This is a genomic window from Okeania sp. KiyG1 (genome assembly GCF_014132355.1).
GTDB lineage: Bacteria > Cyanobacteriota > Cyanobacteriia > Cyanobacteriales > Microcoleaceae > Okeania.
In genome coordinates this window covers 1-57,671 of the sequence record NZ_BLZO01000149.1, presented here as the reverse complement: position 1 = coordinate 57,671, position 57,671 = coordinate 1, and the positions used below count along the sequence as shown (strand labels likewise).

The window sequence follows — 57,671 nt, the reverse complement described above, 5'->3', positions numbered from 1 at the left end:
GGGGAATGTAGCACCTTGGATGTACGACCAAGAGGAAATGCTTTATGAAACAATTTGGCGAGAAATAGTAGATATTTATGATTTTATTGAGATAGAAGACAAAACATCAAAAGAACAAACATCAGAACAGTCTATTCATTAATTGATAATGGATAATTGATAATTGATAATTACCGAAAATTTGTGGTTTAAAGCCTCCCTTTTAAGGGGATAATAAATAAAAATTTTCCTTTCAGTCAATCCTCTTCTTTTCAAGGAGAGGTAATTGTTAATTATTCATTATTCATTATTCATTATTAATTGTTGAACTAGGGTTTTAACTGTTACGGAATTGAATATAAGGAAATAGTATTAATGGATAATGGATAGTGGATAATGGATAATGAAAGAATTCTCGCGCCTCTCTAACTCTTTAATTATCAATTATCAATTGTCAATTATCCATTGGTAAAGGGAGGCTTCAAGGCGCGAATTATTTAATTATTAATTATTAATTATTCGGTAAGAGTAGGGTACATTAGATGTAAGCATTCAGCTATCAGCACTTCCCTGCGGGATGCTACGCAAACAGCGTTCAGCTATTGCTTTTAGTTTTAGATAAAAGCTTTAGTAATTGAGGCAGAATTTATGGTTACTACCAAAGTCGGCTAAAACAGTCTATATTCATTGAAACCCCCTCATGAGAGCTGACAGCTGACAGCTAATAGCTGAATGCTTACCATTAGATACCGAAAATTTAAGAGCCATGAAAGATATTTATAAATCCGTCGTAACGCACCATTTTATTCTAATTTATCTACTACAAACCAAACAGGAGGTTAAGCAATGATTTCTCTTCAGCAGTTAACAAACTCTGTAGAAACTTATTCAATTACTGCCATTATAGATACGGCATTATGTGTAGGTTCGGGAGGTTCTTCCGGTTCATTAGCAGACAAACCAATTATTAGGAATGCCGAAGGAAATTTATTAATTCCAGGTTCTCAAATCAAAGGTCGTTTGCGCCATGAATGTGAAAAAATCGCCAGAGGACTTAACTGGGCAATTTGTGAATCTCCCAACCCCGAAACTATGTGTCCTAAAAATCACTTTTAACAGAAAACTTTTGGATTAATGAATATAAATTTCGCGACAAAATTAGTGGTGAAAATACATTTCACTGTTTAATATGTCAAATATTTGGTAATTCTTCTTTAGCCTCCCGAGTAATCTTTAACGACTTAATTTGTGAAGAAAATCCAGAAAATTTACCAGAGATATTACGTCCGGGAGTCACAATTAATCGCCGACGGGGAACGGCAGAAGAAAACAAACTTTATTTCCTCGAAACTTCTCCGGTTAATGCTCAATTAAGATTTACAGGAGAGATTTTAATTCAAGGAAATATTAATCCTAATTATGTAGATTATGCCCAAGCATTAATCTGGGCAGGTTTACAACAAATAAATGCTCTGGGTGGCAGTAAATCTGTTGGGTTGGGGTGGTTAAAATGGGAACTTCCAGAAATTTCAGTAGATGAAAAGGTCTGGCAATTTCTAGTAAAAGAGGAGGTTAATAATTAATAATTAATAATTAACAATTAATAATTAATAATTACAGCAGATTCGGTCGTATGTAATTAATTACCTTTATTGAAAAAGAGGATTAACAAAAGTAATTTTTGCTTTTTTGTCCTTAAACAGAAAGGCTTTAGACCTTAAATTATTCGGTAAAATGAAAAAATAGAATTAGAGATTAAGGCTTTATCTCCTCTAGCAATTAGTCGTCAGAAACCAGGCAGTTCAATTAATGAAACAATGGACTATATTCCTGGTTCAGTAATTAGAGGAGCAGTGGCAGCGAGAATACTTCAAGAATCAGGTAATGAATCTGAAGATTTATCAGAAAGTGGGGGTGATTTTCAGAGATTATTTTTGAGTGAAAATCCAGCAATATTTCAAAATGCTTATTTAAACAGCTTATATGATGATGATGGGGATTTTAATGAAGTTTTAGTTTTACCTGCAACTTCACTTAGTTCTAAGACAAACTCTGGTTTTAAGTCGGAAGAAAAAAATGGTGTATTTGACACTTTAATCGACCGCTTTTGTGCCGAAAATAATGGTTGTCTTTACGACCCAAATTGTCCAGAAGATGGAGGCAGAGTAGAACCATATAGTGAGTTTTACAGTAAACCAGAAGATGAAGAGGAATATTTTCTTCATAAAACTAAGAAACGTCTATTAACTAGGACTGGTATTAATCGTAGAAGAGCTACTTCAGAGGAGGAGGTATTATATAGTATAGAGGTAATAAATGAATCTCCAATAAATCATAGAAAAACTGAAAAATCTGTAGTTTTTTGTGGCTCAATATTAGTTTCTGATAATGAATTGGCAGACTCACTCCAAAATTTTATTCAAGAAAGAAAAATATCTTTCGTTTAGGAAATTCTAAATCTAGAGGATTAGGTAAAGTAGAAATTACTGCTAAAGCTGTGGATATCGAACTAAATCTAGAGGAACGAATCACAACTTTTAGCAATAAACTAAAAAATAGATGGGAACAATGGAAAGTATTTAATAACAAACTACAAAAATTACCAGAAAACAGAACTTACTTTACCCTAGACTTACAATCAGATGCTATACTGACAGAAAATTGGCAAAGAACTACAGTTATTTCTCCAGAAATGTTACAGGAATTTTCAGAAGTAGAAGATTCATCTTTAGAACTTCATGTCGCCTATAGTTCCTACGATTATTTATCAGGTTGGAATTCTGCCTGGGGTTTAATGAAAGATGTGGAATTAATAACTAATAAAGGAGGAGTTTATTTATTCAGTACAACAGAAAAAGAAACTTGGATAAAAGCCTTAGAAAAATTAGAAATTATGGGAGTAGGAGAGCGTACTTATGAAGGATTTGGCCAAGTTAGAATTTGCGATGAATTTCACTTAGTCTTTCGAGAGGAGGCAGTCTAAAAATGGATAATATGCTTCAAGCAAAACTAGATTTGAGGATTGAATTAGAAATTGGTAAACGTATGGATGATTCGATCATTCCTAATAAAATAAACAAAATATTCAATGATATTTTTGTTAAAGATGATTCTAAATCTCCATTTAGAAATGTGTTGGCGGCTGCAACTGAACCAGGTACATCTATAGAAGTAATTAAAAACTATATTCGATATCAGGTTGGACGTAGTGGTTCTAGTGAAATTTGGAAAACAAAAAAGGAGAAAAATGGCAAGATTTTTGCACAAGAAGTTGTAGAACATATTCAGGAATTACAAGATGATGCTGAAAATATTACTAAGGATTTGGAAAAATCAATTTATCAAACAATTAGCTTGGATAGTAGGCTCAATAAAGAAGAAAAAATCAAAAATTAAAGGAATTAAATCAGCAATTGCCGGAATTAAAAAAGAAAATTCATCTGAGACTTACCCAACTTTATCTTGGGTATTTGGCGAGAGAGCATACAGCATTATCAGGAGAAAGAAAAGTCAATAATAAAAAAACAGATAGAACAGATAAAACAGATAGACCAATTCTAAATAAATCTAATAGGAGGTAAGAAAAAATTATGGCTAGATTAGTAATTTCAACAGTTGGTACAAGTTTATTAACTAATCAAATTAAAAACAGTGAAAAAAAATTGAGTTCTCGGTTGCGAGATACTGCCAACTCTACAGAAAATGAAATAGGAGAAGATGTTCAAGATATAATTTTTAAAATGGAAAGGAGGGCTAAAAAAATACTCACTGGAGGTAATACTCTGGAAATTAAAGAAGCTAGTGCAGAATTAAATGGTATTTATGAGTTATATGACAGAAACTTAGAAGCAGGAAAAGAAGATATTCACTGGTTAATTGCTACTGATACTGCTCAAGGGAGGAAGACTGCTGAAATAGTAAAAGACTTTTTAATTGAAAAAGGAATTACTAATACACAGATTTTTCCTGAATCAGGTTCTAAGTTTTCCACAAAACATACTGATGTATTTTCTCAAGGTATTGCGAGAATAATACCCTCTGGGTTGCCAGTAAATTTTAGATGCGTGACTTGACCTTATTGCTCAAATACTGGTTTGGTCAAGATCAAGAAACAGCATTATTTGGAGAAAGAAAGGTCAATAATAAAAAACAGATATAAAAATTAAACCAGCTTTAAATAGATTTAATAGGAGGTAATCAAAAACTATGGCTAGATTAGTAATTTCAACAGTTGGTACAAGTTTATTAACTAATCAAATTAAAAACAGTGAAAAAAATTGAGTTCTCGGTTGCGAGATACTGCCAACTCTACAGAAAATGAAATAGGAGAAGATGTTCAAGATATAATTTTTAAAATGGAAAGGAGGGCTAAAAAAATACTCACTGGAGGTAATACTCTGGAAATTCAAGAAGCTAGTGCAGAATTAAATGGTATTTATGAGTTATATGACAGAAACTTAGAAGCAGGAAAAGAAGATATTCACTGGTTAATTGCTACTGATACTGTTCAAGGGAGGAAGACTGCTGAAATAGTAAAAGACTTTTTAATTGAAAAAGGAATTACTAATACACAGATTTTTCCTGAATCAGGTTCTAAGTTTTCCACAAAAAATACTGATGTGTTTTCTCAAGGTATTGCGAGAATAATACCCTGGATAAAAGAGCGTACAAATAAACATAAATTCAGATATCAATCCCAAGCAAAAATAGTTTTTAATCTGGTGGGTGGATTTAAAGCTGTGCAGGGATATATGAACACTATAGGAATGTTTTATGCAGATGAAATAATTTATATTTTTGAAGGGTCAGATAAATTAATTAAGATTCCAAGAATTCCTATTGATCTTAAATTAGATGAGGTTGAACTTTATAAAGTTCCCTTAGTAATGATGGCTCATGGAGAAGTATCAACTTCTTGGGAAGAAGCTCAAAAAGTTCCTAAAGATTGGGTTTTTGTTGTTGACGAAGAAATGACTTTATCAATTTGGGGGCAGTTAATTTATCAAAAATATGAAGAGGAACTTCTATCACAAATACAAAATAAACCACTAAAATTTCCTAAAATTGAATACAAACAAAGTTTTCTAGATGACTATAAAGGTAAACCAAAAGATGAAAAAATTATCTTGCAAGAAAATCTAGCTAGGTTAGCTTGTCTTCTAAACGTAAATAAAGATGGTATTAGTGCTGTAGAACAGGATGATATTTTTCAGCTTCGCAGTTATGTTGATAAGCACAAAGATTTAGATCATTTTGACCTCTCAAATGATCGTTGTGTTAGTTGTTTAGTCTCAGGTAATACTTTACAACTTCGTCACTATGGAGAACATAGTTATGTCAACGATAACCCCTAATTAGGGTTTGCGCTCAAAAGTCTTTCTTCAGGAGTAGGGGAGCGGGGGAGTAGGGGAGTAGGGTAGGGACGCTGCATAAGGGCGTCCGTACGGGAGAATTTTTTGGCCCAACTCAGCAGCAAAAATGCGCTCCTTTTTGAGCATGAAGAGCTGAAAACAAAGGTATTACAGACCTAAAAAGGCTAAAACCTTTATTTGTAAATGCTTTTAGATTTAATCAGCAAACCCTAATTATTCGATTTTGACACATTTAGAAATCGCTTATAAATTGAAGGAAAACTTTCTGGGTTGCCAGTAAATTTTAGATGCGTGACTTGACCGTATTGCTCAAATACTGGTTTGGTCAAGATCAAGAAACAGAATTATTTGGAGAAAGAAAGGTCAATAATAAAAAAACAGATATAAAAATTAAACCAGCTTTAAATAGATTTAATAGGAGGTAATCAAAAACTATGGCTAGATTAGTAATTTCAACAGTTGGTACAAGTTTATTAACTAATCAAATTAAAAACAGTGAAAAAAAATTGAGTTCTCGGTTGCGAGATACTGCCAACTCTACAGAAAATGAAATAGGAGAAGATGTTCAAGATATAATTTTTAAAATGGAAAGGAGGGCTAAAAAAATACTCACTGGAGGTAATATTCTGGAAATTCAAGAAGCTAGTGCAGAATTAAATGGTATTTATGAGTTATATGACAGAAACTTGGAAGAAGGAAAAGAGGATATTCACTGGTTAATTGCTACTAATACATACCAAGGAAGGAAAACTGCTAAAATAGTCAGAGATTTTTTAGTTAAACAAGGAATTACTAAGACACATATTTTTCCTGAATCAGGTTCTAATTTTTCCACAAAAAATACCTATGTATTTTCTCAAGGTATTGCGAAAATAATACGTTGGATAGAGGAGCGTGAAAATGAACATAAACTAAAAAATGATTCCCCAGCCAAAATAGTATTTAATTTGGTAGGTGGATTTAAAGCTATTCAGGGATATATGAATACTATAGGGATGTTTTATGCAGATGAAATAATCTACATATTTGAAGGATCAAATCAATTAATTAGAATACCAAAACTTCCTATTGAAATTAAATTACCAGAAGGGAGTAAAGACTATAAAGTACCTTTAGCAATGATGGCTCATGGACAAGTATCAAATTCTTGGAAAGAAGCTCAAAAAGTTCCTAAAGAGTGGGTTGATGTTACTGAAAAAGAAATGACTTTATCAGCTTGGGGGCAGTTAGTTTATCAGCAATGTAAGGAAGAGTTATTTTCTTCTGAAAGATTGTTAGATTTTCCTTGGTTACATTATCAAGATAGTTTTTGTGATGATTATGAAAACATTACAGATAAGACAGAAAAAGTTCAGTTACATAAAAAGTTAGCTGAAGTTTCATATAGGTTAAAAGAGTCTAATGGTGATACAAGTGTCTTGCGTGATAATGATTTAAAATATAGTCCCTACAAAGGAATAAAAGATAAAGATATCTACCATTTTTATATAAATATGTCTTTACGAGTTAGTTGTAAAAAGATGGAAAATGGCAAATTAAGTTTGCGATATTATGGCGATCACCCTCATGTACAAGGAAAAGAATTAAAGAAGAAAAAATAACTATGTTTGACACATTTAAAAATCGCTTAGAAATAGAAGGAACACTTAAAACTGTCACTGCATTACGCATAGGTGCAGCACGTTCCACCGAACCCATCGGTTCAGACTTACCTGTTGTCAAAGACGTACTCGGACAACCTCTAATTCCTGGTTCCAGTTTCAAAGGTGCATTGCGCTCCCGTCTCGAAAGTTTCCTCAGAGGTATTCTGGGAAGCAACCCCCCGTTTAGTTGCCAACCCCGCAGTCAATGAGGAATGGTCTATCACAGCAGAGCAAATGAAAGAACTAAAAGAAAAACACACTAAAATTGCTCAACAGAAAAAAGAGTACAACAAAGATGTGGAACTAACAGCAGAAATTTTGAAAAAAACAGACCTCATTTCCCACCTTTTCGGTTCCCCCCTGGGTTGCCAGTAAATTTCAGGTACGCGACCTAACCGTATTACCCGACTACTGGTTCGGTCAATATCAAGAAAGAGACGGAGTAGCGATCGACCGAGACACCGAAACTGCAGCAGATGGAAAACTCTATGACTTTCAAGTGGTTCCCGGAGGAACACCTTTTTTATTTAAAGCAGTTGTCGAAAATGCTGAAGAGTGGGAGTTAGGTTTATTGATAGTCGGTTTGCATCAGTTTGAGACCGAACAAATACCACTAGGGGGTGGGCGATCGCGTGGTTTAGGTGTCGTGAAGCTGGAAATTGAAAATATGAAGTGGTTTGACATGAGTGATAAACAAGACCCGAACAAAACTGACCCCCAGAAATTAATTAAGTATTTGAAAGAATTAGTTGGTGGTGAAAATATTTCTTTTGTTGATGGAAAAGAACTGAAAGATAATTGGGTACAAGCATTAATTAATCATCTTGAACAAAAAATTATTCCCACTGCTGAAGTAGAGAAAAAGTAGGTTGGGTTAAGCGATAGCGCAACCCAACAAATATATTGAGCAGGGGAGTTGGGGAGTTGGGGAAAAGTAAACATAAGCTGATTTTATTCTTGAGGCAAAATTTCACCTTAGTAGACTTTATTCTTGGTAAAATTTAACATGGTGAATACTCCCATATTTCTGATTTTAAATAATCCGTATATCCGTGGCAAAATCCGTGTCTATATCTGTTGGGTTTCCTTACTCAACCAAACCTACAAAAATATAAGTAAGTTTTAAGTAAACTTGATTATTGGTAAAATTTAACATGGTGAACACTCCCATATTTCTGATTTTAAATCATCCGTATATCCGTGGCAAAATCCGTGTCTATATCTGTTGGGTTTCCTTCCTCAACCAAACCTACAAAAATATAAGTAAGTTTTAAGTCAACTTGATTATTGGTAAAATTTAACATGGTGAACACTCCCATATTTCTGATTTTAAATCATCCGTATATCCGTGGCAAAATCCGTGTCTATATCTGTTGGGTTTCCTTCCTCAACCAAACCTACAAAAATATAAGTAAGTTTTAAGTCAACTTGATTATTGGTAAAATTTAACATGGTGAACACTCCCATATTTCTGATTTTAAATCATCCGTATATCCGTGGCAAAATCCGTGTCTATATCTGTTGGGTTTCCTTCCTCAACCAAACCTACAAAAATATAAGTAAGTTTTAAGTCAACTTGATTATTGGTAAAATTTAATATGGTGAACACTCCCATATTTCTGATTTTAAATCATCCGTATATCCGTGGCAAAATCCGTGTCTATATCTGTTGGGTTTCCTTCCTCAACCAAACCTACAAAAATATAAGTAAGTTTTAAGTAAACTTGATTATTGGTAAAATTTAATATGGTGAACACTCCCATATTTCTGATTTTAAATAATCCGTATATCCGTGGCAAAATCCGTGTCTATATCTGTTGGGTTTCCTTACTCAACCCAACCTACAAAAATATAAGTAAGTTTTAAGTAAACTTGATTATTGGTAAAATTTAATATGGTGAACACTCCCATATTTCTGATTTTAAATAATCCGTATATCCGTGGCAAAATCCGTGTCTATATCTGTTGGGTTTCCTTACTCAACCCAACCTACAAAAATATAAGTAAGTTTTAAGTAAACTTGATTATTGGTAAAATTTAATATGGTGAACACTCCCATATTTCTGATTTTAAATCATCCGTATATCCGTGGCAAAATCCGTGTCTATATCTGTTGGGTTTCCTTCCTCAACCAAACCTACAAAAATATAAGTAAGTTTTAAGTCAACTTGATTATTGGTAAAATTTAACATGGTGAACACTCCCATATTTCTGATTTTAAATAATCCGTATATCCGTGGCAAAATCCGTGTCTGTACTCAAAATTAAAAATAATAATTATGCACAAAAAATTTGTTAATCATTGCACCATTGATATTAATTTAATTCCCGACGGACCAATTTTAATTAAGTCTGGTAGACAAGGTGCTGACCCCACAAAACCTGATATGGAATTTGTTGAAACTTACTATCAAGGGAAGCGATCGCTCTATTTACCAGGAAGTAGTTTAAAAGGTGCTATTCGCGCCCATTCTGAAAGAATTGTTAGAACAGTTGGCAGGGAAAATAGAGATAAAAATAATCCTGACATTCTTTGGGCAAGTAATCCTTTAAATGAACGCCAATATGACTACTTAAAAAGCTTATCTAGTACGGATCAAATTTATCGGCAATCATCTTTTACAGACCAGATGTTTGGTAGTACCTTTATTGCTAGTCGTGTCAGAATAGAAGATGCTTATCCTACCGAAATTAACCAATTAAAAATAGAGGAAAGAAATGGCGTGGCAATTGATAGAGTATTTGGTTCTGCAAAACCTGGTGCTTTGTTTAATTATCAAGTTTGTACTTCTGGAGAATTTAAGACCAAAATTCATTTGAAAAATTTTACATTAGCTCAATTAGGTTTAATTGGTTTAGTATTGAGAGACCTAAATGAAGGTTGGTTTGGCATAGGTTTTGCTAAATCTCGTGGGTTAGGAACTGTTGGAGTTAAATATAATTCCGCCGTTGTAAAATATCCTGGTTGTAAAGTAGAAGAAAACCAAATTTTTACTATTGGGAAAAGTCAAAAATCATGGTCTCATACTTCTTTATTAGGAGCAGGAGAATTTTTCTCAGAAGATGAACCAAATGATTATGGTTTTCCTCAACCAGATCGTACAGAAACTCCTGTCGGTGCTAAACCAATGGACTTAGGATTTGGAGTTGAATTAACTTGGCAAGGAGAGGTAATTCACGATTTATTTATGAGAGCTGTTAAATCTTGGAGCAACCTTTTAGAAGGAGGAAAAGCAGCATGAGTTTTGTGGGAACTAGACAACTAAATTCTGTGGATGAATTAGAGGAATTATTAACTAAAATTTCTCATGAGAATGCAAATAGTTATTATTTCTTGCGCTGGCCTCACAAAGTCAGCGGTATTGTCAAAAATTTACCATCAGAATTTCCTAGCTCAGAAGGACAAATGTTTAACGAAAAATTAGAATTACGCTGGAAAAAAAATCATAAAGGTTATCAAGTTTTAGTTTTGAGTGAAGCTGACTTTATACCTGATTTTCAACCTGTAGGTCCTGATTTTTGCCATAATTTGTATTTGTTGACAATTGCTCAACTATTGAATGACAAATACTTGAGATTATTCAGTTTTTATTTTCATGCCTTGATTCAGCAAAGCCGAAAAACTTGGGAAACTAAAACAATAAGTGCTGTTACTTATTGGAAAAAAATAAAGATAAAAATAAAGATATAGAAACTCGTTTTCCTAGAAAATTTAAAGTTGAACGTGATAACTATAATATAGATATAGCCCAACGTTATTTTATAGATGCTCAAACTGCCACAGTACATTTTGTTGCTTTAACAATTGAAAGTAAATAACAAAAATGCCTAATAATTTATCTAGAGAAATTTCTGTTCCTAAACCCTATAAATTAATCCCCTTTTCTGGCAGGATACCGCACTTAGAACATCCTGCCGGACACGATAAATTTAAACCAGATTATTTGCATGGAACTTTATTTTTAAATCTGACAGTACAGACAGCTTTACACATTTCTACAGGTATAGTTGTTTTAGGTAGTGATGTGGGAAAAAATTCGATTCCTTTGATTAAAACTATGACTCAGGGAATTGATAATAATTTGATAATTCAGGGTAGTTCTCTGAAAGGTTGTATTCGTTCTGTTTATGAGGCAATTACTAATAGCACTTTAGGAGTTATTACCAAAAAATATGATAGTAAAATACCTCAAAAATTTTTGCCACTTACTCATAGAGATAGTTTATGTTCTCTCAAGAAGCTTTGTCCTGCTAGTCGTATATTTGGTGCTATGAATTGGCAAGGTTTGATTGAATTTACAGATGCTAAATGTAAAAAAGTTAGTTCTGTAGGATTTATGCCTTCTTTATATGCTCCTAGACTGGAAATTAATGACGAAAAAGAAAAAAATCCTACCTATTTTAATGAACAAGGCAAAGTTAAAGGTCGAAAATTTTATTACAATACTAACGGGGAAGTTGATAAGGGTAAGAACAAAGGTATCCCTGTAGAGAAAGCTGGAAATCAATATATTTTTACCACTAAATTACAGTTTAAAAATTTCAAACCAGAAGAATTAGGGACTCTATTTATTGTTCTTGGGTTAGACCCTAATTATCCATTTACTCTAAAAGTTGGTGCAGGTAAACCAGTCGGTTTTGGCACAATGAAAATAGAAGTGAGTGAAGCTAATGTGCTGCAAAATAATCAAGATGTGAAAAATCGCTATTCTACTTATAAACCTCCAGAAACTAATAATTTTACTGGAGACGAATTACAGCAATTTATAGAAGAAAAAATTCAATTTGCCCACGAAAGCAATAACAAAATTATCGCTCAAACTTTATTAGAAGGAGTAGCTGAAGTGCTACGTTATCCAACTGACCGCGAACCACCGGAGGGAAATTACTAATGTTTATTAATGATTCTCAAACTGAAAAATTAACAGACGAACAATGGAATGTTGCTCATGCGATCGCCAACAACTTAACTAGAGACAAAACTGATGTAAATGAATTAAATAAAGTTATTTCTTATCTTCATATTTTTATCCATAGAGATAATATAGGTTCTGATTTTTTTGAATATTTAGAAACTTTAGAAAATTATGGAAACGAGATAGGACATAGCGACCAAACTCATAAATATTATGAAAAAATTAAAAGATCCTGCAAAAAATATCTCAAAAAATATGAAAACAAACCTCCAGTAATGTTGACGATTTTAGGTTGGGTATCTCGATTAATGAAATATTACGAGTATTTTCAAAAAACTTATCAATTTCAAGTGGCAGATATTTTGGATGCTCTGGTAATTAAAAAATCTCAGGGTAACTTTGTTACTTATGAAATAGAAGGTATTCCCTATAAAGAAAAAGAAGCAAAAAAATTCGATTTGATTCCTGATAATCAAACTGTCAAAGTTATTATTAAATCTTTGAAGGAAGATGGGAGTATTAATCATATTAAATTTTACAAATAATAACTTTGAGAGGAAGGAGGAAGGAAGAAGGAAGAATATTGCGTTGTCTGAGTTTCAAGCTTTTGATATGTCCTAATATCAATTTAAAAAAAGAATGTTACGAGTAATAGGGGAAATTAAAATACTTTATAGGAGATATCCCTTGGACTAAAAAGATAAATTATGAGCTAAGAAATGATATCAAAGCTATTCATTTTGACTCCTGACTTCCTCTCCTGGGAGGGGTTAGGGGTGGGTTTACTCCTAAGACATAACCTAGTCATTTGTAGCAAATATTTATCAAATTAATATTACTCATTATATTGAATCCTATAAATTCGATTATTCATCTCTTCAGTAAACAACAAACTCCCGTCCGGCAAAACCTCTAAACCAGTCGGACGACCCCAGGTAGTTTCCTCTGAAATATCCAGAAAACCTGTCAAAAAGTCTCGATATTCTCCAGTGGAATTACCATTTCCATCAAAGGGTACAAAAACTAATTTATAACCTGTGGGTTCCTGACGATTCCAACTACCTCTAAATGCCACAAATGCTCCATTTTGATATTCTTCTGGGAAAGTTTTACCATCATAAAATTGAAGTCCTAAAGGAGCAGAATGAGCTTGAAATAATACATCAGGTGTTTGAGTTTCAGCTACTAAATTCGGATTTTCTCCTGCTCTTCTCGGGTCTTCTAAATTAGGTGAGAAATAAGCATAAGGCCAACCATAAAATTCTCCTGATTCTAATCCGGTTAAATAATCAGGAACTAAATCATCTCCTAACCCATCCCGTTCATTGACAGTGGTAAAAAGTTGATTTGTAATTGGATGAAAATCTAAACCCACAGGATTTCTTAAACCAAAAGCAAAAGTTTGTTGATTAGAACCATCTAAATTCATTACTTGAACTGATGCTCTGGGTAATGGTTCTACAGATACATTGGAGAGAGAACCAATAGAAACAAAAAGTTGATTATTGGGAGAAATTGCTAAGTTTCGAGTCCAATGACCTCCTGTTGGTAAGTCTGCTATTTTTTCACCAGTACCATTAATTTCTAAATCCCCAATATTGTAGGGATATCGTACTACTGAATCTGTATTTCCTACATAGAAGTAATCTTCGGTAAAAGCCATGCCAAAAGGTTGATTTAATCCATTTTCTGCATCGGCAAAAACTTGAGAAAAATCGACAGTACCATCACCGTCTGTATCGCGTAATAAACGTATTTGATTGAGTGGTGTTTCTGTTACTAATACATCTCCTGTAGGAGTAACTTCTAACCAACGAGGTCTTTCTAAATTTTCGGCAAAAACATTAACAGTAAATCCATCGGGAACTTGCAAAACTGGATTATCGGGAACAGGAATAATATTGGCAGGATTAGAAGCACTATCAGTAGCAAAAGGTATAGGTAATGAGTCTAGAGAAATACGGATATTTTCTGATAATAATGTTTGAGTTTCTAGAAAACTGCTGTTGCGGTTGTCATTGGATTCTATATCGATAGAAAAAAAGCTATTACTGTCTAATTCTGCAGGTAAAATACCTAAAACTCTACCTATGATGTTTCCCGACTGCCTAATTTTTATCGAAGTATCATTACCTCCAGTCATAGCAGTTTCTATTGTCAAATCATTAACTGTTAAACCCGAAGTTAAACCAAAGCGATCGCCTACTTCAAAATCTGTAATTACATCTGCTTCTTCTGAAAGTACAAAAATATCTACACCTGTTCCTCCAGTCAAAGTATCTATTCCTAAATCTCCATACAAAGTATCATTTCCCGTACCACCAATCAGAAAATCACTTTCTTTTCCTCCTCTTAATATATCGTTTCCCGCATCGCCATGAATCTCATCATTTCCTAAATTTCCACTCAGGAAATCATCATTATCACCACCGAAAATTAAATCTAAATTTTTGCCACCAAATATCGTATCGTTTCCTTGATTTCCATTGATTGTATCATTGCCTTGATTGCCATTAATAATTTCTGCATCTATAGCTCCAATAATTGAGTCATTGCCACTTAAACCAAGTAGACCACCAGGCAAATTGACAAGTAATCCTGGAGTTAGCTGAAAGTTGTCAGACTCAGAGGTTAATTCATAAAAACCGTCGGGAGTTTGCCCACTCATTGTTTTTGGATTTAGTTAAGTTTTTTCTATTTTATAGCAGGGAACAGGGAACAGTGGGAAAAACATTTCCTCTTATTCGGTTCATCATCAGCATAAGTCCTAAACTGCTATAAAAACCAGGTGAAAAGTTCAGAAAAGCTTTCCCAGGTTTTATATCATGTCCGGATAATTAGTCATAAAAAAACTTTCTCCTTCTGTTCTTCTTTGCTTTCCTCCTGACTCCTGACTCCTCCGTCTAAGGTTTTATATCATGTTCGGATAATTAGTGAGAAAAAAACTTTATTGTTGTTGATTAATCAAGGGATCAAACCTAAATTTAGCTCAATATAAAATGCTTTTCAATTAATAGTTAGACAATTGCCATTAAAGCACAATCATAGCTTAATTCACCAACGTCACTTTCTCCTTCTCCTGTTGTTTATTCTTCTTTCTTCCCTCCTGACTCCTGACTCCTGACTCTTCCATTTCGGATAATTAGTCATAAAAAAACTTTCTCCTTATGTTCTTCTTTCTTCCCTCCTGACTCCTGACTCCTGACTCCTTCGTCTCAACTTTTTATTTTGGCATTGAAGAAATACCTTTAAATAATAATATTAATCCCCCAATTAAAATTACTACTGCTAAACCACCACTCAGTAAATCAAGCCAACCACTATTTTCCATAATCAAACTCTGTTTAACTCTTAACAAATCTTATACCATACCTATTTTGTTACAGTCAATACTAACTTAACTAATAATCATTAAAATTTTATTTAATTTACTGGTTATTATGATAATTTGAGTAAATTATGTATACCATAGTATCTATGAGATTTTTATAAAATATTTAAAAAAATAATATATAACAAATCTAAGGAAGAAGCAGTACAAATGTAAGCATTTCCTGCGGAATGCTGCACAAACAGCTATTAGCAGTTAGCTCTTCCTGTAGAATGCTACGCAAACAGCTTTTTAATGAATTAACCAAGTATTTGCTTAACTTCTACTACATTTTGAACAAAGAATTGAAGCACAAGAACAACGAGCTTAAATTGTCCACTAAAGATAATAAAACTGATAGCTGATAGCTGACCGCTGACCGCTAAATGCTTATGTACAAATTCCTATTAAGTATTAAATTTACTAATTTTTTTCTATGAGCTATTGCCTCAACTTACATTGTCAACAACCTCAAAATCCCAAGGATGTAGAATTTTGCCAAACTTGCGGTTCAAAATTGTTACTGCGAGGACATTATCAAGTAATTAAACCTATTGGCAATGGCAGCTTTGGCAGAACTTTTTTAGCAGTGGATTTAGATAGATTTAATACACCTTGCGTAGTCAAACAATTTTTTCCACAAAATCACAACTTAATCTCTACTGAGAAAGCATCAGAATTATTTAAAAGAGAAGCAGAGCAACTATTAAAGTTGGGAGATAATCCTCAAATTCCCACTTTATATGCTTACTTTCAAGAACAAGAAAATCTTTATTTGGTAGAACAATTTATCCCCGGAAAAACTCTTCTCCAAGAATTAGAAGAACAAGGTGTATTTAGCGAGAATAAAATCTGGGAAATCTTATTAGAACTATTGCCATTATTAAAAAATATTCACGAAGAAAAAGTAATTCATAGAGACATAAAACCAGAAAACATATTACGATTTAATACTTCAAAATCACCAGAAAAAAGAAAACATCAATTAGTCTTAATAGATTTTGGCGTTGCCAAACAAAATAGTCAGGATTTTGCCACTGAAATTGGTACTATGACAGGTACATTAGGATATGCTCCAATAGAACAAATACGCGGAGGTAAAGCATATCCAGCTAGTGACCTCTACAGTTTAGGTATGACCTGTATTCACTTGCTAACTCAAACAGCACCTAACCAACTATTTGAGCCATTTAGTGGAGAATTAATCTGGCGATCGCATCTAGTTCAACAAGGAAGAGAAATTAGCGATCGCCTAGAAAAAGTCTTAGATAAATTAGTCAAAGACCTAGTAAAAGAAAGATATCAATCAGCTACAGAATTACTAACAGAAATCTCCCAGACATCAACTCCTAATATTCACCAAAAAACTCAGATTTATCAAGTAGAAAAAAAATCTTTAGCAGAAATACAAACTACTCAAGAAGTCCCCGATAAAGTGCCTCATATTAGTATCATTGTACAAGCAGAAGTAGAAGCATGGAAAAATCGACAAAATGTAGCAGAATCAAATGAATATAAGCTGGGAAAAATATTTCATAACAACATCAATAGCCACTATCAAAGCACTCAAAAATTATCAGAAGAACCACATCTTAACTATCAATCAAAACCACTGAATAACGTCATAGAATTTGAAAAGAAAAAAGCAAATTTATCTTCAACAAAAACAAAAATAAGAAACTATTTAAAACTCTCTCAGTTATGGAAAAGTGTACAAATTATCCAAGAACATAACCTTACTATAAACACCATAGCTATCAGTCCCCACGGTTTTACTTTAATAACTGGCAGCGATGACAAAATAATTAGACTATGGAATCTCAAAACAGGACAACTTTTGCATAAATTTTTAGGTCACACTGCCGAAGTATATACAATAGCTATTACCGCTGATGGTAGAAGAATTTTCAGTGGTGGAGACGATAGAACAATATTAGCTTGGAACTTACAGAAAAAAACAATTGCCGACAGATTTTATAGCCATTTAGGTTCTCCTTATAGTCATGGGGGTGGTGCTATTTTGTCAGTAGCTATTAGTCCTGATAATGAAACTGTAATAAGTGGCAGTGCTGACCATACAATTAAACTTTGGAATCAACGTAATGGAGAATTACTTTGTAGATTACATGAACATTTAGATAAAGTTTTCTGTGTTACTTATGCCAAAGTTAATAATACTGGTACGGCAAAAAATTCTCCTCAAAATCACATTTTTGCTAGTAGTAGTGCTGACAGTTCCATCAAAATTTGGCAAGCAGGAACCTGTGTCAGTCTGAAAACTTTAAGGGGACATTCTGGAGGAGTATATTCAGTTGCTTTTACTTCAGATGCTCAAGCGATCGCTAGTGGTGGTGCAGATCGAACTATAAAACTCTGGGATGTTCGCACAGGTGAGTTACTGAATATATTCAAAGGTCATTCTCGTGCAGTTTTGTCTGTTGCTATTAGTCCCGATAGTCAAATTCTTGCTAGTGGAAGTCTAGATGGTACAGTGAAATTGTGGAATTTGCACACTGGAAAATTATTAGATAGTCTTTGTGGTTACCATCCAGTGCAATTTACTCCAGACGGTCACACTCTAGTTAGTGGCGGTGAAGGAGGTCGGATTTTAATTTGGAAGTTGTAGTAATACTAACAGGACTTACGCAAATTGACTTTGAAACCACCATCTGTAGGTGCGAATGGTATTGGCTAACGCCAAGCTCTGAATGCTGCCTTCGCTGTAGAAGCCATTTGGTATCTTTGCCTGGGTAAAAATAAAAGGCATTGCTGATTCTGGGTATGATTTGATAATTTTGTATTTTTAATTTTGTCTTTTGGATGGTTTGAACTACTTGTTAGTATTAACTGTTCCCTGTTCCCAGTTAAGTGTTCCCTGTTCCTTATTCCCTATAAACCTACTTTCATGCCTTAATTCAGCAATGCCAAATAAAATATATCCAAAGTTTATAGAAGTACGTTACGTTTGCGCGATAGAACTCCGTTCCCCTACGCGAACGCACTTCCACTCACTAATTCTCTTTTCATTTTAATAAGCACCTACGCAGAGCGAATTACTTACTTCAAAAATACACGAAAATTTCTTCACAAGCAACCACCCTATATTTCTTATATATCAAGACTTTTAATAAATGGCCAAGGAAAGCCTGTTTGCACTCAAATTATCCCCATTTTTCCTCTTAAATAGCTCATTTGAACTTTTTTGGGAAAATTTAGTTTAAATTCCAAATATATTTGACAATATTTTATAAGTTTAATTTATACAAATGTTTTTTTAACCAATTATTAAACCTTAAAAGCTTACAGATAAAGCTTTTCAGAAGAAAAAACAGGAAGTATATTTTCTATAGAACCCCTGATTGGTATCTTTGCACGCGGTAGGGGTTTTTGGCAAAGGAGTCAAGAGCTAGAGAAATAGAATAGGGGAAAAAAGGTGGAAATTTGCCTGCAGATTCACCATTTTCCCATTTCCCCACACTCCCCACCCTCCCCACACATAGTAATGAGTACAGTGATGAAAGTTATACGTACCGTGATTGTATTGATTGCTTCTATAGTTCTATTTTCCGCTAATGTTAACCCGGCAGAAGCTGTAACACAAGACCCAGTATCTCTAACGGGCGAGTGGTTAGGAACTTGGACGAGCCTTAATGCTACCCAATATAACGGTACTATTGAGATTTCGATGATTCAAGATGGCGAAAAAGTTTTTGGTACCTCATTAGTAGGCAACACAAAATGTTTTCCCGACCGCACTTTTGAAGGTACACTCTCAGGCAAATATGACAACTTTGTCAATTTGCAGTTATATGCTGATCAAACCCCGATAAGCCAACTTTGGGGTGCCATAAGTAGAACCAAGAATGCTATAAGTTTGGTGTATAACTTTGACACTGACAGGTCTGATTGTTACGGGGATGTCGGAACAATGTTCATCTCTAAGGTTCAGGACTATTCCAAGATTTAGGGATTTAAATAGAAGTAATATCATGTCCGGATAATTAGTTATAAAAAAACTTTCTCCTTCAACTCCAGTTCTTCTTCTTTCTTCCCCTCCACCGGAGGGGAGGGGCGAGGGGTGGGTTGACTCCTGAGGAGGTCCTTCCCCTCCCCTCCACGGTCGGGGTTAGGGGTGGGTTGGGAGGGGAGGGGCGAGGGGTGGGTTGACTCCTGAGGACTCCGTAGTTATTTATTTATCACTGTTCAACCGGACATGATATAACTGATTTTGCGTGAATTCCCCAAAACAAGAGGAGATTCACTGGAATTTGTCTTTAGAGGATGTTTTAAAAGTCCCCGCAAGTATAATCTTAGGATTTGAACTGGGTTCAACTTAAATGGAAAATCTAAATTTCAGCCATTCACCAAGATATTTAGATGTGTCCATTACAGGAACACAAGAGACTTTTTAAACATCCTCTTAGTGCTATATACCTCGGTTTCTGATCGGATTCTGCTCACTCCCATCTCTCGGGACCTAAGGTGCTTGAATAATAATATCTGACCCCTTATAAGCAATCATCATGGTTGCAGCTGCGGTGTTAGCGGTTATTGGTAATGGGAATACAGAAGCGTCTATGACACGCAGTCCTGATGTCCCACGAACTCTAAGTTCTGTATCGACCACAGAGTTCTCATCAGATCCCATTCTGCAAGTTCCGCAATAGTGGTATGTTGTATCGGCTGTTTCTCTGATGTAACTTTCTAAATCTGTCCCCGGTTTTGGAGCAATTTGCTCTTTTCTCCATGGACTCAAGCTTGATTTATTGCCAATTTCGATACCTAAATTAAGCGCTATTTTACATGACTCAATATCTCCTGGTTCACTCAGATAAGCTGGGTTAATTAGAGGAGCATCATCAGGAGAATCTGAGCATAGAGTAACAGTTCCTTTACTCTTCAAGTGCATGACATTTGGCCACAACCAAAAGGAATTTCTTGGACCAAGGAAACCCTTGAGTGTCCCGACTCCCACAGAAGATTCTATATCAACGGCTAAATTGCTATTTGTCGTAGAACCAAAAATCACAGCAGGAGCTAGACTATAGGGATATATTGGAGCAGGTTTGTTCTCCGGAATAGAAAATCCAGCGCTAACAAAAAGGTCGTCATGCAAATTCTTCCCTACTTCTTTCTCATTGACAACTACATCAATATCAAATTTTCCTAACTCAGCTTCATCACCAATACCTGAAAGCATCAAGATTTTGGGAGTTGCAATTGCACCAGCACTCAGGACAATCTCATTTTCCACACCTACAGAATATTTATTTTTACCCTGAACATATTCAACACCAACTGCTTGAGTACCCTTGAATAGAATTCGGGTGACAAGTGCTCGGGTTACTAAAGTTACATTTTGATATCTCTCTGGTAAAAAAGTCGTGTAACTGGTTTCACGGCAAAGTAGGGAATCTAATGTAATATTGTTGAACTGAAATGGAGCGTATCCATATTGACTTTCGCTGGTATTGTAATTGGGGTTTTCAGGTAAGCCATACTCTTTAGCAGCAGCAAATAAATCGTTGATAAAATCATCTGTCTGACCTGCCAAAACTTCCATAGTTTTCTCTACACTTTCAAAGTATGGTAGTACATCATTCCATGACCAACCGGGTGCTACTTCACCCCAAGCATTAAAGTCGGACTGACCACCTCTAACATAGACTGTGGCATTATGTAATGCAGACCCACCTAGAACTTTTGCTTGAGCTAGCTTGATGACACGATTATTTAAATTTGGTTGCGGCTGTGACTTATAACCCCAATCAATCTCGGGATATTTTTGTAAGACTTCAAACCAATAACTTGGAGTAAACATCTCGATGGGATTTGGTGGCGTTCCCCCAGCTTCGATGAGGAGAATACTTACATTTGAGTCAGAAGCAGCAAGTTTTGAGGCCACTATGCTCCCAGCAGAACCTGCACCAATCACAATATAGTCATACATAGAATTGATTTCTGTCATCTTGAATACTCCTAATTTTCCTGAACGCTATTAAACGGATATAATATGAGAATAATTTTGTCAACTTGCTGGTCTACAACTTATATCATGTCCGTTGGGTGCGTTTGTGTAAAAGTTGGGGAAATATCTACCGTCATATAAGGTTTTTCCTTGTCTTGTAGGGGCGATTTCCGTTCCGGAATGCTCCTAATTACGCGAATCCCCCGTACAGGAATCAGGAGACAGGAGACAGGAGAAAAGGGTCGGGAGCGAGGAGGTAGGAGCTAAGTTTTGGATATAGTGATTTTTCTGCCCAACTATGCGCCTAAAATACGCTCCTTTTTGAGCGTGAAGAGCTGAAAACCGGGCACTGCAATTCAAACCCAAAAAGGCTAATATCATGTCCGGTTAAACAGTGATAAATAAATAACTACGGAGGAGTCAGGAGTCAGGAGGAAAGAGGGAAGAAAGAAGAACAACAGGAAAAGAAGGAGAAAGTTTTTTTATCACTAATTATCCGGACATGATATAAAACCTTTATCTGTAAATACTTTTAGATTTAATCAGCAAGCCCTAATTATGACGATTGGAGAATTTTTTTATGCCCAATAAAACGGATTTGATATAACCAGTGGGAGCATCTTGCTCTGTTTCTAATTATTTTTGTCACGGTATAGTCAGTGGAAGCATCTTGCTCTGTTTCTAATTATTTTTGTCACGGTATAGTTAGTGGAAGCATCTTGCTCTCTTTCTAAGAGTTGCTTGTCTCCACCTACCATTATTATGTAGGACTATCAAATTATTATTTTTCAGATAAGTTTGAGTATGTCGATCGTCATTTCTCTCAAAAAAAACTATGCGATCGCGACCTTGTTCTTTAGCTTGATAAAGTGCTTTATCCGCTTTAGCTATTAAAGATTCTGAAGAATCTAGTTGAGTAGGAATAATACTTGCTATTCCCATACTTATTGTAATGTATTTCCTGATTTTAGAAGCACAATGATCGATGTGTAGTTGATGAATAGCTGTACGAATTAACTCTGCTACTTTTTTTGCCTTTTTAGCAGATGTCTCCGGTAAAATTATCCCAAATTCTTCTCCTCCATAACGAGCTACCAAATCTGCCGAATCTTTAACATTTTTACTAATAGTTTGAGCAATCTTTCTTAAACAATAATCTCCTGCTAAATGACCATAATAATCATTGTAATTTTTAAAATAATCTACATCACATAAAATTAAAGATAAAGGTAATTTTGTTGTGCTAAGTCTAAACCATTCTTTTTCTAAAGATTCATCAAAATCACGACGATTCGCAATACCCGTTAAACCATCTAATTTAGCAAGTCTTTGGAGTTTCTGATTAACAATAATTAAAGCTGTTTCTGTTTTTTGTAAAGCCAAATTTTGCTTAGTTAGTTCTGCTTCCACTTGTTTTTGAGCTGTAATATCTATGATTAAACCTTTAATTGCTAAGATTTTGCCATCAGAACAATAAATTCCTTTGCCTTGTTCCCAAACCCACTTTAGTTCTTGATTTGCTGTAATTATCCGATAAACTAACTGAAATGATTGATGTTTTACTAGAGCTTTTCGTCTTTGTCTACAAATTAATTTTCTATCTTCGATGTGAATTAATTGGTTATAGAAAATTTTATTTTGAATAAAATCTTGAGATTGATAGCCAGTCAAACTATAGCAACTATCACTGATTAAATTCATAACTAAATGGCAATTATGACTACTTTGGTAAACCATTCCTGGCAAATTTTCTATGAGATTTTCTAGAATTGATTTATGCTTTTTACTTCATTTTCTACACTTTCTCTTAAGAGTATTTCTTGTTGTAAGATTTTATTTTGAGATTGGAGTTGCTTTGTTAATGACAATATTTGCAAATGCAACTTTATTTTTGTTAAAAAGTCATCTGCTTGTATAGGTATCTTAATATTATCGAAATTCTCAATATTTAATCTCTTAATTTGATTGATTTCATTTTGTGTGTTTACCAGAAAAATGATAGGAATATTTTTGTTGATTCTGCACTTTGCAAAAATTGGCAAATCTGCCATTGCTCTTTTTCCAATGATAAATTTATTAATATTAGGTCTACCGGTCTACTTTGTAATATATTTAAAACTTTTCTCTACTATTAGCTACTAGAAATTTATAGTTATTGTCTTTCAATAAACTAGATAATAACTTGAGATTACTATCATTATTATCTACGATACAAATTACAGTTTCCCGAGATACTTCTTGTAAATTGTTCATTTTTATAAAAATCTATGAAATTAGTAAGTATGAAATATACAGCAGTCTAAGGAAAGAGTGCAGACAGATCGATAGATTAAAACTAAGACGACGCTATTTTTCCTTCTTCCTTCTTCCTTCTTCCTTCTTCCTTCTTCTGCTATATTTCATACAAAACAGAAAAATAAAAAAAACCTCTTGCCAGGTTTTGGGATAATTATATCCCTGTATATTTCAACAGCGTAAATTTTCCTTCCCCACCTAGTTAAGGTAAAATTACAGCTGAAGAATCAAGCAAGAGGTTAAACTTTTAGATGCTCCTGATGTACTAACTCCCTAGATATTTCCTACGCTCCGACTAAGGAGTGGATTGTAGGATTGTTAAACTTACTTACAAAGGTTTTTAATTCCCCTTGTAAAAGTTCAGAGTGTGTCTGTACTCTTCTATAATAAAACTTTTTTCCTCAAATGCAACTGGGTTATTACAATAGCCCTATTTTATTCATCGTCAAGAGACCAATCAATAGGTAACGTTTAATATCAAAGTTAAACCAACAGTAAAATTACTATATATAATTGAAAAGACCACTCTTAATTTAGTACTTGTAACCATAAAACCACTGTAGTACCACTATTAATTATGGCATCTTGCTGTTGTAAATCATAGGAAAGCCAATGAGGAACTAGAGGAGAATATACTTGAATCTTTCCTTTCATTGCATGTATTAAATCAAGAGCTATGGCTAATCCTAATCCTGTTCCTGGAATGTCCGTTTTAGCTTTTTCACCCCGATAGTTTCGTTCAAATAAATGTTCTAAATCTTGTTTTGGAATACCATAACCTGTATCGCTAATAGCTATTGCTAGCATTCCTTCTCTTTCATTTTTAACCGACTGAGAATCATCTGTTTGTGGAGCTGAAGTTGTCAACTTAATATAAATATTTCCCCCTGCTGGAGTATACTTCAAAGCATTATCAATAATATTACTTAAAACTTCTCGCAAAGCCTTATTATTAGCTTTTACTATAGGTAAATTATCAGAAAAATCAACCTCTAAATCTATATAACGTTCATCGGCAATTGCTTTTGCAGAAACTAATAAAGGTTCCAAAACATCTTGTACTGAAACAGACTCTAAGAAATTAGACTCTGGCAAAAGTGGTAATGATTTAAACTCTTTATTAACTTCCGTATAATAATCTATTACATTGTCATTTTCAGTTGTAGTTTGAAGATACTCGCTTTCTCCAGAAATACTCAAAATTTCTTCCCCAACCCCGACAGTTTCATCAATTTGTTCTATCAACTCTCTGAGGCGATCGCCTTCCCGTAAAATACTATTAGCAATATTCCAGTTTTTATCTTCAGGCAAAAATCTTTTCAGTAATAACTTACCAAAAGTTCGTAGCGCAGTTAATGGACTTTTCAACTGATGCAATACATCATGTATTATATCATACTGCTGGGCTTGTAGCTGTTGCTGTTGCTGAAATTGTTCCTTTAACCATTGAGAACGTCGATCTAATATACAAGCTATGGCAATAGTATGAGCCACTTGTTGAATTTGAGTTTTTTCGCGTTGATTCCATGGCCGATCTTCTCTTGCTGTTACCAGTAATCCCATTACTACCCCATCATGGATTAAAGGTAAAACGATTTGACGTTGTTGCCAAGGATGACTTTCAGGCCATTTATGGTCTTGCTCTGTAGTGTCAGTACTTCCTTCTAAGAGCCAAGTATTTGTCCCTGTGGTTAAAGTTGTTGCTGATAGTTTCGGAATATCGCCTAATGTTTGTATTTCTGAGGTTTTTTTTAAGACTGAAGTAGCTTCCCTATCCTCTAACTTTTCTGGGTATGCAACAATGGGAATTAGTTTAGCTTTACCCCCTTCTACTAATTTTTCTGTCAAGTAAACTATACTTAAACACGCACCCCAACTAGATACAAGGGCTATTTGCGTTCTACAAAGTCTAATAAATTCTGTACTGGTTGGCATTAGCATTAGAGCTGCTTGTGGGACTTCCCACTAGATATGGACTTTTTTTGGGACTCTAAATATCTTAACTAGCGATCGGCTTTTAGCAGCTCTGGGTCATTTCAGTTATCAGTTATCAGTTATCAGTACCTCCGACTAAAGCCTCCCGCTTGAAATACTGAACTGAATATTCTCTTGGTCGATTGGATATGGTTAGGAAACCCATCCATCCCATCCTAACGGACTGCTCCGCAAACGACCGCTGTCTTGGTTGATTGGATATGGTTAGGAAACCCATCCATCCCTCAACCGCTTTTTCATCCCCTTAAAAGGGGAGGCTTTAGACCTCACTTTTTGATAAAAATACCCTCTCGGTTTCCTATCATCCGGATGGCCCTAGGAGGAGTTTAAATCACCTTTCCTGACGGAATGCTCCGGCAAACGAGGGTGTCTCAAAAAAAATCTACCGATCGCTCTCATGCTGACCGCTGACTGCTTGTTTAAAATTTTATCAAAATAATTGGGTCTAAAACCTCACCTTGATTGACGAAATGTTTTTGGAGGGTTGCTCAAAATTTCCGTTACAAAAACAACTTCTGACTTCTGTACGGGTGTCATTCGGCAGCTTTGCGTTAGCAAATGGCCATTCGCTCCTACTTCCCCCTCCTGGGAGCAGGGCTAATTCTTTGTCGTAGCGAGAATATTAAGTTAGAAATACATTTAATTATGCAAATATACAAATCTCTCCATCTCCCCACATTCCCCTCCTGGGAGGGGGGGCTAGGGGTGGGTCCCCCATCCCCCATCAATTTTTCTAAGCGTGACAATAAATAGACCCTGCCTCCTGGGTGGGGTTAGGGTGGGTTGACTTCTGACTTCTTTAAGGCCACTCTCTATCTAAAGTGTATATTTTGTATCAATATATTAAAAACACTTGAGTTTTTCAACTAAAATTTATATAATCTTATCAAATTTGGTAGCCATAACTACACCCATCGGCTAACACAGGAGGTAAGGAAATTGGCTAGAAGACGTAAGCGCAAAAGTCGTCGTAGACAAGAAGGACGCAGAATTCTTGAGCAAGTAGCTCAGTATAGTATTGAAAGTGGCGAAGATAAACCAGTCACTGCAGCCCGTAAATTTATTCATTCACAAGGTATTGTTCCCCCTGCTGTACTTTTAGTTAGAAGGAATGAGCATACTACCGATAGATACTTTTGGGCTGAAAAAGGTTTATTTGGAGCTCAGTACGTTGAAGAAAATCACTTCTTGTTTCCTAGTTTAAAGGTTTTGACTGAAGCTAAGACACCTGAGAAAAAGCAAATATTTAGTTCTACTCCAAGTATAATTAAAGTCTAAGGACATCATTTATCGAATGTTTTTTACGGGCAAATAAGAATGTCCTTTATTTTTGATGACCGTCAACAAATATCAACTTCTACTTCTACTGAAATATTTAGTAGGTGAGTGGGTAATACAGAACTCGTACTCCCACTTCATTTAATTTATTAGTAGTATTATTTGATAGCCTTATTTGCTCAATTAACTAGGGTTTCAAGCTTCCATCTGCCAATGGACTTAAATCCTAGTTTATTTTTTTTGAATCTATCCCGTTCTAACTTTTAGTTTGAGCGGGATTTTATTGTTTTGCTGATTCTTAACTAAGTTAAATCAACAGATTTTTTGATTTACCTTTGTTTAAACCATCTCCACAATATCCTTCTTAACGATCTACGCTACTGCTACTCATCATCTTCATCGATCCGCTCGATCGAACAAATGAATTAATTGCTACAACCTTGGCCATGACCTAAGTCCTATGGGGATACTATTAGTAGCCGATCAAAATAATTTATCTTAATAACTTTTTTTCTACTTTGAGTTTGATTATTGGTATGGCTTCAAATTCATAGCTGTTTGTAAAGCTGTTAATTCGTCCCTATGAGCTGTGACAGAAATTAAACTTTTGACTTGAGAGTCCTCAGTCAATATTCCTTCTAGCTTTAGAGACACTTGTTCTGGACGTTTAGACTTTTTCCAGTAAAAAATACCTGCTAAAGGAGATGCTAGGACTAGCCATAGATAGTATTGGCCATATTCCGGCACTAACATCGATAAAGCCAAAGCAAAACATAAACAACCTATTGCAGCTAATAGGGTCAAGAAAAATGCCAAAAACAAACTCGGTCGAACTACTCCTTCAAATATTAGTTGATTCTCAGTTGCATTAGCACTAACAATTCGGTAAGCACGATAGCTAAAATATTCTTTTAGCTGCTGTAAAAGTGAGTCAGCTTCCCGATCGGCTATCAGTTTTAGGTTCTTAGTCCTATTTTTTACTGATGCTTTGATAAAAAAAACTAGACCAATGCTAGATAGAAGCGTCAGTACAAAAGACGATACTAAAGCTGTATTATTCATACAATTTTAAATTTGAATGGTTTTTTATGTGTTCTCTTTTACATAAGTTTACAACAAAAAAAAAGACTAGCTGCTTTGTGACAAATATCAGCTAGGGTTTATACTTCTACATTAGATTTTATACCTAAAAAATTGACACAAAAATATTCTCACTGGGAGTATTGGCCAAAATCCGCAGAAAAATTATCCTCACCTGCCTAGTCTATTTACCGAATAATTAATAATTAAATAATTCAGCTTTGTTAGCCTCCCCTTTCAAGGGGAAAAAAATAAATTTTTTCACGCTCCGCATCAATCCTCTCCCTTTTAGGGAGAGGTAATTATCCATTATCCATTATCCATTATCCATTAATGAAAGGGTTGATGGTTGAACTTGAGGCCGAATATGATCATTATTAGTATATTCGTACCATAGTCGCGCTAAATCTGTAGCTTGAGACCGCCATTGAGGGATAACTTGATACATTCTCCGTGGACGCCCTCTTCCTTCTACTTTTTTCCAATAGCCAATAATTGTGCCTTGATCCTCAAGAAATTTCAGAGCGCCGTATAATACTGTGTCAGAAAGTCGATAAATAGGGTAGTCCCTTTCTAATTGGCCAATTAGCTCAGTTCCGTAAGAGTCTCTTTGTAACAACACGGATAGGATATAGCACACTGCTAATTCTTTGTTGAGATAGACCGGAGGGGGACTTTGAAAAAATTGATAAATGTCCTCAAAAGAAGTCATCTGAATTTACCGCCAAATTGGGTTTAAAGCCTCCCCCTTTTGGGGGAGCTTTGTGTTATGGTACGAAGAGTGGAAAGGTATTCAACCACTATAAAAAACCTAGCTACTTAATCAGTAGACGCACCTTGAAAACTAGAGTTATGGAGTTTTGCATAGAAATGCTTATGCATGGAAAAACTCTAAGCAACAAGTACCAGAGAACCAAAGTTTTTGAGATTTGAACTGTACCGTAGGGCATACGGGAACAGGCCCTTGGAATAGGGCAAACGCTTGGGGAGAGAATCATCTCTGGATTAAATGTCGCAAGGTGTTTAATTTAAGTGGACTCATTGAACCAAGAATCCTGGTTTCAGGAGAATATCCGTGCCTTCAGGCCGGAGAATATGTCAACCACTCACTCCATATTCCAATCTATCGTGCAAACCATTAGGCTGACCACTCATTAGACTTCTTCTAGATAAGTAAGTCAAAAGTTAACAGCCAAAAGCTAGATAAATTGAGGATTTGTGGATAGGAATTTATTTGACTGTCAATTTGGCAGCGGTTCTATTTATTTCCCTTAGTAAATGCTATAAAAAATACTGCAATTTCAACAGATTAGTAGTGAAGAAGTGTAAGAAATACCTGAATTTTACTATTTATTAGGTTGGATTGATACCTAACATAGCTTGTAGAGTTAAGACTAGAAAAACAAATGTCCCAACGATTAGACCGATCAGAGCGATCGCCGTAACAGGTTTACTTAATAGTGGCTTAAGTTGATCGAATAGAAAAAAGAATATTCCGAGGGTAATGGTAATAAAGTATCGTGGATAGCGAGAGACATTGTTGAAGAAATCTTGCATCGTTTTGTTTGATAAAATTTTAACTCTATACAATATTAGTTTAATATCTGATTAGTCAATTTGTAACCATATCCAATCTATCCAGCTTTTTACAGTAGAAGCTCGTCTTTCTCTAGTTTTATCTCCTATTTTTAGATTAGTTTCAGATAAAAGTAGGCTAATTTGTTTTTTTGAGGGAATATGGGAGATTTCTAAGGATAGTTTAAAAGCTTGATTAAATACTTCGTGTTCCAATATTTTTTCGATTAGCTTTAGATATTTAAGTTTATATCCTTGACAAAAAATATCTTTGGCTTGGTTTGTTAGTGTAAAAGTTTTTCCCTGTTTTGTGATTAGCTCTAAATATTTTCCTGCACTTGTATAGTAATAAGTTTGTCTCTCATCAAATTGATAATTTTCTGTAATCTCATCTGCAGTCAAATCATTTTCTAATAGTAGTGAAATTAAATCTATTAATCTTTCAAACTTATTTGCTTGTGGAAATGGAATATTTGGCGGTTCAGGAATTATTTTTATCTGAGCTAGCAGCAATTCTATGTCGCTTATTTCTATTTTATCTGAAGCAATTACATAATTTTTATTTTCTACCAAGGTGATAGAGTTATAGTCTAATATATCTACAAATTCATAAATAAAAAAGCTGAAAATGTCGTTAGAGTAAGTCATTAATACTGGTACAACTCTCTTGCCAATTTTCTTTGACCACAATCTATATGGATAATAGAGTTGTCTAATTAAAAAATCCTCCACTTTGTAATTTTTAGCTTCGATTAAAATTAAACGATCGTCAGTTTCAAAACCTGCATCTATTTCACACTGAGAGTTAGCCACATTAATTGAGTATGACTGATTATTAATAGAATTTTTAATAGAAAAGTCAAAAGTTCCAGTAGACATTCTGCCAGAAACAGTAAATTTAGTTTTTGAGCCAACTAAATCATCAATAATACCGATGTTAAATGCACAAAGTAATGCCGAACTTTCAGAATATAAATTAGTGTAATCTATCGTTTCTATTTCCCTGGGAAACTGCCAAGGAATACTTTCAAATTTGGAGTTATATTTGACTGGTAAATGTATATGAAAGTGACCGATAATATATTGAGAACGAGAAATTGGTAAAATAGATAAACAATTATCTTTAAATATTTCAGGCAAGTTAACAACATGGTCAAATTTTGCCATGAGTCTGCTCTCTCGTTCCTGATTAATTTGAGATGCTTCTATTTTGAAGAAGCCGTTTTTATTTACCTCTTCTAAGATTTGATATTTTTCAAATAACCTTTCCCATGCTACGTCATTTTTAGTCATACCTAATCTATCTCAAGTCTGGTAGCATCAGTATTTTAAGTTCACCAATTAACAATTAATAATTACCGAAAAATTGTGGGTATGCGCCTCCCTTTTTAAGGGGATAAAAAAAGAGAATATTCGCCAAGGTCAAGCTTCCTTATTGCAGAGGTACTGATAACTGATAACTGATAACTGATAACTGAAATGACCTCTTCTAAGATTTGATATTTTTCAAATAACTTTTCCCATGCTACATCATTTTTAGTCATATCAAATCCGGTTAAACAGTTATATAGCAATATGACTTGAGTTGTGAGATATTGCAAACTTTTAGGGAACAGGGAACACCGGATCTGGGAAGAAGAAAAAAACAGATTATATAAATATCAGCACTTACGCAAAGGCACTATTTATAGAGTTCAAAGACTATTGGACAATAGTTTTGAGCGCTATATATAGCGTATCTGCGTAAGTCCTAAGTATAATAATTGCTATATTCTATACTTTTAAGGAACATCTCAATTCTCACAACTGATTCCTGATTGCTATATAAGTGTGGGGAGTGGGGGAGATGGGGGGATGGAAGGTCTTACAAGGGTAAGTTTTTAAGATTTGACACAGAGACGCGGTGAGACAGGGACGCGGAGATTGGATAATTGAGTAATTAATTCCATCTACTCTCTCTATTCATTAAAGAAAACCCCCGCGTCCATCTATCTGCGCGTCTTACTCTCTCCGCGTCTGGTGTGTCTCCCCCTCCCCGCGTCCTCTCCACTCAAATTGGAAAAACTTACCCTTGTAAGGATGCTATGCTTTATAAACATCTTTTTTAACATAAAACTTGACAAAAATCTCATTTGATGTATTACAGTCTGAAAGCTCCTAGTGTCGTTGCGATCACAACGACAAAAAAACAACTTTTAGGAGTACACAAGTTAGTCAATTTGTCAAAGCTTGTAAAACCAACAAAATGCTCCTAAGCTTTTGATAATAGGCATTATCCACTTTTGTAAATAATTTTGCTTATAATAGATAGTTCATTAATTGATAATTGATAATGGATAATTGATAATTAGGCGTTGGTAAAGCGCGGGTATGATGTTTCCCAAAAGCTCTGATAGGTGAACTTTAATGCAATGTCCTGAATGCCAATCAACTCACGTTAACAAAAATGGATTTAACAAAGGAAAACAGAATTACATCTGTGTTGATTGTCGAAGGCAGTTTTTAGACTGTTATCAAGCACAAAGAGGCTATTCAGATGAGCTAAAACATGAATGTCTAACTATGTACGTTAATGGTATGGGTTTGAGAGCAATTGGAAGAGTTAAAGGCATAAGTCATGTGACAATTATCAATTGGATTAAACAAGTAGGAGAATTATTACCTAGTGCTTATGAGCCGGAAACAATTCCCCAAGTGGGAGAATTAGATGAACTGGAAACCTTCGTGGGGTCAAAAAAAACAAAATTTGGCTCTGGACAGTGGTAGATCATTTTCGACCAGGCATATTAGGATGGGTACTCGGAGACCATAGCGCCGAAACCTTCCAACCATTATGGGAAATTGTGGCCCTCTGGAAATGCTACTTTTACGTCACTGATGGCTGGAAAGTTTATCCCAATTTTATCCCTGACGGTGACCAAATTGTCAGCAAAACTTACATGACCAGAGTCGAGGGAGAAAATACCAGACTCCGTCATGATCTTGCTCGTCTCAAACGAAAAACCCTTTGTTACTCTAAGTCTGAAATTATGTTGGGACATTCAGTAAAATTATTAATTCACGCTTCTTAAATTCAGAGATGTTCCTGTACCATTAACTCAAAAATTTCTCACTGTTTAGCGATCGCATTCTTTCTTCATCATACCTTCATTTACCAACGCCGATAATTACCTATGGTTAAAACCGTCCTTGATTGAATATAAGGAAATATTATTTCTTCTCTTGGTCGATTGGATATGGCTCCGAGACCTCGCCATCCCTCGACCGCTTTTTCCCCGATCAAGGGGAGGCTTTAAACCAGAATGACTATAGTTACTAATTATTAATAATTAATAATTCGGTAAGGATGGGAGAATGTGGAGTTTTAAGGCGAGAAAGTGTGGATAGAATTATAAACATATACTGTATAACCGGATTCTATGTAAAATGCGTTTTAAAAGCTTAATTTTTCGTTTTTAACTATAGCAAGGAACGAGTTTATTAGTACTTATGTTGATGATGAACCTTCAACAATTAATAATTAATAATTAATAATTAACAATTACCTATGCTTGAAAAGAAGAGGATTGACGCTTTAGGGCAAATTTTTTCTTGTTTCCCCTTGAAAGGGGAGGCGCATACCCACAATTTATCAGTAAGATAGAGAAATTATTTTCCCGCTCTTCCCTGTTCCCTGCTATATCAAAATATTTAGGGTTTTTAGCAAAAATATTATTACTAAGATAGTTTCTACTATATCAAGGTAGAAATATAACAGTTTAAGGAAAGGTTAGGACAGATAAACAGCTTAAAACTCAGACAACGCAATATTTTTCCTTCTTGCTTCTTATTTCTTTGTTGCTTCTTATTTCTTTGTTGCTTCTTATTTCTTTGTTGCTTCTTATTTCTTTGTTGCTTCTTCCTTCTTCCTTCTTCCTCCTTCCTTCAATAAGATAACCATTGAGACTCTATTTCCCTGATTTTGCCACTTTCCCGCATTTCTAAAATCCTAATATTAAAATCTTCTAAGAAAGAACTATCAGGAGATATCATAAAACCATAACTTTCACTAGCAAAAGTAACCAGAGATAATTTCAAGTTTTCATTAGGATGAGTATGTAGATAGTACTTAAGAGCAGGAGTATCAAAAACAACACCATCCACTTCATTTAACCTCACCAAATCAATCGCTTCTACCAAAGTCCTAGTCTGACTAATACGAGCACCATATCTTTCTGCCCATTTCTCACCAGTAGAACCTCTAACTACAGCAATTCTAGAATTTTTAATATCTTCAGGAGTAGTAAATTGTACAACTGTTTGATCGGATAGAGAAAGAGTCAAACTTGTAGCAATACCCGCAGTGAGAGAAGAAACTGTCACCATAGTTATCATCATCCATATTCCAGCAATTATACGTCCCGTTTTAGTAATGGGAGCGCGATCGCCATATCCCACAGTAGTCAGAGTCACCAAAGCAAACCACATACCATTACCAATACCACGCCAATAGTCCTTCGGAAATTGTTCAGTATTGCGCCGTCTTTCTGCTAACCACAAAAGATTACCAACTGTGAATAGGAGAACAACTAATAGACTTACCGAAGATATAAAAGCCAGACCAAAGAAAGGTTCAAGTCTACTCCAAAGCTTAGGTCTTTCTCCACTAATTAATAAACCAATATTGGCCAGAAAGTATGGTTGAGTAAAAGCCACCCTTTCCAGGCGGTCAGAAGTGACACTAATTGGCCCAATAACAAGATCGAGTTCTCCTCTAAGGATATTATCAATGCCATCATTTACACTACTTTGTTCAAATAGTTCGTATTCAAGTCCTTCTAAGGAAGCTAGTTCTTGCCAAATGTCTATACTTATACCCTTAAAATCTCTATCCTTAATTACAAAGGGGGGTGAACCTGCAACTCCTACTCGTAATTTAGTTGCTCTAGCTGATAGTGGGAACAAAGATATAAGGGTAATGGAGAGTAAACTTAGTAATTGGACTTTGCTAGTTATTTTCTTGAAGATATTTGTAGAAAAAAAATTCATCGTGACAATTTTTTGCCCCTAAGATAGGTAATAATAATTGAGTTGAGTGTAAACCATCCTCTCAATTTCTGATGTCTAGTTTTTTCTAACTTTTGCCAATTATTCTTGAAGAAGCTAGAAGGCAGAAGGCAGAAGGCAAAAGGCAGAAGGCAGAGGGGAAAATTGATTATGGATAGTCTTCGACAAGCCACTCCGTGTCTACAAATCCCAAACAATTTTCAGGACCGTTTAGAAGGTGGGGTATTAAACCCCCTATAGAAAAGATAATTCTCGAAAAGTATGTTTGAGAAACTAGAAATTGCCTTGACTATTTTGTTTGGACTAGGATGGTTTACAAACTTTTTTCCTCAATGTAATCTATCAATTGGACGTGACTTAAATGCTGCAATTAATATCAACAAAGCAGCTCAAGTCTTGCTCAAAGATTTGTTGCCACCATTAGGATAAAGAAGTACAATTAAGCCGATTTTCAATCAATTACAGAGGTGGGGCATCCCTTGGTAGCTCAGTCAATGTTCTCATAGAGAAGTCGCTGAGAAGCCCACATCTGATTCTCGATCAGCAGTGTGGGGGTATGTCACTGGAGAAGTATTTTAGCATTAGGTGAACATGAAAAGTAGGACAGACGACAAAATAATTGTTCAGGAATATTTCAATTCCACTGGTTTTGAGCGGTGGCAAAGAATTTATGGAGAAGGCCAAGTCAATAAAGTACAATTAGATATTAGAAAAGGACATCAACAAACCGTTGATAATGTTCTCAGTTGGCTACAAGAAGATGGGAATTTATCAGGTTTATCAATTTGCGATGCAGGTTGTGGAGTTGGTAGTTTGAGTATTCCCTTGGCCAAAGCAGGGGCTGTTATCTATGGTAGTGATATATCAGAAAAGATGGTCGCCGAAGCATATCAGCGTGCTAAGTCTAGTTTGATTAGTATGGGTAACGTTAATTTTGTTGCTCAAGATTTAGAAACTTTAAGTGGTAAATATCATACAGTTATTTGTTTGGATGTGCTGATACATTATCCTCAAGAAAAAGTTGCAGATATGATTAATCATTTGATATCTCTAGCACAGTCTAGGCTAATTATTAGTTTTGCACCAAAAACTTTAGCTTTAAGTTTATTGAAAAAAGTAGGCGAGTTATTTCCTGGACCAAGTAAAACTACTCGAGCTTATCAGCATCGTGAAGCTGATATTATCAAAATCATAGAAAGTAATGGTTTTTCTATCCAGAGAAAAGCAATGAACAGTACTAGCTTCTACTACTCTAGTTTACTGGAAGCTACTCGTTAGTAAGTTCAATAATTGTTAAAGAATATTGAAACTGGGTACTCAAGATACTAAAAATAAATATAATGTAACTACAATTTGTCAGTAAAACTTGGATTAAGCTAAGACTTATTTAGATTTTATATTCTCCATATGACTATTACAAATAAGCTATATAGCTTAGATTCTCAAATGCTTAATATTAAATAACAACTAGAGTTAGGAATATTATCAAGATTTTGAGAAAAGTAGTGAAGATAAAAATAGATAAAAATTAGGGTTAATTTGATAATGACATAGGGGTAAAAATTAATGACTAGAGTTTTTTAGTAATAGCATCTATTCTAGGAGGATTGTCTGTAGTTGCTGGTTCTTTTGCTACTCATGCTTTGAAAGAAAAGCTTAGTCAATACTTTCTAGACATTTTTCAGACAGGTGCTCGTCTACAAATGTACCATTCCTTAGCTCTGTTAATGGTCGCTTTTTTATTAACTATTGAAGAGTTACCTCAAGGATTAATGTTGGCGGCTGGCTATGCTTTTATTATTGGCATAGCAATTTTTTCTGGAAGTTTATATGCTCTAAGTCTGACAGGGATTAAATCATTAGGAGCTATTACGCCCATAGGTGGAATTGCCTTGATTATTGGATGGGGCTGTATGGCAGTCGCTGGTTGGAACTTAAAACTTTGAATAAGCCAGAAGGCAGAAGCTAGAAGGCAGAAGGCAGAGGGGAAAAATGCTCATGGAGAGTCTTCAACACGCCACTCCATGTCCTATAACCCCAAACAATTGTCAGCACCCCAGTTGGCGACGGGGTATTAAACCCATAAAAAAATATAAAAATTGATTATTTTGATTATTTATAAAAATATTAAAGATATTCAAGTCAAAAAATCAGCAAAAATGAACAATATTTTGCCAAAAGTTTTAAAGAAGACAACTTCGAGCTATAGTGTAGTAAAGCAAAGCTATACAAATCTGGGTACCTGGCTTCTGTGAGTTACTGCCTTAATCCCAACTGCCCCAACCCCTCTGACCCATTAAATGCTGGTAGACGCACTTGTTGTCAGTGTGGCTCAGAGTTGCTGCTGCAAAATCGGTATCGCGTCATCAAGCCGCTTGGGGGGGGTGGTTTCGGGAAAACTTATTTAATAGAAGATCGAGGTATACAAAAAGTTCTCAAAGTATTACTGAAAAGTCATCCAAAAGCTATATCTCTGTTTCAGCAGGAAGCACAAGTACTAATCAGTTTACGAAACCCTGGGATTCCAAAAATAGAAGAAGATGGTTATTTTACATTTTTCCCAGAAAATAGTGACGAACCTATACACTGCCTAGTAATGGAATTTATTGGTGGTGCAAATCTACAGGATTGGATGAAAAGTCGTCGCCATAGGCCAATAAATCAAACTCAAGCAGTAGATTGGCTGACACAATTATCAGAAATATTAGAAAGAGTTCATCAGCAAAATTATTTCCATAGAGATATTAAGCCCCACAACATCATGCGTAGGCCAAATGGCCAATTGGTGTTGATAGATTTTGGTACTGTCAGAGAAGTCTCTGAAACTTACTTGGTCAAAGTAGGTCAGGGGCAAAATGTTACAGGTATTGTCTCACCAGGATATACTGCCCCAGAGCAAACTAATGGTAAAGCTGTACCTCAATCAGACTTTTTTGCTTTAGGACGTACTTTTGTATATTTATTAACAGGTAAGCCTCCGACATCCTTTGCAGAAAATCCTCGTTCGGGAAAATTACAATGGCGAAAATCTGCTCCCCACATATCAAAGAAACTGGCAGATATAGTTGATTACTTGATGGCTCCTTTCCCAGGAAATAGACCTCAAACTCCAGCTATGATTTTGCAGTGTATAGCAGAAATTGATATAGAAGATAGTAGTTCTGGTATTATAGAAAATTCTAGAGTTTCTTCCCCTTTGAACCAAACTCAACTAGGCAGAGAAAATACTAAAATAACAACCGGAAAAACTCTCACTAAACATCAAATTAGGACGAAAATAAAAGATACAAAAATATCCCGAATAAAAGATACAAAAATATCCCGTCACAAGTCAAAAATTAAACTAAAAATAATCTGATAACTATATCAACAATGTTGTTATTAGCAGCAGCAACCTCTCAATTTTATGGATTTTGGCGCTACAGAATGTTTCCTGCAGATCCAATTCTATTGTTACGAGGGTTGAATAGTAGTCGGTTTTTGCAAAATACTTTAAATGGTTATTTAGGACAGGTAAATGCGATCGCTCTGACACCAGATGGTCAAAATCTGGCTACAGGTGGCTCTAATACAATTAAAATTTGGAACCTCAAGACTGGGGAATTAAGAAATAATATTGCAGACGCTCATACAGCTCAAGTAACTACTCTCGCAATTACTCCTAGTGGTCGAATCTTGGTCAGTGGTAGTGCAGATCGAACTATCAAACTTTGGGATCTAGGAGTAGGTAAATTAATAGATACAATTCAGGCTCATCAAGGCCAAGTGAATGCAGTGGCAATTAGTCCTGATGGGCAGACATTAGCAAGTGTTGGCAGCGATCGATTAATGAAGTTTTGGAATATTCAAACAAGTAATCGAATGCTTACTTGGATACCAGATCAAGAAAATGAAGTAAATACTTTAGCTTTTAGCCGAGATGGGACTATTTTAGTTAGTGGTAGTAATGACGGAACCATTAGACTGTGGAACGTTAGTACGGGTATTCGTAGACAAACTCTAGAGGGACATACCAAGGCAGTTAATACGGTTGCCATCAGCCCAGATAATCAAACTTTAGCTAGTGGGAGTGAAGATGGAACTATTAGACTATGGAATTTAGACACAGGGAAAAAAGAAGGTGTAATTAAACCAAATATAGGTGCAGTCAAATCTATTGTTTTCAGTCCTGATAGCCAAAAAATAGTAGCTGGCGGTGAGAATATTATTATTTGGGATCTAATTACAGAGGAGAACTTACAAACATTTATTGGTCATTCTAAACAAATAAGTTCTCTTTCTATTACCCCTGATGGTAAAACCTTAGTTAGTGGAAGTTTAGATCAAACTATTAAGGTCTGGCGAATGCCTTGAATCAGTTATCAGTTATCAGTACCTACGGTTGACGTTCTCCTCTGCCTAAAGGCAAGAGGATTCTAAATATCACTATCCAGATTTTCTCTTTCGTCGAGTCGGCTTATCTGTTTGGGTTTCCCCATCCAGACAGAGGCCAGTCTCTCCAGAGATGTTACTTTCCCCGCGCCCCGGGGTAGTTGATAGTTGCTTGAGAGCAGATTGGAGAATATTAATTGCGGCATTCTCGTCCCTATCTGCTTCATAACCACAGTGGGGACATTTATGGGTTCTAGTGCTTAAAGTTTTGCTTACTTTTTTGCCACAGTTTGAGCAGTTTTGAGATGTATTGAATGGCTCAACTGCGATAACTGGAACTCCATAAATGCTACCAAAATATTCCAACCATTCCCTAAATTTGTACCAAGCTGCATCATTAATTGATTTGGCCAGATGATGATTTTTCACCATGTTACGCACTTTTAGGTTTTCTATCGCTACCAAGTCGTTAGACTCGATGACGTGCTGCGCTTCTTTACAAGCCCAATCGTTACGTCTGCGTGATACCTTGAGATGCGACGGCGCTCTATGTGCGGAACCTGCGTCCGCACCCGCGCCTTCTCTACCCAACCGATTCCTTGCTTTTATCCTGTTTTTGCTACCTTTTTTAGTACCAGATAAACGCTTCTGTAGCTTTTTGATTTGGCGCTCATCCTTTCTGAAAAACCGAGGATTATCGACTTGATTACCTTCAGAATTGGTGTAGAAATGATTTAAACCTACATCTAATCCCGTTTGTTTTCCTGTTAATTCTTTTTTTTCCTCCCTGATGTGGTCAATTAAAAACTGAGCATAATAACCGTCATGCCTTCTAATTATTCTAACTCGTTTAATTTGTTTGAGTTGATAATAATGAAGGTTGCGACTTCCCCATAGTTTAAAAGTACCAACTTCAAATTTATCCGTTAAAGTCAAATAACGTCTATCTTCTGAAAGTTTCCAACCAGAGGTTTTATATTCAACCGAGGCTCTAACCTGATACTTTTTAAACTTAGGATACCCTCTCTTGGTGCGCGTTCCCTTGCGACTGCCGTCGTCGCGGGGTCGCACCGCTTTTTTACCAGGCACTTTAGCTTTACAGTTTTTGTAGAATCTTTCAATAGCTGCCCAAGCCCTCTCAGCATGAGCTTGTCTTGCCATTGAATTCAGCTTTTTTGCCCAGGGAAAATTTATATTATCTGCTAAGATTTTACAGTATTTGTAGGCATCACTACGACTCTTAACCTGCCCGTCAATCCATGCTTTGATGATGCTATTGCGGACAAAACGTCCTGTACGAATAGCCTCATCCAGCTTTTCGTATTGGACTTTTTCTCCTTCTAATTTCATCTCATAAACCAGCATGGTTTTATTGTTTTTACCTACGATAATGTTGTAGCATTAAAAGCCAGAAAATGACAACTAACTTGGCAAAAAAGCCGTCCTGAAAGGACGGGGCTTTAAACCCATTTTTTTCGGTAAATTACAGCGCTTTTCACTTTTGCTGGATAACCAAATCGCCATAATCAAAACCCTGTAGGGAGGTTGCATGCAACGTCCCTACTGTGGTCTATAGTACAGGAAAACCGCTGTAGGAGGCGAGAAAATCTTAAATTTCCTGTTTTATCAGTTAATTAACCTACCTTTCTAGAACCTAAATTGAGTCCTGATACTTCCTACCCAGAGAGTTTCATTATCCTCAATGTGATTAGGATTAGTAATCACAAACAAACCAGGAGTAATAGCAATATTGTCGGTCATTTGGAAGCGATAGAATACTTCAATGTGTATAGATGTATCGGGGTCTTTTAAATCATCATCATCACCACCATCAGTGATAATTGGTGGCACACCAACAATTATACCTCCTAAACTACCTTCCCTGAATAAATCTGGAAAAGCTAAGGTCAAAGCACCTGTAAGTATTGTGATATCATCATCATCACTGTCATCTTCAGGACGAGCAAATGAGGCACCAGCCCAACCACCTATATGAAACCAATCATTAACTTTCCACTGAGCTTCAAAGTTGATATTGTCTGCTGTACTTGCTTGATCGTCAAAAGGATCTCTGGCCAGAAAACTACCAGTACTTCCACTTAAGTTCAAATCTCCTTTTGGATGATATGCACGCAAATAACCTAGTTGAAAAGCTATTTTATCGCTTGGCTCAATTGTCACCTGGCCAAATCCACTAAACCCACCATTAAAAATACCTCTACCTTCTTGAGGGTCTTCCGAATCTGGTACAGCATAACCCACAGTTACCTCAATTGCATCATTGAAACCGTAGGCAAATTTGATACCAGCATCAGAAGGAGCACGATAGAAAGTAGGGGTGAATCGTCCAAACCTAGAAACAGAGCCAGAACCACTACTTTGAAAAGGATTAATAGGTGCCACAAAGTCATCAATACCATAGCCATTAGCAGCTATCTCTACCTGTGCTCTATCGTTGAGTAAAGGAAAACGATAGGCCAGTTTATTGAGAGTCACATCATCATCTCCATCGTCATCTGTAGATAGACGAGTCATCAAACTATTTGTCAAATCTCGACCGCTATAGTTAGGAACGTTACGAGCTTGTAAACGAGTTCTCAAGCGGTCTTTACCTGTAAAACTGGTATCAAAAATTAAACGAACCCGATAAGAAAGAGTCGCCTCTGTTCGATCCTGGTCACTCCGTGGTATTCCACGTCCCCCAGCTTTTTCTCCAAAGGTATCGCTCAACCAGAATAAAGTTTCACCACCCAGTTTAGTAGTTGTTGAGAATTGATTGGCCTCCAGTTCCTCGGTTCTTGCTTCCAGAGCATCAACACGACCACGCAACTCTGCTAATTCTGTAGCAAACTCTTCTTGCAGTCTCTGTAATACTGCCAAATCATCACGAGTCACTAAATCTGCTGTTGCTGCTGCTACTAATTCTGTAATTCTGTCCAAACAAGCATTCAGACCTGCAGCAAACTCATAACGGGTCATGGCCCGATTACCTTTGTAAGTACCATCTGGATAACCAGCAATACAACCATAACGTTCTACTAGAGATTGCAAAGCTTGGAAAGCCCAATCAGTGGGTTGGACATCTGATAATTGAGTCACAGATGTTACTTGTCCCATGGGATCTACTTGTTCTAGCTCTGCTCCAGGAATCTTGAGGGAGGGATCTTTGAGATTTTGTAGCCTAGTATCTCCTGGTACTTCTACTTCTTGTGAAGAGGTATTACTTTGTGATTCTGTTGGTAGTTCAGATGAAGTAGTTGAATAATTAGTTGTATTTGTATTAACATCTTGAGCGTTAGCCAGTTGTTCTACAGAAACCTGATTTGCTAAAGCAGAATTAGCTATTAGTAAAGTGGCGATACTGAACACACCAGAAGTCTGTTTTAGAGCATTCAGGATAATTTTTGTCATTTCGATCTCTCCTCACACCATTTTTATAAGCTATGAACAACCCTACTGCTTAGAGTAGATTTAATTATTGATTGTTCCAATTGATTTTGTTAACAGAAGTCTTAGTGTTAGCTAAGTTTAATCTGGAGATAGATATCTACAATTCCAGCACTAGAGAATTAAGGGCTTAAATTCTCTAAGATACGGCATAAACAAGTAGAATATTTTTCTCCATAAAATTATTCCTAGTAGTTTTTACACAAAACTTATCCTGAAAAAAGACAAGTTAAGTATCGCCCTTGAGTGTAACAATAATTTAGATATTAGATAAAGTATGTCTAAGTCTCACTAGAGCTATCAATAGACTCAAAATATTTCTGAATAATTAGATACAGCAGACATAGTTATCTTTTTTACCAAGAAGATTAGCACTTCTTACACAATAGTGCAACTATTTTGAATATAATAATTCGATTTATTTTATATTTCTGCCTATAGAACTCATTTGGGATCTATAGTCATTCTGAATAAGACTGGAACACTTTTTTAGCTGAAACTCTTTCAAGGCAAGAAACCTTTGTCTCAATCTTAACTGGAATGACTATATATGGGTGATGGGGAGTGGCTCACACGGATTATGGCACGGATACACGGATAGGTCAGGGAGTAGGTAGGGACGTTGCATAAGGGCGTCCGTACAGGGAGTAGGGGAGTAGGGGAGTAGGGGAGATCAAAACACCTAGAAATAAAAATCTATTTCACAACTAAAAATGTAGGCCTTTGTAGAACTAAGTATTAGATTATTGGTGCTTAGGTAACACTTCAGTTATTAAGTAATTAACTTATGTAGAAGAACTTTTTTGCTACTTTGAGTCCTGTTAATGTTAATTATTCTTTTTTTTACTTCTCCTCCACTCCCCTACTCAATCAAATGTAGAACAGTTTTTGAGAAATGGTATTATACCAATTTGATAAATCTTTGTTACAAATAGTTAGGTTATTTATTAGGAGTCAGGAGTCAGGAGTCAGGAGTCGTATGGTAATGGATTCAATACCAGTTTTGACCTAGGATATTCTCTTTTTTTGTCAAAAGAACATCTCCTCTAAAGTCTTTATATCGCACTTAGATCTGATTTATAAAGTAAATATTAAGAGGATAAATGCTTTACAGTGTAAGGGTTCGACACTATCGATCGCCCCTAGGGCATAATTTTTCACAAACCCATGCTAGAAAGGAGTTTCAACTCAGTTCATAAATCAGCTCTTATTATTCGTAACATTCTTTTTCAAAATGGTATTAAACATCTCCAAATAATAAAAATAAAATTAATCATCGTACAAAAATTACTAATTCTTTCCGTCTATTCTGTAGGGACGTTGCATACAAAATCCCTACTACTCCCTAGTCCCTCTTTTCTGGAAAGGTGTATTGCAACAATTTAGCTGTATCAGTCCACTACATGGTTTAATAATTATTAAATAAACACTCTCTTAAAATTTTCAATTTCTATACATTTAGATTTTAAAAAAGTAAACCCCTCAGCTTGATTATCAGCACTTCTAAAGGCTAGCTAAGGGGTTAAAACTATTGTGACATACTCCCACACTGATTCTTGTAATCAGTTTAGGCTACGAGCGCGACTTCTCTATGAGAACATTGACTGACCTACCAAGGGATGCCTCACCTCTGTAATTGATTTAAAATCGGCTTAATTTTGCCTCTTTATCTGCTTCCAAATTTAATGGCGACAACAAAATTATAGTAGAATCTGCTGTATATTTCTTCTGGTTAATTCAAAGTTTTAGAACCTGAATTGAGTTCTTAAAGTACCGACCCAAAGAGTGTCATTATCCTCAATGTGGTTAGGATTTGTAATCACAAATACACCAGGAGTAATAGCTATATTATCGTTCATTTGGAAGCGATAAAAAGCTTCTATATGTATTGAAGTATCATCATCTTTCAAACTATCATCATCACCACCATCAGTAACAATTGGTGGGACACCAACAATAATACCTCCTAGACTACCTTCTTTCAGTAGGTCTGGAAAAGCTAAAGTCAAAGCACCAGTAATAATAGTGATATCATCAGTATCATCATTATCTTCAGGACGGGCAAATAAAGTACCGCCCCAACCACCTATCTGAAAGCCATCAGTAACTCTCCATTGAGCCTCAAAGTTAACAACGTCTGCGGTAGTTGCTCTACCATCAAAAGGATCTCTGGCTAAAAAACTACCTGTACTTCCGGTCAAGTTGACATCGTCTTTCGGATGATAGGCACGCAAATAACCCAGTTGAAAAGCAATTCTGTCGTTTGGCTCAATTGTAACCTGGCCAAATCCACTAAATCCACCATTAAAAACACCTCTACCTTCTTGAGGATCTTCGGAATCTGGTGCAGCATAACCCACAGTTAGTTGAATTGCATCATTGAAAGCGTAGGCAAACTTGACACCAGCATCAGAGGGAGCACGATAATAAATAGGGTTGAATCGTCCAAATCTGGAAATAGCACCAGCACCACTACTTTCTAGAGGTGTGATAACTCCGATAAAGTCATCAATACCATAGCCTGTAGCAGCTAGTTCTATTCTACCCCTACCATCCAGTATAGGAAAACGATAGGCCAACTTACCAATGGAAATATCATCATCTGGGCTACTATCTGTACCTAAACGAGTCATTAAAGTATTGGTCAAATTTCCACCGCTATAGTTAGGAATGTTATTAGCTTGTAGACGAGTTCTTAAGCGGTCTTTTCCTGTAAAACTGGTATCGAAGTTCAAACGAACCCGATAACCAAAGGTTGTCTGAGTTTCGTCTTCCTCACTCCCGCCAGATCCTCCGCGTCTCTGAGCTTGTTCTCCCCAGGTATCGCTCAACCAAAACAAAACCTCTCCGTTAAGTTTGGTAGTAGTGGAAAACTGATTATTTTCTAGTTCTGCTGTTCTAGCTTCTAGAGCATCTACTCGTCCTCGCAAAGCAGCTAATTCTGCTGCAAATTCCTCTTGCAGTCTTTGTAAAACTGCTAAATCTTCTCTAGTTACTAGGTCAGCAGTTGCCGCCGCAATTAATTCTGTAATTCGGTCTAAACAAGAATTCAAACCTGCAGCAAACTCAAAACGGGTCATCGCTCGATTTCCCTTATAAGTCCCATCAGGATAACCTGCGATACAACCATAACGCTCTACCAGGGATTGTAGTGCTTGGAATGCCCAGTCTGTAGGTTGTACATCTGATAACTGAGTTACAGATGTTACCTGATCGAGTGACTCTCCATCTTCCAAGTCTGATACTCCCACTGGTGCCAGTGAGGGGTCATCCATGGGCATTGAGCGAATATCTATTTGAGCTATTTCAAAGGAAGATGGATTTTCTATCGTACCTTGGGCTAAGTTCTGATTTACAGAATTTTCGCCACTTCCTAAAGTCTGTAAAGGAGCTTCAGCAGCGATCGCTGAACCTGCCATTAATAATGCTGCGCTCAAAACACTAGGACTGTGTTTTAGAGTTTTCCAGATAAGTCTTGTCATATTTACTAACCCTCACACCAATTTTGACTCAGCCAGGAATACCTAACTTTATACTGACATCTGCTTGATAAAACTTATACAAACCGTCACACTAAGTGACAATCTGATAGCGTAGCTCCTCCGTAGGAGGCTGTTTACTTCCTGCTTTGCTGACGCAACGCTGCGCTAACAACTGAGGCCGTCGGCGGTTACTCATCCACAGGCATCCACGGCCAAGCCAACCGCATTTCTACTTTTGTTTTGATATATCAAGACTAGGGCGTTATATTTGTTTTTGTTTTACGAAAAACAAATGTTTGAATAAGTCTTAATATTTTTTGATATTAAGTTTTAAATGGCCAACTGCAAAAGTCGTTTGACAATGTTAGAGATTGGTTTAGCGATCGAGCGATGCTGTAATTTAATTTCCAGCCTTTGAGGAAGGCGTAAGTATTTCTTTACGAAAAGCTCAACCGTTATTTTCTTCTCTATATCACAGTTTAGTTATTTTGTCTGTATATACAGTTTGTTTACAAGAGATGAGCTTAAGGTGCTACCTTAGAAATTAGATTTTTCCTTGATTTTTGACTACTCCCCGCAGCTGTTGCCGAGGGGATTCTAAGTAGATACTACGCAACACAGATAAATCCGTCTTGATCCATCTCTTCTTAGCTGACCAAAGATATACTCTTTGGGCACAATGAAATTGTCCCCCTACACAGTCTGCTTAAGTAAGGGCGTTAACGATAGTTATGCGAAGCAAACGGCCGTTCGCCCCTACTGCTTTCTGCTTGCTTTTGTAAGATAAAACACTTCGGATTAAAATCCGACTCCTCGCCTTTGATCCATCGCTTAAAGGACGATGGCTTTTATGCTCCTGTGTTTTTTAGGTAAAAATTACGGTCTCGTCGCAAATTTTACACCTAATTTGACAATTTGCAACCTAATTTTCAGAAAAAAATATTCTGAAAAAAAGCCAAAAACTAAGCAGGAAAAGAATAGTAAGACAAACTGATAGTAAAATATGAAATTAAAATAATAACGTCAAATTAAAAAATCATCATAAAAATTCGGTAAGTGGGAAACCACCGTCTTTTAAGCGGTGGATGGAAACGACTTGACGGGTTTTAACCCGTAGTCAAAAAAATGTGTTATTATTAATGAATAACTGAAAAAGTAGCCTCAATGGCCTTTTGGCCGGAGAGAGTAGTGGCAATTGACACCGTAAGCGTGGACTGCTGCTGTATACGTACTACGGTACGGTACTGGCAATGTGGTTGTTTTGCCTGAAGGCATACTTCGTAAACGAGCAATGTGAAAATCGTGGTTTTAACCCGATTTATAGCTCCTCTGAAGAATCCACGCGACTTTAGTCCGTGGAGTGTCAATCGATTTAACGACCAACTTATAACTATTTATCCTTTTTCAGTTTCTCAATTTCTATCAAACAAAAATGGAGCGAGAGGACATAGAGTGATGATGAATCTCAGACAGGGAAATGTTTTTCCCACTATTCCCTGTTCCCTGTTCCCTGCTATTAAGTAATCGGTGTTGAATCTAATCGACGAATAGCTACAACTGAAGGTCTCGGAGGATCGTTAACTTGTTTAGTTGGCCAATTAGACCCCATAGGCACGGTACGAGTCTGGACAAAATCTGAACCATCTGTGGTTTTCATTGCCAACTGACGAGCTTCTGAAGCCATATTCTGACGAATGCCGTTATATTCTCCTGGATGTTGAATAGCTAAAAACAAGGTTTTCTGGTCTTTGGTAAAGAAAGGCCCACAAGTTTCACTTTCTGTTGGTGCTATTCCAAATAAATAAGCTTCTCCAGCATTAGGACCAGAAGTGGGAATATACCAGATAGAATTATTACCAAATAAACCACAAAGAGTAGATTGGTTTATTGGTTTGCCATCCTTACCCATTCGATTCATAGGCACTGTTTTATTATGCTTACTGGTACTAATATCTGTCACCATCCACAGATTACCCTGTTCATCAAATTCTAAATTGTCAGGATTAGAAAATCCTAGTCCACCCTCCATAGGTTCGCCCCCAGTAGCAAACATTTGCCAACTAAATGTCATAGCATCTGGTTGATTATCATCCTCGGTCAAACGCATAATCCAACCAAATTCGTAAGCTTCACCATCCGGACCTTTAAATATACGTTTGTCTGGACTGCCATCAGATTTACTGGGAGACCCAGAAGTAAAGGCAATAAATAAATTACCATTTTTATCTACGTCAGTATCTTCGGGACGTGCGGTACAAGTAACACCAGCAGCATTAGCAGCTAAATGAGCATCAATAAGAATAGCTCCTTGTTTCTCTTCAGCATTACCTTCATACAGTTCCCCCAGAGTTTTATATTTCTGTTTAAACCTTTCTACTTCTTGAGCAGTTATGGCTTTGAAGCTACCACCATCAGGTCTTTGGGGTAGATTAATCATACTGTTAACGTGGACTTCTGGTAAATCTGGATTCACGGGAGTATCAGCTTGCAGAGGAATCCAACTACCTGTACCATCAGGATTAAACTTAGCCCCGTACAACATTCCATCTGTCAAAAGTTGAGAGTTAGCTTTATCAGTGGGGTCTTTTACTTTACCTTTACTGACAAATTTATATAGATGACCGCTACGGCGATCGCATCCGGAATAAAATGCTAATGGTTTATCAGTTTCTACCCTAATACCTACTGCTTCATGGCGATAACGACCCAACCAAGTATGTTTTGTACCATAGTCGTCAGGGTTAGCTGGGTCTACTTCTACCATCCAACCATACTTATTACCAGCTAAACCAAATGCACTTCCCAGACCTACTACTCCTCCTTCACCAATAAAGAGAGATTTTTCTTTGGTCGGGTCAACAGAAGTACCATCAGAATATACTGCTTCTACTACATAACTTTGAAAATTTTCTTCGGCGCTAAATACTGTTCCCCAAGGTGTAGTCCCACCTGCACAGTTAGCAAAACTACCGATGATGCGATCGCCTAATTTATCGTCATAACCTTTGCCTTTTTTCTTAAATACTGCTACTGCGGGTCCAGTTGATTTTAAATAACGCCCGTCTTCTAATCCTGAAATACCTGTTATTCTGCGGTCAAATTTTGAATTTGTTCTTACCCATTTTCCATCGGGTTCGCGACCTATGGAAATTACACCTATTCCCATATCAATCATTGCTTCTTTAGCTGTGGCGATAATCTGTTTTTTTAGAGTATTTTCATCTACTAAATTTTCAGGATTAATTCCTGATTTTTCTGCTGATTGAAATGCTGCCAATTCTGCAAAAGGCAAAGATTTACCAATAACTGTTTGATAAGTTGTTACCCAAGGCAAAGGACTAATATATTCAAAGTTTATAGTTAATAATCCTTCATTTTCACCAGTTTCAATGTAGGAAATATAGTCGTTATTGTAGCCAAAACGTGAATCACCTATTTTGTCACCCCATGACCCAATAACATCGTAAGTAAAACCTTCTGGAATTATTAAATCATCTACTACTTCGTAATTAGTATAATTCTCTATATTGAATTCTTGATTATTCGTTGTTAAAGGCATTGGACCTTTAACTGGTTGAAAGCTCATACCATTATTAGAAGTTCCACTAATTGAGGATTCTTCAGTTACTGGAGTAGATGATTGTTTTTGACAGGAACCAACGGCTATTGTTCCTGCGCTAGCTCCTAGAAAGATAAGGAATTCTCTGCGTTTAAGGTTCATAGACAAAGCATTTTGTTTGACTATTGTTAGTATAGCTTTAATTGAGTTTTTTTTGAAAGGGGTTCATTAATCGATAATTGATAATGGATAATTGATAATTATCTCTGGTTAAAACCGTTCTTGATTGAACATAAGGAAATATTATTTCTTCTCTTGGTTGATTGGATATGACTCTGAGACCTCGCCATCCCTCAACCGCTTTTTTCCCCTTAAAAGGGAGGCTTTTAACCATAATTATTTAATTAATAATTATTAATTATCCGGTAATTTTTTTCAACTCTAAAATGCTAAAACCAATATCAGTCAATGCTTTACAGCGCTTTTCACTAGAGTAGACCACAAAGTCAGCCATCTATTGTGGAATTTACAGCCCTCGTTTCGCTTACCACCTAACACCTACCACCTACCACCTAACTTTTTAACTGTGGTTTACCCATTGAAAAACTGCTTTAATATTTAATCAGCAAGCCCTAATTAACCCAACTTACTTCCCCTTCGTAAATCAAGATTAATTCGATATTATTAACAATTTCAGGATTCAAAAATCCATTATTTTTCAAATTTCCGGGAACATTAGTTAGGTCGAAATTAATAACCCAATTACCAGCAAACTGTTCATTACTTAAATTTTCTATGCTAGCGATATTATTGACCTCAAAATCAATTATCAGAGCTTGTTCATTGGCTATTTCCAAAGTTACAAAGGATTGATTAGATGATACGGATTGATTAGATGATACATCAGGAGCATCAAGTTTAAAGATTAGACTTGTAAGTTTTGCACCTTCGATGTGAGGGGGAATAATCTCTTCTGAAATGTAAAAATTCAACTTTTGTGAATTCGTATCTGTGTTTGAATTCAAAAAAGTATGCCATTCTCCTGGAAATGCTTGTTTGAGGTTAAAATAATAAGCCTCAGAATATTTTTTTAATGGTTCTAAATTGGTGACATCTTGTCTGAATTTATCCCCTCCATCTAAAGCAGTGTAACTCAAGGTAATAATCACATCGGAAATGCTGTAAAAATCAATGCGATTAGTTGCTTTTGGTAAACTGAGTTCCCAAGTAGAAACCGCACCTGTGCCTTCAAAGGGTAGATAGCGTTCATCCCTGAAATTAAGCTCAAACAACCCAGTATCATTTACATCTTTAGAAAGAGCAATTTTCTGATTACGTCGCCAATTTCTTCTCAGAATAGATGTATCTGGTATTTCATCAGTTTCACCAAGTAAAAATTGGACGACCTTAACATCGGGTTTTAGCAGTGTCTCATTTTTGGTTTGGGTTAAGGTTGCATTGATGTTTTGATAGGGACCAACAACTGCAGGGATGGAAACAGCAATGGTTTTGATTTGACGACAGTAGTGACCAGGGAAGTCGAAATCAAAAAGTTTTTCACTCAATTCAAATTCGCATTTTCCAGTATCTTTCAATTGTTGGAAAGCTTGGGGATTTAGTTGTAGTAGGGAGATAGTTTTCTCAATTTCTAGGTAGCGAGAATTACCCTCAATATAGGCTTTTTCCAGTTGGTTTAAGCCCAACATTAAACTTTCTCCAGCAAGCAATCCTTTATGCAAGCTGTCCCAATAGGAAACTTCGATAAAGGTGTCATTATTATTGAGTTCGTATTGGTAAGCTCTTTGGGCTGCTATGGCCATATCCAAAGCAATCTTGTAGGTAGGGAAGTAAATAGAAGACAGGCGAGTAACCATCCATTGATATAGTTCTTTGTTGGTAAATTTATCTTTGAGGAAGTCTTCTATCTCTTTGGCTTGCTCGATGCTTTTGTTGTGAATTTTTAGTTCTTGTTCGGCAATAGCTTGTCGAATCTTTTGGGCTTCTATCTGATATTCGATTTGCTGAACGTCAATTTCCGCTAATTGCCCCTGAAATTCCCATTCTTCTTCACGACGTTCATAACTACCCATCTTATCAGCTAACCCAGAGCTTTGATTTAGTACATTAGCTATGTTTTGAGATGCTTCACCCATAGCACGGACAATCTCCCCAGGGCGCATTCCTCCATTGGAGAATCCGAAGATGGTAGGAATTCCCTGAGCAGGAGAGGATGCAAAAAGTAAGCCAGTGGCAGCTAATTGAAAATTTAATGCACTGATCATCAGGTCCTGACCCTGTTGCTCATAAATGGATAGCCCATTTTGGATCAGATTGCTGTAATAGTCATACCGATGTTGTGCTGATGCTAGGCTTTCATTGAGAGAGTTCAAGGTTTCCTTTGCTTCTTCAATTTGCTTTTCTTTGGTATTGGAAAGAATACTTGATAGTTGCTTTTGTTTCCGTGGAACTAGACTTGTCGTCTTGCTTCTTCTCTATTTGAGTGGTTTCAACCCAAAAAATAAATAGCTTATTGAAGGCATGACAACCTCGGATAATCTCAGCGTTAATTGTCAGTTCAATTTGTTCCCAAGCTGTCCAAGTTGGCTTATTTGCCGTTGGCTTAATACACTTGCGATAGTAATAGATGTAGGGTTCAGTAATGGTACGCCCAAACAAAAATAATGTGTCTTCTGGGTTGGTGTCACCTTCATTATTTTGGGCATGACAACGGTAGCTTTCGACTATTTTTAAATTGGCTAATTCAGCAAATTTTTCAAAGTAATTCCGATAAGCTGTTTCGACAGAATCTACAGTAATCTCTGATTGTAATAACTCGTCTTCGAGTTCTTTAAAAATCGGGGTTTTGTTTTGTCTTAAACTGGGATCGATATAATTTTCGGGATACAAGAAAAATTTACGATTTACTTCCCATATCCGATAATTCATCATCCATTGCCACCAGATTTCGGGAATCTTTAGATTAGTTACACCAGGTTCTAAACCCATGCGACAGCGATGTAAATATTGCTGGACGGAAAGGGTAGCTTGTAAGATGTAAGAGGTGGAGATAATTCCTGATGTTTCCACATCCATCAGTAAATGTTGAGATAAGTCTCGTAAGTTGCCTTTTTTCTGTTTCCACAAGACAAAACCACTCAAAGCATCTCGTTTGTCTTCATTAAGTTGAATGTCGATTTTTTCGTTGATTTTCACCCAGGTTTCATCATCATAGTTTGCTTGAGTGATTTCGATGAGATTTTGAGCGAGTTCTTTATACTTCTGCCAATTTTCTGCTACAGTTAAATCTTTGAGTTCTTTCAATTTAAGGAGGAATGAGAGTTTAATCCCTGTGGAGTTGCTTAACTCAATTTCTTTTTTTAGCTTGATAATATCTTGCACAGAGTTAAAGATATCTAAACCTTTATTAGCATTAGCAAGATGAGCAAAAACTTCTTTAGGTTTCCATCCTGTAGTCTGGAATAATTCTGAGAGCGCAATGACACGGAAAATATTAGAGATGGTTAAGGATATATTGTTAATTGGCTTAATTAAATCGGATAAAGTTTGATATTGAGTGGGATTAAACTGAAGCTTATATTTCTTTTCGACTTGTTTGATTTTGCTGATTTTTAGCAAAAAGTCTCCATTAATTTCTGTAGTATTATCAGTCACTAACAACCAAGCTAGGGTTTCAAAAGACCAATTTACTTTTCGAGCAAGGAAAACAAAGCGACGAATTACATCTAATTTTTCTAAGGTTAGGTTGCTGATTTTTTGGCTTTTTTCTGGATTATTTTCTACTACTATTTCTAGAGGTTCGCTGGATAACCCTGCTTGATTGATAGCAGCAATCAGACTGTTGAAATCTTTCTCCGATAAATCAAGTTGCTCTCGAAAAGTCTCGACATTCGCCAGGAAATCAAGATGGTTTTGGTTTTCTGAAAGATAGGGTAGTCCATAAAATTTGCCTAATTTAACTGGCTTATCAACCAGGGAAACCGTGATAAAATTATAGTCTTGATGGGAAATTCCCAGACGTTTTGTGATTGGTTGAATTTTGGTGATCGCTTCTAAGATGTCATCATTAATCTTAATTTGCTCAATGGTTTCTGTAGCACCAGAGTTTAATTGAGTTAGTACATAACTTAGATCAGCAAAAGACCAATCAAGCTTGTGAGCAAGACTAATAAAGCGACTTAAATAGTCTAAAACCCGATCGCTAAGATTGCTGATTTTCAATTCAGTTTTATGATCATCTTTAACAACCTTCTCAGTAATAAGGTATTTATTTTCTTCTAAAAATGCCTATTCTGCGGTGGATAGTTTACTTTGTTGGCGGAATGTTTCTCGATCGCTTAATCCTCCAAAATCGCTAGAGATGTCAACGCCGTAAAACTTGTTTCTAGCTGCTAAGTCCCCTATAGAATCAGAGGTTAAGAACTGATTTTCTTCAGGAGAAAGCCCCAATGACTCTAGTCGGGTAGCAGCATTCTCAAATTCTTCCTCACGGAGGGAAAAGTAGCCGCTGAAGCGCTCCTCTACATCATTGAATTCTTTAACTAATTGCTTAAACTGACTGAGGTGTCTAACATCTTCCAAGGTTAGTTCTAGTAAATTGGTGAGATTGTAAGCATCTGGATAGTCAACAATGTTCTTTAGCTCAGTTGCGCTCAGGGATAACTTTTCACTCAGCAGGGATAATCGCAAACTATAGGTTAAGGTACTAAGAGTGGTTTGCCATTCTCCACTCGCTCTTGATACGGGGGTGAGTAGACTTTGCCAAACCCCCAACTGTTCCCCTCCAATTCCCCTCCTGCTCCCCTCCAGGGAGGGGCTGGGGGTGGGTTTGGTTAGGGGTGGGTTACTCCTGCTCCCCTCCTGCTCCCCTCCAGGGAGGGTTGGGGGTGGGTTGGGCTGGGGGTGGGTTTGGTTAGGGGTGGGTTACTCCTGCTCCCCTCCTGCTCCCCTCCAGGGAGGGGTTGGGGGTGGGTTGGGCTGGGGGTGGGTTGAGTTAGGGGTGGATTACTCCTGCTCCCCTCCTGCTCCCCTCCAGGGAGGGTTGGGGGTGGGTTGGGTTAGAGGTGGGTTTAGTAGCTTTAACGCTAGAGTAGAGCAAAGAAGTAACCAAACTCCCATCAATTTTCAAGAAAGAAGCCAGTTTTTCTTCTAATAACTGCTGTTGAGCGTCATAAATTTGGCTGAGTGTTGTTTTGATAAAGTCTTTAGCTGCTTGAGGATTTTCCACTCCATCTAAATTGAGAGAGCTTAGAGAAGTTGTCAGCTCACGAGTTGAAACAATACCAGTTCTCGGATTACTTTGTAGGCTAGTGATAGTTGCAGCTAAGTCACTGCGTGGTTGAGAAAGTTCATAGATTTGAGGAATTATTGTGTTACTGAGAACATCATAGATATCAACCGTTTTACTCCAAAGCTTCTGGTTGTAACCTCCAGCAAAAATTACCATATTGCCAGCACTAGCTGCTACTAGGAAACTACGAGGCTCACTGAGCTTTTTGGATTGTAACCGAGTGTCAGTAGTATCATAAATATCCACTACATCGCTCCAGTCTTGTTCACCATAACCTCCAGCAAAAATGGCTAGATTACCCACGCTGGTAGCTGCTAAATTTCCCCGTCCCTGAGATAATTGTTTAGTAACCCATTGCTCTGTGCTGACATCATAAATGTCCACCACATCACTATAACCATCTTGATTCCAACCTCCGGCAAAAATGGCTAAATTACCGACAGTGGTGGCTGCAATCCGATCGCGAGCTACAGAGAGCTTACTTGTAGTCCATTGTTTCCCTTCTTGTCCATCCGGATTGTAGATATCAACCACATCACTAAACCCTTCATCACTCAAACCTCCGGCGAAAATTGCTAAGTTGCCTACGGTAGTAGCTGCAAGATCAGAGCGAGGTTGGGAAAGTTTACCTGATTCTTTGAGCCAGGTTTTTTGACTGCCATCATAAATATTCACTGCATCGGTGCGACAGTAGAGGAGATGGCTATATCCTCCAGCAAATATGGCTAAATTACCCACACTGGTAGCTCCTATGGAACTGCGCTGTTTCAAGGAGCGTTCTTGGGTAGTTTCCTCTATGGGTTGGGTACTCCACGTTTTAGTAATAGCGTCAAAGATATCAATTACCTCGCGGACGCTATCTTCTTCGTCACTACTGTAACCCCCAGCAAAAATTGCCTGTGTTCCCACGCTTGTTGCTGCACCACCTAACCGAGATTGGGAAAGTTGACCTGCATTCTGGGGTGTTAACCATTCTTTTTCATGGGCGTCATAAATATCTACGGTATTACTACCTTGGTCTGTGAGATACTGGTCGTGTCCTCCTGCAAATATTGTCATGCTACCTACTGTAGTTGCTGCAATACCAGTTTCTGAAGGGGAAGGTTGCTGAGAAACTAATTTAATCTCACCTATTTCGACTAAGCGATCGAAGATGTGGTTTGCTGTTGGTTGGGTAATCTCAATCTCATCATTCAGCAGAGATGCAGGGGTAATTAATAAAGGAGTTGAGAGTAACCACAGGTCTTCTACAAAGTTACGAATTTCTGTTTCTAGGTTATCCCAATTCAAATGGGAGTAGTATTTCTCAATACTCTGGCTCGGGGTTTGATTAACTATGTAGTCAAGTTCAGCAGGTTTGAGTCCAGAGGTTTTTAGCCATTCATTGAGGGAGGCGAGTTGAATAAATTTGTCTAAGCTAGGCTGATTGATATTGCTGTCATTTATTTTTAAGAGAATCTGATAGTCTTCTAGGCTTAATCTTAAGAGTTTGAGAATTTTAGTAGTGCGGAACAGTAAAGATAAATTTTCAACAGTTAATTCAACATTGACATTTTCACCCCAAATGGCTTCAGCAATTTCCACCAGTTGATTCTCATTGATTTTCAGAGCGGTAATTAATCGAGTTTGACTAAATTTTTGGTTGGCTGTGGTGCCACTGTCCGTTGCTTGAGCGATTGTCCAGCTAGAGACACTATCTGTATAAAGTGGATTATTTGTACTTGTATTTGTATTTGTATTTGTATTTGTATTTGTATTTGTGTTTGTATTTGTATAGGTAGGATGATAAATTTGCTCTTCGGTTTTGGCAACGTGGGGATGATTAAAGATACGATCAAAGAGGGGTTGAGATTTAGGAGCATCCTTTTGACCGACAGTTTTCATGTCGTACCAGAAGCTACATAAAACATCAAGGGGAAGTTTATATTTTGTTTGGGCTTGTTTTATTTTGGCTATTTGGATAATTGTCTGGGTATTAATCTCGGTGCTGTTCAGAGATTTGAGTACCCAATCTAAATCGGTAAACGACCAATTGAGTTTTTTAGCAAGGCGCACAAAGCGATTAATTCTGTCTAATTTTTCTATAAAGGTCATGCTGGCGGCATCACCTTTATTATTGATGAAAAATTTATCCCCTAACCCGTTTTTAAGTTCTTCGTCACTCAGGTTTTGATAGAGAAGTTCGGATATTTCTGGAACTGAAAGTCCTATTTTGCCAATAATTTCCTGAAACGATTCTTCTTCAAGATTTCCCTTGTCATTTACTTGAATATTTTCAACTCCATATAATTTGCTGAGTTTATCTGCTTCACTTTCTAAGGTGGTGATGATTTGATATTCTTCTACAGAAAGTCCTAACTCTTCTCTAGTTACCTTTTCTTCCTCTGCATCAAAGGTTTTATAGATAGAAGCAAGATTGGTTTTGCGATTATCTAGATAGCTGCGAATTTGTTCCAGGGGAAAGTTAAAAGGTAAATTGAAAGGATAAGTTGCAGTTGCAAGGGTTTTTAAGGCATCTTCGCTAAAGACAGATTGATTTTCGAGAACTTTGTTGATAATTTCTAGGGATGGTACTAAATCATTGGTATTCTCACAAGTTAAGTCTATTTTTGCTAAGTCGGGACGACGTTTATCGAGTGTTAAATCTTCAGGTATCGAATTTTTAGCTGTAATATATTGGTCAACAATCCTGATTAAATCAACAAAATAGGCGGCTGGACTGTAAATAGAGTGGCAATGTTCGCAATCAAAATAGTCCAAATCCCCGAACATTTCTTGATAGCTGGGAATATTTTCAAATTCATTGATAATATCGTCATTGTCACTATCAGCGATCGCGCTGACTCGCATAGCCCGAAAATAAGGTGAGGCTACTGTATCTTTGATATTTGCCCACAGCAGCATAGTTTTACCTTTAATTGCTGTAGCATTTTGATGGATTTTTATGGCGGTGGTTTCTGCTTTGTCGCCGTTTACATCTGAGGAAG

At 36.3% G+C, this 57,671-nt stretch carries 49 protein-coding genes and 2 pseudogenes (1 of these 51 running past the window's edge); 25 read left to right on the top strand and 26 right to left on the bottom strand.

Annotated features, from left to right (window positions below; all coding sequences use genetic code 11):
* From cas10 to csx7, 12 genes and pseudogenes are all read left to right on the top strand, one after another.
* Positions 1–142: the 3' portion of a type III-B CRISPR-associated protein Cas10/Cmr2 gene (gene cas10 / locus SAGCYANO_RS34510; protein WP_237396976.1), read on the top strand. It extends 2,012 nt beyond the left edge of the window; the window shows 142 of its 2,154 coding nt (coding positions 2,013–2,154); its start codon lies beyond the left edge, outside the window; the stop codon is at positions 140–142.
* A gap of 683 nt (positions 143–825) precedes the next feature.
* Positions 826–1,095 carry an RAMP superfamily CRISPR-associated protein gene (locus SAGCYANO_RS46330; RefSeq protein WP_237396975.1) on the top strand — a complete coding sequence of 90 codons (270 nt, stop codon included), beginning with the start codon at positions 826–828 and terminating at the stop codon, positions 1,093–1,095.
* Between the two features lie 14 nt (positions 1,096–1,109).
* Positions 1,110–1,562: an RAMP superfamily CRISPR-associated protein gene (locus tag SAGCYANO_RS46325; RefSeq protein ID WP_307786254.1), complete on the top strand. Its 453-nt coding sequence runs from the start codon at positions 1,110–1,112 to the stop codon at positions 1,560–1,562.
* Positions 1,563–1,721: 159 nt separating this feature from the next.
* Positions 1,722–2,426, top strand: coding sequence for a CRISPR-associated RAMP protein Csx10 (csx10, locus tag SAGCYANO_RS46320; RefSeq protein ID WP_307786253.1), 705 nt, complete (start codon positions 1,722–1,724; stop codon positions 2,424–2,426).
* Positions 2,372–2,962 carry a CRISPR-associated RAMP protein Csx10 gene (gene csx10 / locus SAGCYANO_RS46315; RefSeq protein ID WP_307786252.1) on the top strand — a complete coding sequence of 197 codons (591 nt, stop codon included), beginning with the start codon at positions 2,372–2,374 and terminating at the stop codon, positions 2,960–2,962. The genes csx10 (SAGCYANO_RS46320) and csx10 (SAGCYANO_RS46315) overlap by 55 nt, the downstream gene beginning before the upstream one ends.
* Before the next feature lie 2 nt (positions 2,963–2,964).
* The gene (locus SAGCYANO_RS34495; protein WP_202224174.1) at positions 2,965–3,375 is read left to right on the top strand and encodes a hypothetical protein; all 411 of its coding nucleotides are present in this window, start codon (positions 2,965–2,967) and stop codon (positions 3,373–3,375) included.
* A gap of 194 nt (positions 3,376–3,569) precedes the next feature.
* Positions 3,570–4,052, top strand: a complete 483-nt coding sequence (locus tag SAGCYANO_RS34490) for a hypothetical protein (protein WP_202224173.1) — start codon at positions 3,570–3,572, stop codon at positions 4,050–4,052.
* Positions 4,053–4,256: 204 nt separating this feature from the next.
* Positions 4,257–5,333 (top strand): putative CRISPR-associated protein, encoded by a 1,077-nt coding sequence (locus tag SAGCYANO_RS34485; RefSeq protein WP_202224172.1) that lies wholly within the window; start codon positions 4,257–4,259, stop codon positions 5,331–5,333.
* Positions 5,334–5,785: 452 nt separating this feature from the next.
* Positions 5,786–6,952: a putative CRISPR-associated protein gene (locus tag SAGCYANO_RS34480; protein WP_202224171.1), complete on the top strand. Its 1,167-nt coding sequence runs from the start codon at positions 5,786–5,788 to the stop codon at positions 6,950–6,952.
* Between the two features lie 2 nt (positions 6,953–6,954).
* On the top strand, positions 6,955–7,203 hold the full coding sequence (locus tag SAGCYANO_RS46310) for an RAMP superfamily CRISPR-associated protein (protein ID WP_237396974.1): 249 nt from the start codon (positions 6,955–6,957) through the stop codon (positions 7,201–7,203).
* Between the two features lie 25 nt (positions 7,204–7,228).
* The gene (locus SAGCYANO_RS46305) at positions 7,229–7,369 is read left to right on the top strand and encodes a hypothetical protein (RefSeq protein ID WP_237396973.1); all 141 of its coding nucleotides are present in this window, start codon (positions 7,229–7,231) and stop codon (positions 7,367–7,369) included.
* A 43-nt stretch (positions 7,370–7,412) separates the two neighbouring features.
* A pseudogene (gene csx7 / locus SAGCYANO_RS46300) lies at positions 7,413–7,862 on the top strand (CRISPR-associated RAMP protein Csx7); the annotation flags it as partial.
* 313 nt (positions 7,863–8,175) lie between these two features.
* Here the strand turns inward: csx7 and SAGCYANO_RS48440 are convergent.
* The 5 genes from SAGCYANO_RS48440 to SAGCYANO_RS48420 all read right to left on the bottom strand — a co-directional run bounded on the left by SAGCYANO_RS48440 (position 8,176) and on the right by SAGCYANO_RS48420 (position 9,186).
* Positions 8,176–8,298, bottom strand: a complete 123-nt coding sequence (locus tag SAGCYANO_RS48440) for a hypothetical protein (protein ID WP_255502824.1) — start codon at positions 8,296–8,298, stop codon at positions 8,176–8,178.
* A 25-nt stretch (positions 8,299–8,323) separates the two neighbouring features.
* Positions 8,324–8,446, bottom strand: coding sequence for a hypothetical protein (locus SAGCYANO_RS48435; protein WP_255502824.1), 123 nt, complete (start codon positions 8,444–8,446; stop codon positions 8,324–8,326).
* Positions 8,447–8,471: 25 nt separating this feature from the next.
* On the bottom strand, positions 8,472–8,603 hold the full coding sequence (locus SAGCYANO_RS48430) for a hypothetical protein (protein ID WP_255502826.1): 132 nt from the start codon (positions 8,601–8,603) through the stop codon (positions 8,472–8,474).
* Positions 8,604–8,619: 16 nt separating this feature from the next.
* On the bottom strand, positions 8,620–8,751 hold the full coding sequence (locus SAGCYANO_RS48425) for a hypothetical protein (RefSeq protein ID WP_255502825.1): 132 nt from the start codon (positions 8,749–8,751) through the stop codon (positions 8,620–8,622).
* A gap of 312 nt (positions 8,752–9,063) precedes the next feature.
* On the bottom strand, positions 9,064–9,186 hold the full coding sequence (locus SAGCYANO_RS48420) for a hypothetical protein (RefSeq protein ID WP_255502824.1): 123 nt from the start codon (positions 9,184–9,186) through the stop codon (positions 9,064–9,066).
* An 87-nt stretch (positions 9,187–9,273) separates the two neighbouring features.
* Here SAGCYANO_RS48420 and SAGCYANO_RS34460 point away from each other — a divergent pair, with 87 nt between their 5' ends.
* The 4 genes from SAGCYANO_RS34460 to SAGCYANO_RS34445 all read left to right on the top strand — a co-directional run bounded on the left by SAGCYANO_RS34460 (position 9,274) and on the right by SAGCYANO_RS34445 (position 12,455).
* On the top strand, positions 9,274–10,236 hold the full coding sequence (locus tag SAGCYANO_RS34460) for an RAMP superfamily CRISPR-associated protein (protein ID WP_202224168.1): 963 nt from the start codon (positions 9,274–9,276) through the stop codon (positions 10,234–10,236).
* On the top strand, positions 10,233–10,685 hold the full coding sequence (locus tag SAGCYANO_RS34455) for a hypothetical protein (RefSeq protein WP_202224167.1): 453 nt from the start codon (positions 10,233–10,235) through the stop codon (positions 10,683–10,685). Before SAGCYANO_RS34460 ends, SAGCYANO_RS34455 begins: the two co-directional genes overlap by 4 nt.
* A 133-nt stretch (positions 10,686–10,818) precedes the next feature.
* Positions 10,819–11,886 (top strand): RAMP superfamily CRISPR-associated protein, encoded by a 1,068-nt coding sequence (locus SAGCYANO_RS34450; RefSeq protein WP_202224166.1) that lies wholly within the window; start codon positions 10,819–10,821, stop codon positions 11,884–11,886.
* Positions 11,886–12,455, top strand: coding sequence for a hypothetical protein (locus SAGCYANO_RS34445; protein WP_202224165.1), 570 nt, complete (start codon positions 11,886–11,888; stop codon positions 12,453–12,455). The genes SAGCYANO_RS34450 and SAGCYANO_RS34445 overlap by 1 nt, the downstream gene beginning before the upstream one ends.
* A 290-nt stretch (positions 12,456–12,745) precedes the next feature.
* On the opposite strand, the gene SAGCYANO_RS49665 is transcribed toward SAGCYANO_RS34445, so the two are convergent.
* Positions 12,746–14,578, bottom strand: coding sequence for a PQQ-dependent sugar dehydrogenase (locus tag SAGCYANO_RS49665; protein ID WP_202224164.1), 1,833 nt, complete (start codon positions 14,576–14,578; stop codon positions 12,746–12,748).
* A gap of 555 nt (positions 14,579–15,133) precedes the next feature.
* Positions 15,134–15,268, bottom strand: coding sequence for a hypothetical protein (locus tag SAGCYANO_RS48415; protein WP_255502823.1), 135 nt, complete (start codon positions 15,266–15,268; stop codon positions 15,134–15,136).
* Between the two features lie 448 nt (positions 15,269–15,716).
* On the opposite strand from SAGCYANO_RS48415, the gene SAGCYANO_RS34435 reads away from it, so the two are divergent.
* Positions 15,717–17,906 carry a serine/threonine-protein kinase gene (locus SAGCYANO_RS34435; protein WP_202224163.1) on the top strand — a complete coding sequence of 730 codons (2,190 nt, stop codon included), beginning with the start codon at positions 15,717–15,719 and terminating at the stop codon, positions 17,904–17,906.
* An 888-nt stretch (positions 17,907–18,794) separates the two neighbouring features.
* Entirely contained in the window at positions 18,795–19,247 is a 453-nt protein-coding gene (locus SAGCYANO_RS34430; RefSeq protein ID WP_202224162.1) for a hypothetical protein, read from the top strand.
* A gap of 510 nt (positions 19,248–19,757) precedes the next feature.
* Here SAGCYANO_RS34430 and SAGCYANO_RS34425 read toward each other — a convergent pair.
* The 5 genes from SAGCYANO_RS34425 to SAGCYANO_RS34405 form a co-directional block, all read right to left on the bottom strand.
* A complete protein-coding gene (locus SAGCYANO_RS34425; protein ID WP_202224161.1) occupies positions 19,758–21,248 on the bottom strand; it encodes a GMC family oxidoreductase in 1,491 nt (496 codons plus the stop codon).
* 705 nt (positions 21,249–21,953) lie between these two features.
* Positions 21,954–22,985 carry a diguanylate cyclase domain-containing protein gene (locus SAGCYANO_RS34420; protein WP_237396972.1) on the bottom strand — a complete coding sequence of 344 codons (1,032 nt, stop codon included), beginning with the start codon at positions 22,983–22,985 and terminating at the stop codon, positions 21,954–21,956.
* A 26-nt stretch (positions 22,986–23,011) separates the two neighbouring features.
* Positions 23,012–23,299 (bottom strand): hypothetical protein, encoded by a 288-nt coding sequence (locus SAGCYANO_RS34415; protein ID WP_202224160.1) that lies wholly within the window; start codon positions 23,297–23,299, stop codon positions 23,012–23,014.
* 61 nt (positions 23,300–23,360) lie between these two features.
* Positions 23,361–23,501 (bottom strand): hypothetical protein, encoded by a 141-nt coding sequence (locus tag SAGCYANO_RS34410; protein ID WP_202224159.1) that lies wholly within the window; start codon positions 23,499–23,501, stop codon positions 23,361–23,363.
* A 570-nt stretch (positions 23,502–24,071) separates the two neighbouring features.
* On the bottom strand, positions 24,072–25,478 hold the full coding sequence (locus tag SAGCYANO_RS34405; RefSeq protein WP_237396971.1) for a GAF domain-containing sensor histidine kinase: 1,407 nt from the start codon (positions 25,476–25,478) through the stop codon (positions 24,072–24,074).
* A 999-nt stretch (positions 25,479–26,477) separates the two neighbouring features.
* On the opposite strand from SAGCYANO_RS34405, the gene SAGCYANO_RS34400 reads away from it, so the two are divergent.
* The gene (locus SAGCYANO_RS34400; RefSeq protein ID WP_202224157.1) at positions 26,478–26,816 is read left to right on the top strand and encodes a DUF3155 domain-containing protein; all 339 of its coding nucleotides are present in this window, start codon (positions 26,478–26,480) and stop codon (positions 26,814–26,816) included.
* Between the two features lie 528 nt (positions 26,817–27,344).
* Here SAGCYANO_RS34400 and SAGCYANO_RS34395 read toward each other — a convergent pair.
* The 5 genes from SAGCYANO_RS34395 to SAGCYANO_RS34375 form a co-directional block, all read right to left on the bottom strand.
* Positions 27,345–27,878 carry a cofactor assembly of complex C subunit B gene (locus tag SAGCYANO_RS34395; RefSeq protein ID WP_202224156.1) on the bottom strand — a complete coding sequence of 178 codons (534 nt, stop codon included), beginning with the start codon at positions 27,876–27,878 and terminating at the stop codon, positions 27,345–27,347.
* 334 nt (positions 27,879–28,212) lie between these two features.
* Positions 28,213–28,608: a PadR family transcriptional regulator gene (locus SAGCYANO_RS34390; protein ID WP_202224155.1), complete on the bottom strand. Its 396-nt coding sequence runs from the start codon at positions 28,606–28,608 to the stop codon at positions 28,213–28,215.
* Between the two features lie 641 nt (positions 28,609–29,249).
* The gene (locus tag SAGCYANO_RS34385; RefSeq protein WP_202224182.1) at positions 29,250–29,453 is read right to left on the bottom strand and encodes a DUF751 family protein; all 204 of its coding nucleotides are present in this window, start codon (positions 29,451–29,453) and stop codon (positions 29,250–29,252) included.
* 51 nt (positions 29,454–29,504) lie between these two features.
* Positions 29,505–30,764 carry a type II restriction enzyme gene (locus tag SAGCYANO_RS34380; protein WP_202224154.1) on the bottom strand — a complete coding sequence of 420 codons (1,260 nt, stop codon included), beginning with the start codon at positions 30,762–30,764 and terminating at the stop codon, positions 29,505–29,507.
* Positions 30,765–30,859: 95 nt separating this feature from the next.
* The gene (locus tag SAGCYANO_RS34375) at positions 30,860–31,015 is read right to left on the bottom strand and encodes a hypothetical protein (protein WP_202224153.1); all 156 of its coding nucleotides are present in this window, start codon (positions 31,013–31,015) and stop codon (positions 30,860–30,862) included.
* 862 nt (positions 31,016–31,877) lie between these two features.
* Here SAGCYANO_RS34375 and SAGCYANO_RS34370 point away from each other — a divergent pair.
* A pseudogene (locus SAGCYANO_RS34370) lies at positions 31,878–32,591 on the top strand (IS1 family transposase).
* Positions 32,592–33,395: 804 nt separating this feature from the next.
* Here SAGCYANO_RS34370 and SAGCYANO_RS34365 read toward each other — a convergent pair.
* On the bottom strand, positions 33,396–34,499 hold the full coding sequence (locus tag SAGCYANO_RS34365) for a transporter substrate-binding domain-containing protein (RefSeq protein WP_237396970.1): 1,104 nt from the start codon (positions 34,497–34,499) through the stop codon (positions 33,396–33,398).
* Between the two features lie 279 nt (positions 34,500–34,778).
* Between SAGCYANO_RS34365 and SAGCYANO_RS34360 the strand changes: the two genes are divergently transcribed.
* The 5 genes from SAGCYANO_RS34360 (at position 34,779) to SAGCYANO_RS34340 (ending at position 38,870) form a co-directional block, all read left to right on the top strand.
* Positions 34,779–34,946, top strand: coding sequence for a hypothetical protein (locus SAGCYANO_RS34360; RefSeq protein ID WP_202224151.1), 168 nt, complete (start codon positions 34,779–34,781; stop codon positions 34,944–34,946).
* Positions 34,947–35,108: 162 nt separating this feature from the next.
* Positions 35,109–35,795 (top strand): magnesium protoporphyrin IX methyltransferase, encoded by a 687-nt coding sequence (gene bchM, locus SAGCYANO_RS34355; protein ID WP_202224150.1) that lies wholly within the window; start codon positions 35,109–35,111, stop codon positions 35,793–35,795.
* Between the two features lie 329 nt (positions 35,796–36,124).
* The gene (locus tag SAGCYANO_RS34350) at positions 36,125–36,463 is read left to right on the top strand and encodes a DUF423 domain-containing protein (protein ID WP_237396969.1); all 339 of its coding nucleotides are present in this window, start codon (positions 36,125–36,127) and stop codon (positions 36,461–36,463) included.
* Between the two features lie 305 nt (positions 36,464–36,768).
* Complete coding sequence (locus SAGCYANO_RS34345) at positions 36,769–37,875, top strand: serine/threonine-protein kinase (protein WP_202224149.1); 1,107 nt, start codon at positions 36,769–36,771, stop codon at positions 37,873–37,875.
* A 14-nt stretch (positions 37,876–37,889) separates the two neighbouring features.
* On the top strand, positions 37,890–38,870 hold the full coding sequence (locus SAGCYANO_RS34340) for a WD40 repeat domain-containing protein (protein ID WP_202224148.1): 981 nt from the start codon (positions 37,890–37,892) through the stop codon (positions 38,868–38,870).
* 72 nt (positions 38,871–38,942) lie between these two features.
* Here SAGCYANO_RS34340 and SAGCYANO_RS34335 read toward each other — a convergent pair whose 3' ends face one another.
* From SAGCYANO_RS34335 to SAGCYANO_RS34295, 8 genes are all read right to left on the bottom strand, one after another.
* On the bottom strand, positions 38,943–40,253 hold the full coding sequence (locus tag SAGCYANO_RS34335) for an RNA-guided endonuclease TnpB family protein (protein WP_202224147.1): 1,311 nt from the start codon (positions 40,251–40,253) through the stop codon (positions 38,943–38,945).
* 282 nt (positions 40,254–40,535) lie between these two features.
* Positions 40,536–42,299 carry an iron uptake porin gene (locus SAGCYANO_RS34330; protein ID WP_202224146.1) on the bottom strand — a complete coding sequence of 588 codons (1,764 nt, stop codon included), beginning with the start codon at positions 42,297–42,299 and terminating at the stop codon, positions 40,536–40,538.
* Positions 42,300–44,080: 1,781 nt separating this feature from the next.
* On the bottom strand, positions 44,081–45,817 hold the full coding sequence (locus SAGCYANO_RS34325; protein ID WP_202224145.1) for an iron uptake porin: 1,737 nt from the start codon (positions 45,815–45,817) through the stop codon (positions 44,081–44,083).
* A 1,516-nt stretch (positions 45,818–47,333) separates the two neighbouring features.
* Positions 47,334–49,538 carry a PhoX family phosphatase gene (locus SAGCYANO_RS34320; RefSeq protein ID WP_202224144.1) on the bottom strand — a complete coding sequence of 735 codons (2,205 nt, stop codon included), beginning with the start codon at positions 49,536–49,538 and terminating at the stop codon, positions 47,334–47,336.
* Positions 49,539–50,008: 470 nt separating this feature from the next.
* On the bottom strand, positions 50,009–51,658 hold the full coding sequence (locus tag SAGCYANO_RS34310) for a hypothetical protein (RefSeq protein WP_237396968.1): 1,650 nt from the start codon (positions 51,656–51,658) through the stop codon (positions 50,009–50,011).
* 124 nt (positions 51,659–51,782) lie between these two features.
* Entirely contained in the window at positions 51,783–53,615 is a 1,833-nt protein-coding gene (locus tag SAGCYANO_RS34305) for a neuraminidase-like domain-containing protein (RefSeq protein ID WP_202224141.1), read from the bottom strand.
* 66 nt (positions 53,616–53,681) lie between these two features.
* The gene (locus SAGCYANO_RS34300) at positions 53,682–54,167 is read right to left on the bottom strand and encodes a hypothetical protein (RefSeq protein WP_202224140.1); all 486 of its coding nucleotides are present in this window, start codon (positions 54,165–54,167) and stop codon (positions 53,682–53,684) included.
* 220 nt (positions 54,168–54,387) lie between these two features.
* A partial coding sequence (locus tag SAGCYANO_RS34295) for a Tc toxin subunit A (protein WP_202224139.1) occupies positions 54,388–57,671 on the bottom strand: 3,284 nt, incomplete at its 5' end.

Coding starts and splice junctions, on each gene's coding strand:
- SAGCYANO_RS46330 (WP_237396975.1), top strand. CDS start 826: ATGATTTCTCTTCAGCAGTTAACAAACTCTGTAGAAACTTATTCAATT.
- SAGCYANO_RS34495 (WP_202224174.1), top strand. CDS start 2,965: ATGGATAATATGCTTCAAGCAAAACTAGATTTGAGGATTGAATTAGAA.
- SAGCYANO_RS34490 (WP_202224173.1), top strand. CDS start 3,570: ATGGCTAGATTAGTAATTTCAACAGTTGGTACAAGTTTATTAACTAAT.
- SAGCYANO_RS34480 (WP_202224171.1), top strand. CDS start 5,786: ATGGCTAGATTAGTAATTTCAACAGTTGGTACAAGTTTATTAACTAAT.
- SAGCYANO_RS46310 (WP_237396974.1), top strand. CDS start 6,955: ATGTTTGACACATTTAAAAATCGCTTAGAAATAGAAGGAACACTTAAA.
- SAGCYANO_RS46305 (WP_237396973.1), top strand. CDS start 7,229: ATGAAAGAACTAAAAGAAAAACACACTAAAATTGCTCAACAGAAAAAA.
- SAGCYANO_RS48440 (WP_255502824.1), bottom strand. CDS start 8,298: ATGTTAAATTTTACCAATAATCAAGTTGACTTAAAACTTACTTATATT.
- SAGCYANO_RS48435 (WP_255502824.1), bottom strand. CDS start 8,446: ATGTTAAATTTTACCAATAATCAAGTTGACTTAAAACTTACTTATATT.
- SAGCYANO_RS48420 (WP_255502824.1), bottom strand. CDS start 9,186: ATGTTAAATTTTACCAATAATCAAGTTGACTTAAAACTTACTTATATT.
- SAGCYANO_RS34460 (WP_202224168.1), top strand. CDS start 9,274: ATGCACAAAAAATTTGTTAATCATTGCACCATTGATATTAATTTAATT.
- SAGCYANO_RS34455 (WP_202224167.1), top strand. CDS start 10,233: ATGAGTTTTGTGGGAACTAGACAACTAAATTCTGTGGATGAATTAGAG.
- SAGCYANO_RS34450 (WP_202224166.1), top strand. CDS start 10,819: ATGCCTAATAATTTATCTAGAGAAATTTCTGTTCCTAAACCCTATAAA.
- SAGCYANO_RS34445 (WP_202224165.1), top strand. CDS start 11,886: ATGTTTATTAATGATTCTCAAACTGAAAAATTAACAGACGAACAATGG.
- SAGCYANO_RS49665 (WP_202224164.1), bottom strand. CDS start 14,578: ATGAGTGGGCAAACTCCCGACGGTTTTTATGAATTAACCTCTGAGTCT.
- SAGCYANO_RS34435 (WP_202224163.1), top strand. CDS start 15,717: ATGAGCTATTGCCTCAACTTACATTGTCAACAACCTCAAAATCCCAAG.
- SAGCYANO_RS34430 (WP_202224162.1), top strand. CDS start 18,795: ATGAAAGTTATACGTACCGTGATTGTATTGATTGCTTCTATAGTTCTA.
- SAGCYANO_RS34425 (WP_202224161.1), bottom strand. CDS start 21,248: ATGACAGAAATCAATTCTATGTATGACTATATTGTGATTGGTGCAGGT.
- SAGCYANO_RS34420 (WP_237396972.1), bottom strand. CDS start 22,985: ATGGTTTACCAAAGTAGTCATAATTGCCATTTAGTTATGAATTTAATC.
- SAGCYANO_RS34415 (WP_202224160.1), bottom strand. CDS start 23,299: ATGGCAGATTTGCCAATTTTTGCAAAGTGCAGAATCAACAAAAATATT.
- SAGCYANO_RS34410 (WP_202224159.1), bottom strand. CDS start 23,501: ATGAACAATTTACAAGAAGTATCTCGGGAAACTGTAATTTGTATCGTA.
- SAGCYANO_RS34405 (WP_237396971.1), bottom strand. CDS start 25,478: ATGCCAACCAGTACAGAATTTATTAGACTTTGTAGAACGCAAATAGCC.
- SAGCYANO_RS34395 (WP_202224156.1), bottom strand. CDS start 27,878: ATGAATAATACAGCTTTAGTATCGTCTTTTGTACTGACGCTTCTATCT.
- SAGCYANO_RS34390 (WP_202224155.1), bottom strand. CDS start 28,608: ATGACTTCTTTTGAGGACATTTATCAATTTTTTCAAAGTCCCCCTCCG.
- SAGCYANO_RS34385 (WP_202224182.1), bottom strand. CDS start 29,453: ATGCAAGATTTCTTCAACAATGTCTCTCGCTATCCACGATACTTTATT.
- SAGCYANO_RS34380 (WP_202224154.1), bottom strand. CDS start 30,764: ATGACTAAAAATGACGTAGCATGGGAAAGGTTATTTGAAAAATATCAA.
- SAGCYANO_RS34375 (WP_202224153.1), bottom strand. CDS start 31,015: ATGACTAAAAATGATGTAGCATGGGAAAAGTTATTTGAAAAATATCAA.
- SAGCYANO_RS34365 (WP_237396970.1), bottom strand. CDS start 34,499: ATGAATTTTTTTTCTACAAATATCTTCAAGAAAATAACTAGCAAAGTC.
- SAGCYANO_RS34360 (WP_202224151.1), top strand. CDS start 34,779: ATGTTTGAGAAACTAGAAATTGCCTTGACTATTTTGTTTGGACTAGGA.
- bchM (WP_202224150.1), top strand. CDS start 35,109: ATGAAAAGTAGGACAGACGACAAAATAATTGTTCAGGAATATTTCAAT.
- SAGCYANO_RS34340 (WP_202224148.1), top strand. CDS start 37,890: ATGTTGTTATTAGCAGCAGCAACCTCTCAATTTTATGGATTTTGGCGC.
- SAGCYANO_RS34335 (WP_202224147.1), bottom strand. CDS start 40,253: ATGCTGGTTTATGAGATGAAATTAGAAGGAGAAAAAGTCCAATACGAA.
- SAGCYANO_RS34330 (WP_202224146.1), bottom strand. CDS start 42,299: ATGACAAAAATTATCCTGAATGCTCTAAAACAGACTTCTGGTGTGTTC.
- SAGCYANO_RS34325 (WP_202224145.1), bottom strand. CDS start 45,817: ATGACAAGACTTATCTGGAAAACTCTAAAACACAGTCCTAGTGTTTTG.
- SAGCYANO_RS34320 (WP_202224144.1), bottom strand. CDS start 49,538: ATGAACCTTAAACGCAGAGAATTCCTTATCTTTCTAGGAGCTAGCGCA.
- SAGCYANO_RS34310 (WP_237396968.1), bottom strand. CDS start 51,658: ATGATCAGTGCATTAAATTTTCAATTAGCTGCCACTGGCTTACTTTTT.